The following is a 55,381-nucleotide window of genomic DNA, read 5'->3' on the forward strand; positions in this document are numbered from 1 at the left end:
CAGTCCAAGCCGCTGGCAGATGCCCTTCGGCGTCACTGGCGGCCGGGCATCCAATACGGAGCGGGGCAGCCAGGTCACGAGCCATGTCACGGACGTGCCGCAGAAAGCGGCGGCGGATGCCTCCACGGAGGGCCGCTGCCGCCAGATGGACATTGCCACGATCCAGCGTCCGTGGCCTTCGCTGGACCGCGACCACATCTGCCAATCGCTTTCCGGACAGGACCGGAGGCCAGCGACGGCAGGCAGCCGCCGCCCTGCGCGCCGATGCCGAAACCCCGCCTTCCGCCCGCAGCGGCAGCCCGCCCACCGGCGCACGGAGCAGAACATCGTCCCATCCGGGACCGTCACGGCAATGGCGCCAGCCGTGACCGGCCCGATGCCCGGGAGCGCAGCCAGGCCGCTGCTCGCGTCCTCGCTCCGGTACACGGCAATGATCCCGGGGGCCGGCACTCCGGTTCCGGCTTCGGGCCGCAAGGCGACGGGGAATGCCACCAAGCGCAGGGCTCGAAGCTTCCCGCACCTCCTCAACGGTGTCGCGACGGGCGGCAATCTCGGGGTCGGCAAGATGGCCCGGCGGGCCGAGGGTCCGCATCCTCCGCCTGCCGCCTTGCGGTTTCCGGGCCTTCGGCAGCATCGGCACCGCCTGCTGACCGACCGGCTTCAAGGCAACGGAACGTATCCGCGGCCAGGCCGTCCCGCCCCGTCCGTCGATCCCCCGGATCGCGGCGCCAGCGGCGCCTGGCCCTCGCAGATCGCTCCGGCGTCCGCCGCTTGCGGCCTGCAGGGTTCGTCATCCGCCGGGTCTCGTGCCCGGGCGGCAGGCACAGGCCCGATGATGAACGGCTGCGCAAGCTTCGGCGCCGGCCAGGAGGGGCGCGCGTTTCCCGGAGAGCCCTGGTCTCTCCTGGTCGGCACCGTGGGACCGACCCGCCATCCGCATCCACGCCGCAAAGCAGGAGGAAGGTCCCGGCCTCCGTCCAGGTAGCGGCTGCACCATGACCTGACGGTCCGAGGCTCCGGACGGCCGCCTCCGCCGCCTCCATGCGCCGCGGCCCCCACTTCGCCGAATGCGCGATTCCCGCCATCCCCCGGCGCACTTAGACTGACGATGCGTCCGCAAGATTGCGTCGACCCAGTGACATCCTGTTCATGCTGCACGGGAGAAGGTCGCGATGAGCATGACGATGGCCGACAGCGTCCAGCGCTGGACGGCGAAGCGGAGTTGAAGGGGACCGTTGCGCCAGTGGCGCCGCGAAAGCCCCGGAAACGGCATTCGTGATCGATATCATCCAGCGCAGGACGACCTTGGCCGAGGCGAGCCGGTCATTCGACCTGTCCCCTTCCGGGATCGAGGGCCGGGTCGAGGATGGCAAGCGGGGCATCGAGACCTCGCTGCACGCGGACCCGCTCGGCAACGGCGAGCAATACGCGAAGCTGCCCGAGGATTTGCAGGAAGCCTAGCCGGGTGCTGAAAAAGGCTGCTCGGCCGCGGGGGATGCTGGAAAACCGGGAAGATGGCCCCGAACACGGCCAGACCTGCCGGATTCGAGGAAAAATCCAGGTCAAATCCGGAACGAAATCCTCCGGGATGACGCCCGGGACCCCTTTTGCATCCCCCTGCCGGGGCCAGGCATGCTGGAGATGCGCCCGGAAAAAGCTGCAAGCCCTCATGGAGCGGGAGATCCGGACGCTCCGTGAGGGCCTGTTGTCTGACGGGATCACGGTGCCGCTGGCCAGACGCCCTGCCCGGTTCGGCATGCCGTTGCGGACGGTCTGCCGCGAGCCGGTCAAACCCGCGCCGAAGGTCGATCCCCGCGTCGCCGAACCGATCAGGAAGATGATCGAGGAGGAGCCGTCCTTCGGCTATCGGACCGTGGCCTGGCTCCTGGGCTTCAACAGCGAGGCCTCGAACGCCATTGGTCCGGGTGAGGGTGCCGAACGACGGTGCAGAGGGTTCGGCATCTCCCGGACCGTCGCCCATCGGGCTCGAACCGATGGCGCCACGATGGGCAGCCGTTCGATGCCTCGCTCCAGATCAAGGGCTGGCAGGTTCGCAAGCGCGCCATGGGCATGCGGCCCCACATCCAGGCTGTTCCGTCTGCCGCAGCTGCGCCGAACGAGAGATGGTCGACCGATCTCGCCCGCATCTGGACCGGCAAGGACGGCTGGGCTTCACTGGCCCTGGTGATCGACTGCCACACCCGCGAGCTGTTGGGCTGCCATCTGTCGAAATGGGGCAAGGCCGCGACGGCCAGCGCCGCCCTCGAGCATGCGCTGATCGCGAGGTCCGGCACCCTGGGCCGGGTCGAGGAGGAGTTCCTGCCGAGGTCGGACAATGGCATTCGCCATTGGGCTCGAACCAGTGGCGCCGCCATGGCTCCGTCTTCACCAGCCGGACATGCACGGCCCCGGATCGCAGCCATGGGCGGAAGCAGGCGCTTATCTCGCCGCACGGCCCGCAGCAGAACGGAATGGTCACGCGCGTCATCAGGATCTTGAAGGAGCGATGCATTCACCGCCAGCGCCTTGACTGGATCCGGCACGCGACCCGCGCCATTGGGAACGGGCTGTTCGGCCGCTGTCTCGAACCGATGGCCGTCGCGGCAACGCTCTGCAACAACTGCCGTCCTCGCCGAGCGCTTGCCATGCGCACGCCCGCACAGGCATTCGGATCAGCGGTGACGTCTTGAGCGGGTCCCGCCGGGGCGATGCAAGGCCGCCCCTGGGCTCTACCATTGAACCCCAGAATGTGTCTCGTCGCCGAGGCTGGCTGCCGCCTCGGACCGGCTGTTCCTGTCCTCCGCCGCGCTGAAGAACGGACCGCCCGGTGATGCAGGATGTCCAACGGCACATTCCGGCCGACCCGGAGCATGCTCTTCCCGGCGCGCTGGCGAAGGCGGATGGCAAGGCGCGCCGCTCGTGCGCCGCTCCGCGCGACGCGGCAATGCCCGGGCGGCGGAGCCGTCCAGGAAAAGCCGCGAAATGCCGCCCTACATGAAGCGGCGGGCGAAGGAGGCGCTGAAGCCGCCCAGCTCGTCGACGAACTGCCAGAGACGCATGCATTCGGTCTCGATCTCGTCGAGCCCGCGCGACAGCTCCGCAGGGCGCAGGCGGTCACGGTCGCGCAGCGTCGCTATCCGCGAATACATCCGCCGCAGCACCGGCTTGACCGAGGCCGCCGCGTTCTGCGCCACCTGGTCGACGACCTGCTGCGCCGCCTCGCGCAGGAGCGCCTCTCCGAGGCGCGCGCCCGCCACCGCGACCGGCTCCAGCGCGCCGCGGATCGCCTCGTGAAGGCGCGCCGAGGTCAGACCGTCCTTGCCGAGGACGTCGCTGCAGCCCGCGCGCATCGCCTCCACCGCCCCGGAGACGGCCAGGTCGCGCGACAGCATGATCGCCGGAATGCCGCCATTGAGCTCCGATCCGCGCAGGAGCGGCAGGGCGCCGATCCCGTCCTGGCCGCCCAGGTCGCGGTCGATCAGCGCCAGGTCGAACCGCCCGGTGGCCAGCGCCATGCGGAACTCCTCCAGCGTGGCGGCACTGGTCACCTCCGGCTCCGTCCCGCTGCCGCCAAGGAGCCGCCCGAGCCGCAGCCGGCCGAGCTGGTCCCCGGCCAGCAGCACGATGCGCAGCCGGCCCGCCGCCCGCGCCATGGTCACGGCATCCGCCGCATTCTGGTCTCTGCCTGCGGCCGCTGCCACGGAACGCAGTCCTGCATGGGTACCCATATCGCCTCTTCACCTCCATCCGCGGCCGCGGACCCGCCGGATCCGGCCGCGCCCCCTTTTGGCGCAGTCCGGATTAACCATAAGTGAAGATGCCCCGGGCAGCGCGGAAATCCGCCGGCCGCCTAGCCCGGTGCCGCGGACTTGCGCAGGAAGGCCTCGACCAGCGGCGGCAGCGGATCGCGGTCGGGGGCGACGACGCCGACCTGGTGGCGCTGGACCGGGGCCTCCATCGGGACGATCCTGACCGGCTTGCCGCTGCCGACGAATTCCGCCAGCTGGCGCGGCAGGATGGTCGAGAGCCCGCGCCCGACCACCTGCGCCATCAGCACGACGGTCGAATTCGACTCGATCACCCCCACGGCCCGCGCCCCGGCCGCGGCGAAGTTGCGGTTGATGATGTGCCGGTTCTGCATGTTGGGGGTCAGCAGGCAGAGCGGCGCCGAGGCGGCCTCCTCCCAGCCGATGCGCGCGCGCCCGGCCAGCGGCGCGTCCCCGGGGCAGACGAAGCAGTAGTCCTCCTCGTAGAGCGCCACGCTGCGGCGGCCCTGCATCGGCCCGTCGAGATAGGTGACGCCGACATCGGTCTCCAGGTTGTCGAGCATCTCGAGAATGTCCTCGGAGCTCTGCGAGAGCACGGTGAAGGTCACCTCGGGATGGGCGATGCCGAAGCGCGCGGCCAGATCCGCCGCCGCCGGCAGTGCGGTCGGGATGGCGGCGATGCGCAATTCGCCCGAGAGCCCCTGGCGCATCACCTTCATCTCGTCCCGCAGCGCGCGGGCGTCGCCGACCATGCGCCGCGCCCAGACCAGGACCCGCTCGCCCTCGGGGGTCAGCCCGTGATAGCGCGCGCCGCGCTTGACCAGCTGCACGCCGAGCTGGCTCTCGAGCTGCTTGATCCCGGCCGAGAGGCTGGGCTGCGTCACGCCGAGCCGCTCGGCGGCATGGCCGAAATGGCGTTCGCGCACCAGCGCGAGGAACATCTCCAGCTTGTCGATCACGCCCGGTCCCTCGCACCCGGATTGTTGGGCAGCAGCTCCAGCCGCGGCAGCAGCGTCTCGCGATGGGTCAGCATCCAGTCGCGGACCTTGACGGCGGTGCGGCTGGGGATCTGGTCCTGGCGCTCCACCAGGTACCATTGCCGCTTCAGCGGCAGGCCGGGGCAGCGCAGCGCCACCAGACGGCCGCTGCGCAGCTCCTCGAAGACCGTGTGTCCCGAGAGCATGGCGATGCCCAGCCCCGAGATCACCGCCTGCTTGATCGTCTCGTTGGAATTCATCTGCAGCATCTCCATCTCGCGGCCCTCGCAGATCTCGTCGAGATAGCGCGTGGCGAGGATCCGCGTCCCCGAGCCAGGTTCGCGCAGGATGAAGGTCTGGTCCAGCAGCTCTGCCGGGCGGATGCGGGTGGCCCGCGCCAGCGGGTGCTCGGGCGCGGCGACGATCAGGTGCGGATGCTCGCCGATCGGCTCGGCCGTGACCGGGGGCATGCGCGGCGGGCGGCCCATGATGGTCAGATCGAAGCGCCGTTCGGCCAGCGCCTCCAGCGTCTCGGCGCGGTTGCCGACCTCCAGCCGCACGCGGACATCGGGCAGGTCGCGCTTCAGCCGGGCGACGATCGAGGGGCCGAAATACTTCGCCGTGGAGACCACGCCGAGCACGACCGACCCCGCGAGCCCGGCGGCGAGTGCATCTATGTGATGTATTGACCGCTCCAGCGCCGAGCGGCCCTCGCGATAGGCGGCCAGCAGCGACTCGCCCTCGGCGGTCAGCTCGAACCCCTCGCCGCGGGCCCGGTCGACGAGCGTGCAGCCCATCAGATCCTCCAGCTGCTTCAACTGGTTATGCACCGCAGGCGGGGTCAGGTTCAGCACCTCTGCCGCCCGGTTGATCGCCCCCTCGCGGGCCACGGCCTCCAGCGCGCGAAGCTGCTTGAGCGTGAGCTGGTCCACCCGTCGCATCAGATTTTCTGACTCCTCCATCAGAATGATTAAATTTCATTAGGCCGGCAAATCGCGAATATCAACCTCGACACGCAAGTTGAGGAAGGGAGGCCTTGACGATGCAGACCATTCTGGAAGCCGCGCCGGGCCTGGTCCCGGACAGGCTCCGCCCGCTGATGGAGGCGCTGTCGCGCACCGCAGCCGGGCTGGCGCAGACAATCGCCGCGGGACCGCTGGGCGGCGCGCTCGGCACCGAGCTCGGCGAGAATGCCGATGGCGACCGGCAGAAGGCGCTCGACGTGATGGCCGACGAGGCCTTCCTGGCCGCGGTCCGGGGCACCGGCATCCGCCACTATGCCTCCGAGGAGCGCGACGAGGTGCTGACCGTCGATGCCGACGGCCCGCTCGCCCTGGCGATCGATCCGCTCGACGGCTCGTCCAATATCGACGTCAACGCCTCGATCGGCACGATCTTCGCGGTCAGCCCGGCGGCGATGGCGCCCGGCGCCAGCGTGCTGCGCGACGGGCATGCGCTGATCGCGGCCGGGTACTTCATCTACGGCCCCTCGACCCAGCTCGTCGCCACGTTCGGCGAGGGCGTGCTGCGCTTCGTCCTCGACCCCGCCTCGGGGCGGTTCCGCGCCGCCGGACGGCTGGAGATCCCCGCAGAGACCCGCGAATTCGCGATCAACGCCTCGAATTACCGCCACTGGAGCCGCCCGGTGCGCAGCTTCGTCGATGACTGCCTCTCCGGGCAGGAGGGGCCCTGCGGGCGCAACTGGAACATGCGCTGGATCGCCTCGCTGGTGGCCGAGACCCACCGGATCCTGACCCGCGGCGGCATCTTCCTCTATCCCGGCGACGGGCGGAAGGGCTACGAGCAGGGCCGCCTGCGGATGGCCTATGAATGCCAGCCCATCGCCCTGCTGATCGAGCAGGCCGGCGGCCGCGCCACCAACGGCACCGAGCGGATGCTCGACCAGGTGCCCCTGAGCCTGCATGCCCGCGCGCCCTTCGTCTTCGGCTCTGCCCGGGCGGTGGAGCGGCTCGCCGTCTATCACGACCTGCCGGAGGAGGAGGTCTCCGCCCTCTTCGGCACGCGCGGCCTGTTCCGCGCCTGACCTGAAAGAACCGAAATGTCCAAGAAGCACCCGATCATCTCGGTGACCGGCTCCTCCGGGGCTGGCACCACGACGGTGAAAAGCACCTTCGACCAGATCTTCCGCCGCGAGGGGATCAGGGCCGTCTCCATCGAGGGCGACGCCTTCCACCGGCTGAACCGCAACGACATGAAGGCCGAGCTCGCCGCGCGGCTGGAGGCAGGCGACCAGACCTTCAGCCATTTCTCCTACGAGGCCAACGAGCTGGCCGCGCTGGAAGAGACCTTCCGCAGCTATGGCGAGACCGGCACGGGCCGCACCCGCCACTATGTCCATGACGACAAGGAGGCGGAGCGCTTCGGCGTCGAGCCGGGCAATTTCACCGACTGGAAGAACCTGGAGGACGGCTCGGACCTCCTGTTCTACGAGGGGCTGCACGGCGCGGTCCACAATGACGAGGTGAACCTCTCGGCGCTGGCGGATCTGAAGATCGGCGTCGTGCCGGTGATGAACCTCGAATGGATCCAGAAGATCCACCGCGACCGCGCCAGCCGGGGCTACACCACCGAGGCCGTCACCGACGTGATCCTGCGCCGCATGCATGCCTACGTGCACTGCATCTGCCCGCAATTCACGGAAACGGATGTCAATTTCCAGCGCGTGCCGGTGGTCGACACCTCGAACCCGTTCATCGCCCGCTGGATCCCCACCGCCGACGAGAGCCTTCTGGTGATCCGCTTCAAGAACCCCCGCGGCATCGATTTCCCCTACCTGACCTCGATGATCCACAACAGCTGGATGACCCGCGCCAATTCCATCGTGATCCCCGGCGGCAAGATGGACCTGGCGATGCAGCTGATCTTCACCCCGATGATCGAGCGGCTCGTCCGCGAGAGCAAGCGCGCCTGAGGAGGAGCGGACATGAACGAACAGACCAGGATCACCGTCTCCGAGACCGCCATGGCGAACGCGATCCGCGTGCTGGCGATGGAGGCCGTCGAGGCCGCGAATTCCGGCCATCCCGGCGCGCCGATGGGGCTTGCCGACGTGGCGACGGTGCTTTTCAACCGCTTCGTCTCGATCGACCCGGCCGATGACAAATGGCCCGACCGCGACCGGTTCGTGATGTCGGCGGGGCACGGCTCCATGCTGGTCTACGCGGTCAACCACCTGCTCGGCTATGACGACATGGGGGCCGACCAGCTGCGGAATTTCCGCCAGCTGGGCAGTCGCACCGCGGGCCATCCGGAGTACGGCCATGCCAAGGGGATCGAGACCACCACCGGGCCGCTCGGCCAGGGGATCTCCACCGCGGTCGGCATGGCGCTGGCCGAGCGGATGCAGAATGCCCGCTTCGGCGACGATCTGGTCGACCACTGGACCTACGTCCTGGCGGGCGACGGCTGCCTGATGGAGGGGATCAGCCACGAGGCGATCGACATGGCGGGGCATCTGCGCCTCGGCCGCCTGGTCGTCTTCTGGGACGATAACGGCATCACCATCGACGGCAGCACGGATATCTCCACCTCGACCGACCAGCGCGCCCGCTTCGCCGCCGCGCAATGGCATGTCCAGTCGGTCGACGGCCATGACATGGAGGCCATCGCCGCGGCCATCGAGGCGGCGCGGGACGACCCCCGCCCCTCGCTAATCGCCTGCAGGACGGTGATCGGCAAGGGCGCGCCCAGCAAGGCCGGCAGCCACAAGGTCCATGGCGCGCCGCTGGGCGCCGAAGAGATCGCGGCCGCCCGCGCGGCGATGGGCTGGACCGCCCCGCCCTTCGAGGTGCCCGCCGAGATCCGCCGCGGCTGGGGACGGATCGCCGAGCGCGGCAGCACCCTGCGCGCCGCCTGGGCGGCACGGCTGAAGGCCAGCCCGAAGGCCGGGGCCTTCGCCGCCGCGCTGGCAGAACCGGATGCGCAGGCGCTCGACGCCGCGATCACCGCCTACAAGGCGCGGCTCTCGAAGGACGCGCCCAAGGTGGCCACCCGCAAAGCCAGCGAGATGGCGCTGGAGGTGGTCAACGGCACGCTGCCGAACAGCATCGGCGGCTCGGCAGACCTGACGGGGTCGAACAACACGAAGACCTCGGCCATGCGGCCCGTGACCCGCGACGACTATGCCGGCGACTACCTGCATTACGGCATCCGCGAGCATGCCATGGCGGCGGCGATGAACGGCATCGCGCTGCATGGCGGGTTCTTCGCCTATGGCGGCACCTTTCTGGCCTTCGCCGACTACTGCCGCCCGGCGATCCGGCTGTCGGCGCTGATGGGCCTGCCGGTCGCCTATGTGATGACCCATGACAGCATCGGGCTGGGCGAGGACGGTCCCACCCACCAGCCGGTGGAGACGATCGCCAGCCTGCGGGCGATGCCCAACCTGACCGTGATCCGCCCCTGCGATGCGGTGGAGACGGCGGAGGCGTGGCAGATCGCAACGGTGTCCGCTGCCACGCCGACGCTTCTCTGCCTGTCGCGCCAGGGCCTGCCGGTGCTGCGCACCCGCCATATCGACGCCAACATGGTGGCGAAGGGCGCCTATCTGCTGCGCGAGCCGGTGAAGCGGGACGTGACGCTGATCGCCACCGGCTCCGAGGTGGAGCTGGCGATGACGGCCGCCGAGGCGCTGGCGCTGGACGGCGTGCAGGCGGCGGTGGTCTCGGCGCCCTCCTTCGAGCTATTCGCCGCCCAGCCGGAGGCCTATCGCAGCCAGGTGCTGGGCGCGGTGCCGCGCGTCGGCTGCGAGGCGGCGATCCGCCAGGGCTGGGATCTGATGCTGCGCCCGCAGGACGGCTTCGTCGGCATGACCGGCTTCGGCGCCTCGGCCCCGGCGGAAGAGCTCTACCGCCATTTCGGCATCACGGCGGAGGCGATCGCCGATGCCGCACGCGCAAGACTGTGAGGGGGAGACCATGACCACCAAGGTTGCCATCAACGGCTTCGGCCGCATCGGGCGCAACGTGCTGCGCGCCATCGCGGAAAGCGCCCGCAACGACATCGAGGTCGTGGCGATCAACGATCTCGGCCCGGTCGAGACCAATGCGCATCTGCTGCAATTCGACAGCATCCACGGCCGCTTCCCCCGCGAGGTGAGCGTGAAGGGCAATGCGATCGATATCGGCCACGGGCCGATCGAGGTCACCGCCGAGCGCGACCCCGCCCGGCTGCCCTGGAAAGGCGTCGACGTGGCGCTGGAATGCACCGGCATCTTCACCGACCGCGACAAGGCCGCGCTGCATCTGGAGAACGGGTCCAAGCGCGTCCTCGTCTCGGCCCCGGCCAATGGCGCGGACAGGACCATCGTCTTCGGCGTCAATCACGAGACGCTGACCTCGGGCGATCTCGTGGTCTCGAACGCCTCCTGCACGACGAACTGCCTCTCGCCGGTGGCGCGGGTGCTCCATGCCGCGGTGGGGATCCGGCGCGGCTTCATGACGACGATCCACAGCTATACCGGCGACCAGCCGACGCTCGACACGATGCACAAGGATCTGTACCGCGCCCGCGCCGCGGCGATGTCGATGATCCCGACCTCGACCGGGGCGGCGCGGGCGGTGGGTCTGGTGCTGCCCGAGCTGGCGGGCAAGCTCGACGGCGTGGCGATCCGGGTGCCGACCCCCAATGTCTCGGTCGTGGATCTGGTCTTCGAAGCGGTCAGGGACACCTGTGTCGACGAGATCAACGAGGCCATCCGTGCCGCGTCCACCGGACCGCTCCAGGGCATCCTGGGCTTCACGGAGACGGCCAATGTCTCAATGGATTTCAACCATGACAGCCGCTCCTCGGTCTTCCACATGGACCAGACCAAGGTGATGGACGGCAACATGGTGCGGATCCTCGCCTGGTACGACAACGAATGGGGCTTCTCGAACCGCATGGCCGATACCGCCGTCGCGATGGGGAGGCTGATCTGATGGCCGTGCCTTCGATCCTCGACGCCGATGTCCGCGGGCGCCGCGTGCTGGTGCGGGCCGACCTGAACGTGCCCGTCGAGGACGGCCGCATCACCGACGCGACCCGGATCGAGCGCTTTGCCGCGGGCATGCGCACGCTTCTGGCCCGCGGGGCGCGGCTGGTGATCCTGACCCATTTCGGCCGCCCCGATCCGGGGGAGCGCAATCCGGAATTCTCCGTCGACAAGCTGCGCCCCGCCCTGTCGAAGGCGCTGGGGGTGGCGGTGAAATTCTCCGATGTCTGCGCCGACGAGAGCGCGGTGATCCTCAGCCGCGGCCTGAAGGACGGCGAGGCGCTCCTGTGCGAGAACCTGCGCTACAATGCCGGAGAGACCCCGGACGACCCCGCTTTCGCCGCGGCGCTGGCGCGGCTGGGGGACATCTACGTGAATGACGCGTTCTCCTGCGCCCACCGGGCGCATGCGTCGACGCATGCATTGGCGGGCCTCCTCCCCGCCTTTGCCGGGCCGCTCCTGATCGAGGAACTCGATGCGCTCTCGGCCTCCCTGGAGGCGCCGGAGCGGCCCGCCTGTGCCATTGTCGGAGGCTCCAAGGTCTCCACCAAGATCGCCGTGCTGAAGAACCTGGTGGCGCGGCTCGACCATGTGATCATCGGCGGGGGGATGGCGAATACCTTCCTCTTCGCCGGAGGCGCGCCGATGGGCCGCTCGCTGCACGAGCCGGGCGAGGTGGAGACGGTGCGCGAGATCGAGGCGCTGGCCCGGGGCCATGGCTGCCGGATCCACCTGCCGGTGGACGTGGTGGTGGCGCGCGAGTTCCGCGCCTTCGCCCCGGCCGACACGGTGGCCGCCGATGCCTGCCCCGGGGACGCGATGATCCTCGATGCCGGGCCCTGCTCCGTCGCCGCCTTCGCCCGCGTGCTGGAGGGCTGCCGCACCATCCTGTGGAACGGCCCGCTCGGCGCCTTCGAGATGGCGCCCTTCGACCTCGCGACCACGCGTCTCGCCCAGCGCGCGGCGGAGCTGACCCGGGACAGCCGGGCGGTGACCGTGGCGGGCGGCGGCGACACCGTCGCGGCGCTGAACGCGGCCAGGGCCGCGGGCGCATTCACCTATGTCTCCACCGCCGGAGGCGCCTTCCTGGAATGGCTGGAAGGCAAGGACCTGCCCGGGATCGCGGCGCTGAAGACCGCCGACCGGGCCGCTTAAGGGAGGAACCCATGGCACTGACAACGCTGAGGCAATTGCTGGATCACGCCGCCGAGCACGGCTATGGCGTCCCGGCCTTCAACATCAACAACATGGAACAGGGGCTCGCCATCATGGCCGCGGCCGCCGCCTGCGAGGCGCCGGTGATCCTGCAGGCCAGCCGCGGCGCGCGCAGCTATGCCGGCGACGTGATGCTGCGCCACATGGTGACGGCGCTGGCGGAGATGAACCCCGACATCCCCGTGGTGCTGCACCAGGATCACGGCAACAACGACGCGACCTGCCTTTCGGCGATCCGCCACGGCTTCACCTCGGTGATGATGGACGGCTCGCTGGAGGAGGACATGAAGACGCCCGCGAGCTACGCCTACAATGTCGAGATCACCCGGCGCGTGACCGTCGCGGCCCATGCGGTCGGGGCGAGCGTCGAGGGCGAGCTGGGCGTGCTGGGCTCGCTCGAGACCGGCGAGGCGGGCGAGGAGGACGGTTCGGGCGCGGTCGGCAAGCTGAGCCATGACCAGCTGCTGACCGATCCCGGCCAGGCGGTCGAGTTCGTGATGGCCACCCGCTGCGACGCGCTGGCGATCGCCTGCGGCACCAGCCACGGCGCCTACAAGTTCACCCGCAAGCCCGATGGCGAGATCCTCGCCATGTCCACCATCGCCGCGATCCACGAGAAGCTGCCCGACACGCATCTGGTGATGCATGGCTCCAGCTCGGTGCCGCAGGCGCTGCAGGACCTGATCAACGCCCATGGCGGGCAGATGCCGCAGACCTACGGCGTGCCGGTGGAGGAGATCGAGCGCGGCATCCGGATGGGCGTGCGCAAGGTGAATATCGACACCGACTGCCGGATGGCGATGACCGGGCAGTTCCGGAAAGTGGCCACGGAGAAGCCCGCCGAGTTCGACCCGCGCAAGTTCATGATCCCCGCGATGCAGGAGCTGGAAGCCCTCTGCCGCGACCGGTTCGAGCGCTTCGGCACCGCCGGGAACGCCAGGAAGATCAAGCCCGTCTCGATGGACGAGATGGCCAAGCGATACGCAAGCGGGGCGCTAGACCCCCGCATCACCGCCCAGAAAGCAGCCTGAATTCCAAGGGAGGAAACCCGCGATGAACGACATGACCCCCCAGACCGTGACCGACGCGAAGAAGCGCTATTCGGCCGGCGTCATGAAATACGCCCAGATGGGCTACTGGGAGCCGGACTACACGCCGAAGGAGACCGACGTGATCGCGCTCTTCCGGATCACGCCGCAGGACGGGGTGGACGAGGTCGAGGCGGCGGCGGCCGTGGCGGGCGAGAGCTCCACCGCGACCTGGACCGTGGTCTGGACCGACCGGCTGACGAATTGCGACAAGTACCGCGCCAAGGCCTACCGCGTGGACCCCGTGCCGAATGCGCCGGGCGAGTTCTTCGCCTATATCGCCTATGACCTCGACCTGTTCGAGCCGGGCAGCATCGCCAACCTGACCGCCTCGATCATCGGCAATGTCTTCGGCTTCAAGCCCCTGAAGGCGCTCAGGCTCGAGGACATGCGCCTGCCGGTCGCCTATGTGAAGACCTTCCAGGGGCCTGCCACCGGCATCGTGGTGGAGCGCGAGAGGCTCAACTGCTACGGGCGGCCGCTCCTCGGCGCGACGGTGAAGCCGAAGCTGGGGCTTTCGGGGCGCAACTACGGCCGGGTGGTCTACGAGGCGCTGAAGGGCGGGCTCGACTTCACCAAGGATGACGAGAACATCAACTCGCAGCCCTTCATGCACTGGCGCGACCGCTTCCTCTACTGCATGGAGGCGGTGAACCGGGCCTCGGCCGCGACCGGCGAGGTCAAGGGCACCTACCTGAACGTCACCGCCGGCACGATGGAGGAGATGTACGCCCGCGCCGAATTCGCGAAATCCCTCGGCAGCGTCATCGTCATGATCGACCTGGTGATCGGCTATACCGCGATCCAGTCGATGGCGAAATGGGCGCGGGACAACGACATGATCCTGCACCTGCACCGCGCGGGGCATTCGACCTACACAAGGCAGAGGAGCCATGGCGTCAGCTTCCGCGTCATCGCCAAGTGGATGCGGCTGGCCGGGGTCGACCACCTGCATGCGGGCACGGTCGTCGGCAAGCTCGAGGGCGATCCGGCGACCACCAAGGGCTATTACGACATCTTCCGCGAGGAGCGGAACCCGATGGCGCTGGAGAACGGCGTGTTCTTCGACCAGGACTGGGCGAGCCTCAACAAGATGATGCCGGTCGCCTCGGGCGGCATCCATGCCGGCCAGATGCACCAGCTGCTGACCTATCTGGGCGAGGACGTGGTGCTGCAGTTCGGCGGCGGCACGATCGGCCATCCGCATGGCATCGCGGCGGGCGCGACGGCGAACCGGGTGGCGCTCGAGGCGATGGTCTATGCCAGGAATGCCGGGCGCGACATCTGGAACGAGGGCGAGGACATCCTGCGCGACGCGGCGAAGACCTGCACGCCCCTGAAGCAGGCACTCGACACCTGGAAGGACGTGACCTTCGACTACGCCTCCACCGACGCGCCGGATTTCGCGCCGACCCCCGAGGTCTCGGCCTGATCCCGGCCTGCGGGGGGAGAGAGGGCTCTCTCCCCCCGCTCCCCCCTCACTCGCGCCAGCGACACGACCACAGGAGAATTCCCATGCGCCTCACCCAGGGCACGTTCAGCTTCCTGCCGGATTTCACCGACGAGGATATCCGCCTCCAGGCCCAGTACGCGATCGACCAGGGCTGGGCGGTCTCGGTCGAATGGACCGACGATCCGCATCCCCGCAACACATACTGGGAGATGTGGGGCCACCCGATGTTCGACAATCCCGATGCCGCCGCGGTGGTCTTCGAGGTCAATGAATGCCGCAAGGAGCACGGATCGAAATACATCCGCGTCATCGCCTTCGACGCCTCTCCCGGCTGGGAGTCGATCCGCATGTCCTTCATCGTCAACCGCCCCGCCGAAGAGCCCGGATTCCGCCTGGTCCGCCAGGAGGGCGAGGGCCGCGCGGTGCGCTACACGATCCAGTCCTACGCGGCCGACCGGCCCGAAGGCGCGCGCTACGCCTGACCAGCGAGCGCCGGGGCGGGCCCCGTGCCCGCGGCGGCGGCCGATCCTCCAATCCCAGCGGGCCGCCGCCGGTCCGGTTTCCCTCCATGCTCCCGGGAACCGGCCCCCCGTCCCCCGGACCGCAGCCTTCCCAGGCTGCGGTCCCCATCCCCCCAGACCCTCCGACCCTGCGAGGCAGACCCGATGACCGAGACCGCAGACGACACCGCCCCCCGCCCCGAGACCGTCGACCTGGCCCGCGCCTTCGAGGAGAGCGGCACCCGCGAGGTGCTGCGCGAGCTCGACGAGGAGATGATCGGCCTGGCGCCGGTGAAATCGCGCATCCGCGAGACCGCGGCGCTCCTCCTCGTGGACCAGGCGCGCCGCCGGATGGGGCTCGCCACCGAGACGCCGACGCTGCACATGTCCTTCACCGGCAATCCCGGCACCGGCAAGACCACGGTCGCGCTGAAGATGGCGAGCCTGCTGCATCGCCTCGGCTATGTCCGCAAGGGCCATCTGGTCACCGTCACCCGCGACGACCTGGTCGGCCAGTATATCGGCCATACCGCGCCGAAGACCAAGGAAGTGCTGAAGAAGGCGATGGGCGGGGTGCTTTTCATCGACGAGGCCTACTACCTCTACCGTCCCGAGAACGAGCGCGACTACGGCCAGGAGGCGATCGAGATCCTGCTGCAGGTGATGGAGAACAACCGCGACGACCTCGTCGTGATCCTCGCGGGCTATGCCGACCGGATGGACCGGTTCTTCGAGAGCAATCCCGGCTTCCGCTCGCGCATCGCGCATCACATCGAATTCCCGGACTACACTGATGCCGAGCTTCTGCAGATCTCGGAGATCATGCTCTCCGAGCAGAATTACGATTTCGCCCCGGAGGCGCGGGCCGCGATGGCCGACTATATCGCGCTGCGCCGACAGCAGCCGCATTTCGCCAATGCCCGCTCGATCCGCAACGCGCTCGACCGCGCGCGGCTGCGCCAGGCCAACCGGCTCTTCGCAGAGGCCAAGGGGCCGCTCGGCGCAAGGGAACTGAGCACCATCACCGAAACCGACCTGCGCGCCAGCCGGGTGTTCCGCGGCGGGCTCGGCACCGACCGGGCGCGCATGGCCCAGGCGGCGGAATGAGGAGACAGCCATGACGATCAAGATCGCGCCTTCGATCCTTTCGGCGGATTTCGCCAATTTCGGCGCCGAGATCCGCGCCATCGAGGCGCAGGGCGCCGACTGGGTCCATGTCGACGTGATGGACGGGCATTTCGTGCCGAACCTGACCTTCGGCCCGCCCGCGGTGAAGGCCTTCCGCCCGCATGTGACCACGGTGATGGATGTCCATCTGATGATCGCCCCGGTCGACCCCTATATCGGCGCCTATGCCGAGGCGGGCGCGGACATCCTGACCGCGCATCTGGAGGCCGGTCCGCATATCCACCGCACGCTGCAGGCGATCCGCGGCGCGGGGATGAAGGCGGGGCTGGCGCTCAATCCCGGCACGCCCGCAGAGGCGGCCGAGCATCTGCTCGATCTCTGCGACCTCGTCTGCGTGATGACGGTCAATCCGGGCTTCGGCGGGCAGAGCTTCCTCGACATGACGGCCAAGGTGCGCCGCCTGCGCCAGATGATCGGCGACCGCCCGGTCCATATCGAGATCGACGGCGGGGTCGATCCCGGCACCGCGCCGCGGCTGGCGGCGGCCGGGGCGGATGTGCTGGTCGCGGGCTCGGCGGTGTTCCGCGGCGGCTCGGTCGACAGCCCGGAGGTCTATGGCCGCAACATCGCCGCCATCCGCGCCGCGGCCTCCTCCGCCCGGGCGGCGGCCTGAGCCATGGCGGTCGAGACCCCCGTCTGCGACTTCGGCTGGCGCCCGCCGCCCTTCGCCCTGCCCGCAACCGACGGCCGCCGCTACCGGCTGGGCGATATCGCGGGCGAGCGGGGCACGCTGGTGATGTTCATCTGCAACCACTGCCCCTATGTGCTCGCGGTGCTCGACCGCATCCTGCGCGATGCCCGCGACCTGGAGCGGCTCGGCATCGGCGTGGCGGCGATCTGCGCGAACGATGCCGCCAGCCATCCCGCCGACAGCTTTCCCGAGATGGCGAAGCTGGCGGCGCGGCGCGGCTTCCCCTTCCCCTATCTGCACGATGCCGCGCAGAGCGTCGCGCGCGGCTGGGGCGCGGCCTGCACGCCGGATTTCTTCGGCTTCGATGCCGGGCTGGGGCTGCAGTACCGTGGACGGCTCGACGCCTCGCGCAAGGAGGCCGCGCCCGAGGGCACGCGCCGCGATCTCTACGAGGCAATGGCGCGCATCGCGGAAACCGGCCGCGGCCCGGCGGAGCAGATCCCCTCGATGGGCTGCTCGATCAAATGGAGGGAACCGGCATGACGCCCATTGTCTTCGATCTCGACGGCACGCTGATCGACAGCGCGCCCGACATCCATGCCGCCGCCGCGAAGATGCAGGCGGAGGCCGGTCTGGCGCCGCTCGGCCTGGCGCGGATCCGCAGCTTCATCGGCAATGGCGTGCCGGTGCTGGTGGAGCGGATCATGGCCGCTCAGGACCTGCCCTCCGATCCGGAACTGCACGATGCGCTGACCGCGCGGTTCCTGGCGCATTACGACGCCGCCCCGGCCGCGCTGACCCGGCCCTATCCGCATGTGCCCGCGATGCTGGCCGAGCTGGCCGCGGCGGGCCATCCGCTGGGGCTGTGCACCAACAAGCCGGTCGGCCCCTCCCGCGCCATCCTCGCCGCGCTGGGGCTGGGGGAGGTCTTTGCCGCGGTGACCGGCGGCGACAGCCTGCCGCTGCGCAAGCCCGACCCGATGCCGCTCTGCGCCACGTTCGCCGCGCTCGGGGGCAAGGGGATCTATGTCGGCGACAGCGAGGTCGATGCCGCCACCGCCGGGGCCGCGCAGGTGCCGTTCCTGCTCTTCACCGAGGGCTACCGCAAGACGCCGGTGGACGAGCTGCGCCACGACGCGGCCTTCGCCGATTTCTCCGCCCTGCCCGGCCTCGTCCGCGCGCTCCGGAAAGCGGCCTGATGCTGCGCGCGCTGATCTTCGACGTCGACGGCACGCTGGCCGAGACCGAGGAGGCGCATCGCCGCGCCTTCAACGAGACTTTCGCCGCCGAGGGCATTCCCTGGCACTGGAGCCGCGCCGACTATGCCCGGCTGCTGAAGGTAACCGGCGGCAAGGAGCGGATGCGCGCCCATCGCGACGCCCTGGGCGCGGGGCCCCCGGATGGCGCGATCGCCCGGCTGCATGCGCTGAAGACCGCCCGCTACGGCGCGCTCCTGGCGGCGGGCGGGATCGCGCTGCGCCCGGGCGTGGCCGAGATCCTGGCGCTCGCCCCCGCGGCCGGGCTGCGCCTGGCGATCGCCACCACGACCAGCCGACCGAATGTCGACGCGCTGGTCTTCGCCTGCCTCGGCCGCGCGGCGGAGGAGGTCTTCGAGGTGATCGCCGCCGGCGACGAGGTGCCCGGCAAGAAGCCCGCCCCGGATGTCTATCTCGCGGCGCTGGCGCGGCTCGGCCTGCCCGCGCAGGCGGCGCTGGCTTTCGAGGACAGCCGCAACGGGCTTCTTTCGGCGCGGGCGGCGGGGCTCGAGGTGGTGGTGACGCCCTCGGCCTATACCGCGGAAGAGGATTTCACCGGCGCCGCCGCCATCCTGCCCGATCTGCGCCACTGGCGCCTCCCCGCGCCGCTCGGCGGCTGAGCCATCACGCGGCGGCCGGAGGCGATGGGCCTTTCTTCGCGGGGAAGATGGCTGGCACCGCCAGGCACGATCTGGACATCTCCGCGAGGGTTCGCCGCCCGCCGCCGCTGGGCCGGGATGGCGGCAGCCCGTCCGGACAGAAGCCAGATAGGCCGCGCAGGCACCACGTTCCGGCGCCTCCGGCCGGAGCTGCCCATCCCGAGTTGCCGGTGCTGCATCGCCTGACAGCCCCTGCGCTCCGGTTCGGGAGGCAGACAGGCAGGCCGCGCCCCCGCTCTCCCGAGCCGAACCGCAGTCTGTGGCCGCCGCAGAGGAAGGTGCCCGGCCGGTCCCGGGAGCGCCCGAAGAGGGTCCGCGTGGCCCGTGCCGCCTGACGGGCCGCGTTCGGCCTCCGCGGCAGGGACGGCAAGCGGCCGCCATCCGGCAGGTCCCAGCTCTGGAAACGGACGGTCATGGGGCGCCAAGGCGTCCATCGGCAGCCACCAGGGCCCTGCCAGCTCGCAGCCAGGCTCGGGATCCCTATGCGGAGCGGGCGGCCCCTTGTCCGATGATCGTGGAAATGCCGACCCGGCGCCAATCGCCGATACCTGCGGGATGTCCTTCGGGCAGTCCAACTTCCGGGACTTCACCGCGCCCCCTCGGCACAGAGGCTATCCGTCAATGCCGGTGAACGCATGACCCTGCCCTGCCTGCCTCGGGCAATGCCCCGCACGCCCCCGGATGAACGCAGACCGACCAGCTTGCCGCCGCGGTCTGGACCCAGGGCCCTGCACATCCGCAGGCGAACGCCTGCCGCATCGCCGCTTGTCCATTGCCAGTTTGGCAGCACGCCGCCCGGACCTCCCGGAGCCTGCCCTCGACGGCCGCTCAGCCTGCCTCGGCGGGGATCAAGCGGATGCTGCCATCCTTCACGGCGACCCAGTAGCAGGCCGCGGCATCGCCGGCGAGATTGCCGTCGAGGCTCTGGCAGTATCGGCCGTCGGCGGTATAGGCCCAGACGCCGCGGAAGGGCTGGCCGCCATAGAGGCCCGAGACGGTGCCGTCCGGCTCCACCTCGGCGCGGTAGCCCTCCCCGGCCAGTTCCGAGCCGATCACCGCCTCCTGGAAATGGCGCAGGTCGCGCACCAGCACGTAGCCCGCGCTGTCGAGACCGGCCATGGTCATCGGATCCGGGCCGGGCAGCCTGGCCGAGCAGGCGCCGAGACAGAGGCAGAGGAGGATGAGTTCTAGGCGGGACATGGCTTGGAGCTAACGGTCACAGGGTTACTTCCGGGTTAACATGGGACTTTGACGCGGCGGATGCGAGAAGGTAACGCGAAGCCAGACCGGAGGTACCATGACTTACGAATACCACGTCATCCCCGCGCCCGAGCGGGGCCAGAAGGCCAAGGGCGCCAAGACGCCGGATGCGCGCTATGCGGCGGCGCTGGCAGAGGTGCTGAATGCCGAAGCCGCGGCGGGCTGGGAGTTCCAGCGCGCCGAGGTGCTGCCCTGCCAGGAAAAGCAGGGACTGACCGGCAGCAAGACCGTCTATGTCAACGTGCTGGTCTTCCGCCGCCCCGCCGCGGCTGCGGCAGCCGGGACGGCAGCGGCCCCGGTCGCGGCGATGCCCGACGCCGGCTGAGCGCGGCAGGACCCGCGGGCGGCTCAGCTGCGGATCTCTAGCGCGAGCGCGTGAATCGCGCCCATGATCTCCGGGCCGAGCGCCTTGTGGATGGCCCGCTCGCGCCCGACGCGCGTCATCTCGCCGAAGGCCGGGGCGGCGATCGAGACGCGGAAATGGCTCTCGCCCGAGCCGTCATGCCCGGCATGGCCCGCATGCAGGTGGCTCTCGTCGATGACCGACAGGGCGACCGGCGCGAATGCCGTGTCGAGCCGCTGGCGAATCTGGTCTGCAATACCCATTTTTTGCTCCCGCCCCTCTTCCTCTCGGCGAATTAAACGCTAAACTTCCCGCCTGTTTCGAATTGCTACCGTGCTGTGGTCCTAAAGAAAAGGTGACTCTGATGGCCAAGGAAGATCCCTTCGGGTTCGACATGTCCGTGTCTTCCGCCAAGAAGAAGCGCGGCCGCGGCCGCCGCGGCATGTCCGGCGCCTTCGACACCTCGCAGCGCGTCTGCGAACATCCCGGCTGCCAGGAGGCCGGAAAGTACCGCGCGCCGAAGAGTCCCGACCAGCTCGACGACTATTACTGGTTCTGCAAGGACCATGTGCGCGAGTACAATCTGAAGTGGAATTTCTTCAACGGCACGACCGAAGAGGAAATGAACGAGCAGATCGACAAGGACAAGGTCTGGGGCCGCGAGACCAAGCCATTCCGCAAGTCGGTGGAAGAGCGCGCCTGGGCACGGCTCGGGATCGACGACGCCCATCAGGTGCTGGGCGAGAACGCGACGCGCAACCCCGGCAAGGGCGATCCCTCCTCGGGCACCCGCCGCCTGCCGCCGACCGAGCGCCGCGCGCTGGAGATCCTCGAGGCCAAGGACACCTGGACCAAGGTGGAGATCCGCAAGCAGTACAAGTCGCTGATCAAGGTCCTGCACCCGGACATGAACGGCGGCGACCGCTCCGACGAGGAGCGCCTGCAGGAAGTCGTCTGGGCCTGGGACCAGATCAAGGAAAGCCGCAGCTTCCGCTGAGCCCGTCCCCGGTAGCATCGGGCAGGGCCGCATCCCGGCGGGGATGCGGCCTTTCGCTTGTCCGGGCCGCTACTGCATGCCCTTGGACATGAAATCCTCGACGATGTTCGACATGTCGAAGGACGCGCCGCCCTGCACCGGGGGATATTCGGCCAGCGTCTTCAGGTGTTCCTGCATCAGCACGTTCATCGGCTGCATCAGCCAGGACACCTTCTGCATCAGGTGGCCATAGGCATCCGTGCTGTCATAGCTCTCGAACGGGTCCATGCGGATGTTGAACACCATCGGCGCCGTCCGGCCCTCGATCGTGTCGTAGTAATCCTCCTTGGTGGCGAAGTGGAGCTTCCACGGCCCCATCCGCACCGCCATCAGCCGGCTCTCGTAATAGTAGAACATGCTGTTGCGCGACGAGTGGTCGGCTTCGCCGGTCCAGTAGGCGAGGTTGTCGACCCCGTCGATATACTGGCTCTTCTCCTCCATCACCTCGGCATTCACGTCCTCGATGCCGGCCGCCGCGGCGAGCGTCGTGAACATGTCCTGATGCTGCTGGATGCCGTTGAGGATCGTGCCCTCCGGGATATGGCCCGGCCAGCGCACCATCGAAGGCACGCGCACGCCGCCCTCGTAGGTGGTCATCTTCTCGCCGCGGAAGGGCGAGGTCCCGCCATGCGGCCAGGAATTGTGCTCCGGTCCGTTATCGGTGGAGTACCAGACGATGGTGTTGTCGCTGAGCCCCTGCTCATCCAGCCAGTCAAGGACATAGCCGATGTCGTGGTCATGCTGCAGCATGCCCGAACCGTAGAGATCGGCCTCCGACGTGTACATCTCGGCGGCATAGCGCCAGTCCTCGTCGAGCCGTGTATAGAGATGCATCCGCGAGGTGTTCAGCCAGACGAAGAACGGTTCGCCCGCCTCCTTGGCCGCGGCCATGAAGTCGATCGCCAGGGGAATCATCTCGGCATAGTCGAAATTCTTCATCCGCTCCTGGGTCAGCGGGCCGGTATCCTCGATGGTCTGCTTGCCGACCTTGCCGAAGCGCGGCATCTCGGTCGGGTCGTCCTCTTCGGTGGCGAAGGTGTGCAGAACGCCGCGGGTGCCGAACTGCTCTTCGTATTCCTCGAGTGAGCCCGAGAATTCCTTGCCGAAATTCTGGTAGTCGCGCTGCTCGGCCTCTTCCTGGGTGTTGAGATGGTAGAGATTGCCGAAGAACTCGTCGAAGCCGTGGACGGTCGGCAGGTGCTCGTTGCGGTCGCCGAGATGGTTCTTGCCGAACTGGCCGGTGCGGTAGCCGACCTGCTTCAGCTCTTCGGCGAGCGACGGCGAGGCCGCCTGCAATCCGAGCGCCGACCCCGGCTGGCCCACCGTCGTCATGCCCGAGCGGATCGGGTACTGGCCAGTCAGGAAGGCCGCGCGGCCCGCGGTGCAGGAGGGCTGCGCGTAATGGTCGGTGAAGCGGACGCCCTCGGCCGCGATGCGGTCGATATTGGGCGTGGTGTAGCCCATCGTGCCCAGGCCGTAGGCCGAGACGTTCTGCCAGCCGATGTCGTCGCCCCAGATGACCAGGATATTCGGCCGGTCCTGCGCCTGCGCCGCGCCCGCCGCCAGAAGGCAGCCCGCGGCAAGGACCCGGTAAAATGATTTCATGTCATGCCCCTTTCCCCGGAAAACCCGGATGGGGACAGACTAGCCGGATTCGGCCGGTATCAAATAAATTAAATCAGATACAACCTTCCGGTGCCCGCCGGGCAGGCCCTTTCGGGACCGCCCGGGCAGGATCGGAAAGCGGGGATCAGGCCGTGGCCAGCATGCCCTTCTCGCGGCCCAGTTCGCGCATGCGCTTCTGCAGCTTCTCGAAGGCGCGGACCTCGATCTGGCGGATGCGCTCGCGGCTGACGTTGTAGCGCGTGGAGAGATCCTCCAGCGTCATCGGGCTCTCCTGCAGGCGGCGCTCGGCGAGGATGTCCTTCTCGCGCTCGTTGAGCACGCTCATCGCCTCGGCCATGAGCTCGCGGCGGGCGGCCAGTTCGTCGGCCTCCTCGTAGCTCTGCGCCTGGTTGGCGTCCTCGTCCTCGAGCCAGTCCTGCCACTGCGTGGCGCTGTCATCCTCGGCCCCGACCGTCGCGTTCAGCGAGGCATCGCCCGAGCTGAGGCGGCGGTTCATCGAGATGACCTCGGCCTCGGAGACGTTCAGGTCCTGGGCGATCTTCTGCACGTGCTCGGGACGCAGATCGCCGTCCTCGAGCGCGCCGATCCGCGCCTTGGCCTTGCGCAGGTTGAAGAACAGCTTCTTCTGCGCCGAGGTGGTGCCGAGCTTCACGAGGCTCCAGGAGCGCAGGATGTACTCTTGAATCGAGGCCCGGATCCACCACATGGCGTATGTGGCCAGGCGGAAGCCCTTCTCGGGATCGAAGCGCTTCACCGCCTGCATGAGGCCGACATTGGCCTCCGAGATCACCTCGGCCTGCGGCAGTCCGTAGCCGCGGTAGCCCATGGCGATCTTGGCGGCGAGGCGCAGGTGCGAGGTGACCATCTTGTGGGCCGCCTCGGTGTCCTGGTCCTCGACCCAGCGCTTGGCCAGCATGTATTCCTCCTCCGGTTCCAGCATGGGGAACCGGCGGATTTCCTGCAGGTAGCGGTTGAGACCCTGTTCCGGGCTCGGGGCGGGAAGATTGCCGTAGTTGCTCATAGGGTGACCTCCGGGGCCAGATGTAACACGCTTTTACATAAGCTAGAACTGAACCGGTCAGTTTACAAGTCTGCGCGTCCAGCTTTTGGCTCGCACAAGTAGCGCACAGGCTGTGCAGTTTTGCGAGACTGTGTCAGTCCCCTCACCGGCATATGAGCATCTGTAACCCCTGCGGGGCGGCGGCTGTTCCCGCTATCCGGCCGCGGGCGCGCTGCGCAGCGCGTCCAGCAGCGCCTCCATGTCGGCAGGCAGCGGCGCGTCAAAGCTCATGTGCTCGCCGGTGGCGGGATGCTCGAACCCCAGCGTCGCGGCATGCAGCGCCTGGCGCGGAAAGCCCTCGGCGAAGGCGCGCGCCCCGGGCTCCATGGTCTTCGGCAGCTTGCGCCGCCCGCCATAGGTGTCGTCACCCAGGAGCGCATGGCCGGCATAGCTCATGTGGACGCGGATCTGGTGGGTCCGCCCGGTCTCCAGCCAGCAGGTCACCAGGGCGGCGGCGCCGAACGGCTCCTCGACCCGGGCGCGCGTCACGGCGCGGCGGCCATTCGCCCACATCACCGCCTGGCGCTGCCGGTCGGTGCGGTGGCGGCCCAGCTCGGTGGCGATGCGGATCACCCCGCCCGGCTCCATCGAGATGCCGCGCAGCCCGCGCAGGCGCGGATCGCCCGCATCCGGCACGCCATGGACCACCGCGCGGTATTCCCGCTCGACGCTATGGGCGGCGAACTGCTCGGCCAGACCGTGATGGGCGCGGTCGGATTTCGCCACGACGAGCAGGCCCGAGGTGTCCTTGTCGATGCGGTGGACGATGCCCGGGCGCAGCGCGCCGCCGATCCCCGACAGCGTGTCGGCGCAGTGATGCATCAGCGCGTTGACCAGCGTGCCCGAGGGCGTGCCCGGCGCGGGATGGACGACCATCCCGACCGGCTTGTTGACGACGATCAGCTCGGCGTCCTCGTAGACGATCTCCAGCGGGATCGCCTCGGGGCGCGCATCGATTTCCTCCGCCGGGCCGATGGCGATCTCGATCACGTCGCCCTCGGCCACCTTGGCCTTGGGATCGGACAGGACCGCGCCGCCGCGGCGGACTGCGCCCTCGGCGATGAGCTTGGCGAGCCGCGAGCGGCTGAGATTCTCCCCGGCTGGCACATCGCGCGCCAGCGCCTTATCAAGGCGCGCGGGCGGATCGGCCTGGATCGCAATCTCGAGGAGACGGGACGTGGACGACATGGAGAAGACTCCGGAAGACTTTCAGGAACCGCCCTCGCTGAGATTCCTCAGGCGGCTGGTGACGGTGCTGACAGCGGTGATGATTCTGGGCCTTCTAACGATCACCGGGCTGCTTGTCATGCGGGTCCTGAACGACCGGCCGCGGATCGCGCTGCCCGCCGAGCTGGCCCTGCCCGAGGGCGCGGTGCCCGTCGCCGTCACGGCCGGGCCCGGCTGGTACGCCGTCGTCACCGGCGACAGCCGCATCCTGGTCTTCGGCGAGGACGGCGCGCTCAGCGAGGAGATCCCGGTCGAGCTGCCCTGATCCCCAAGGCGGGCGGGCGTCCCGGGTCCCGCGCAGCTCAGCCCGCCATCGCGGCCAGGCCCGGACGGAAGAGCGCCGCGGGCGCATGCGCCAGCCCCAGCGCGGTCGTGCCGGGGGTCTCTGCCAGGTAGCGGCGCACCAGTGCCGCCCCCAGCGCATAGCCCGCCCATTGCGGCAGGCTGCCCATGCCGAAGAACCAGCCGGGATGGGAATAGCCCGCCTCCCCGAAACTTGCCTCGGCCCGCGCGGCCAGCGCCGCCTGGGACGCCTCGTCGAGCGCGGTTTCCCAGGGCTCGGGCGGCGTGTCTGCCCGCTCGTGGACGAAGACCTGCGCCAGCCCTTCGGAGACCAGCGCCTCGCCCAGCGTCCGGCCATAGCCCGGCCCCTCCCAGCGCAGCGCGTGGTGGTATTCGTGCAGCATGGTGCGGAGGCTCTGGCCGCGGTAGCGCGCGGCATCCGTCGCCGGGTCGCGGAACTGCGCCATATCGGCCATCAGGTCGATCCGCCCGCGCGACAGCGCCGCGCCGGAGACGGCAAGCGGCTGCGGCGCCGGAAAGGCGGAAACCTGCACGACGATGTCGACCGCCAGATCGGGCACGCCATCCGCCAGAAGATCGCTTGCCGCAGCAATGCCCTCGCGGAGCGGCGCCTCGGCCGGGTCGAGCTGTCCGCGGGCATTGATATAGTGAATATGCCAGTCCATGCCCGAGGGGCTAGGCGCAGATAACGGGGAATACTAGGGGATTTTCTTTCCGGAACGGCGGGCCGGCGGTCGTGCCGCAGCCTGCCGTTCCGGGAAAAATGGTACCGCCTCCCTGGCTTGAACAGGGGACCTCTGGATCCACAATCCAGCGCTCTAACCAACTGAGCTAAGGCGGCCCGGAGCCTCCCTCTACATAGCGCTGCCGGGGATTGCAAGCGGGTTCGGGAAAGATTTTTCGGCCAGGGCGCCAGATGGTCAGTCGAGCGGCAGGCTCCAGGTCTGCTCGGTCAGCGGACGGCCCCAGGCATGCGAGCGGGCGCTGTCGACAAGGGTGAAACCGGTGCGGCCGTAGAGACGGCAGGCGGCCTCCTGCTCGGCATGGGTGGAGAGGATCACCTGGACGAATCCCTGGGCGCGGGCATGGTCGATCAGCGCGCGCAGGAGCATCCGGCCGACGCCATGGCCGCGGGCCCCGGGATGGACGTAGAAGAAGCGCGCCCAGGCCTCGTCGCCCTCGCCGGCGCAGAGAATCGACCCCATCGGCGCCCCGCCCTTCGCGGCGATCCAGATCCGGTCGCGGCCGGGATCGCGCTGGCCGAGGAAATTCACCAGCGCCTCGGCGACCGAGCGCTCGTAATCGGGGTCGAATCCCTCTTCGCCGACATAGTGGCGCCCGTGCTCGGCAATGATCCATCCCAGATCCCCCGGAGCGGGGTCGCGCAGCGTCCAGGTGTCGTCCATGGTCTCCTCCGCTTGCCAGCCTGCGCGGCTTTGGCTAGGCGCATCAAGTGAAAGGAGTCTCATCATGGGGATCAACGACGAAAGCGACACCTCCGCGGATCTGCAGATCGGCCCGACCTCGCTGGGGATGGTGCGGATCTTCGTGGCCGCGGGCGGCAGCGAGATCGCGATGGATTTCGAGCCCGAGGAGGCCGAGGAGATCGCAGAGGAAATCCTGGCCGCAGTGGAACGGGCCCGGCTGGTCAAGAGCTGAGACCGGGCGGCGCCGGGTCGGGCCCGGCGCGGGACAGGGCGCGGGACTGGGCCCGCGACTCAGCCCGGCAGCCCGCCCGACGCGCCGGGATCGCGCAGTCCCTGCAGCCGCTGGGCGGCCTGGCGGGCGAAGCTGCGGATGAGCCGGGTGCGGCGCGCCGGGGCGAGTTTCGATTCGGGGCCGGTCCGCAGGATCTCGGCATCCCAGGCATCCGCGAGGATCAGCCCGGTCCCGGGCGGCAGCAGCTCCTGCGGGAAGGCCGCATCCACCGCCCAGAAGAAGCGGTCGCACCAGTCCAGATAGCCCTGCCATTTGCGGTCCGCGGCGAAATCCGCCCGGCCGGACTTGCATTCGACCACCCAGATCTCGCCCTTCGGCCCCAGCGCGATGACATCGACCCTGAGCCCGCGATCGGGCACGAATTCCTCGAGCGTGGCGAAATCGAGCCCGCGCAGATGGCGGCAGGTGCCGCGCGCCAGGCGCTGGCCCGGGGTGAGCGCCGCCGGATCGGCCGGAAGCTGCGGATCGGGATAGGTCAGGGACATGGAAGAATTATGAACAATTGCGGAACATCCAGCAAGCCCGGCCGACGGGATCCGCAAGGATTTCGCCGCTTTCCCCTTGCGCCGCAGACCGCCCGGCCCTAGGTACTGCGCTGGCGGATCTGCCCGACTCGTGTCTGTGGCAAAATTCCGGTGGCCTTAAGCAACTCCGAGGGAGCTGGCTCTGGCCGGGCCCTGGTCCGGTTATCTGGCGCCCACCTGTATATACAGGTCCTCGGGAATGCATGCCTCCACGGTTGCGCGCGGTCCCCGCCGCCTTCGGGCCTTCTGGCCCCCGCCCGGGTGGCGGGAGAAATCTTTCCGTAGAACTCGACCTATCTGCCGCGGCGCTCTGGCCGCGGGATCAGCCGCGGCGGGGCGACTCGCTGCGCACCGGCACCGGCACCCGCACCGGCTCGGCGAGCATGACCGGGATCATCCGGCGGCGGCCGCGGCCGCTGTCATCGTCGCGCCCGGAGGGCAGTGCCAGGGCGAACTGCACGCCGGCGAAGACGATGCCGTTGAACACCCAGAGCATCAGAACGGCGATCCAGCCTGCGCTGTCGCTGGTCACCAGATGCCAGAGATTGGCCACGTTGAGGGCGAGAAGCCCGGTCACGAACACGGCGGACAGGCAGAAGCCGATGATGACCTGGCGGATATAGACGCGGACGAGATGCGGCATGTGGGTTCCTCTTCGGTTGATATTCAAGATAGGTCAAATGTCCTTCCGGGAAAAGGGCAGAGCCCGGAATCCCGGGTTGCGCGCGGTGCATTGCCGGGCGGAGCCCATGGCTTGGGCAACGCGGCCATTGCGTCGCAGCCCGGAATGGGCGACGAATTAGCCATACTTCGAAAGTCATTGCGAGGAGGTTTCCGGTGAAGGGTGCCATTGCCGCAATCCTGGTGCTGGCCGCTGCCACGGCCGCGCCTGCGCAAACCGTGCCGCCGCTGGCGGCGGCCGCCCTGGCGGCGCCGGATCTGGCCGCCCTGCCGCGGCCGGCGCTGCGTCCCGGGGCCGGACCGCCGCCCGTGCCGCCAGCGCGTCCGCTTCCGCCGGAGCCTCCCGGAGCGGTCCTGCCAGAACCCCTGATGCCCGCGTTGCCGCCATTGCCGCTCCGCCCCGAGGCGCGCCCCGGCTCGGAGCCGCCGCGGGCGCCCCTGGCCAGCGACCGCCCCGTGCCGCGGCCGGGCCGGGCCTATGCCTCGGACGGGCAGCGGCTGTCGGAGCCCCACCCCGATTGCGACGGCCAGGGGCTGATCTGCATCCGCCTGGCCCGGCGGGTCGAGGATACCTGCAGCGCGATCGAGACCCTGGCCAAGGCGCATGACCTGCCGCCGGGCTTCTTCGCACGGCTGATCTGGCGCGAGAGCCTGTTCGACCCCTATGCGATCAGCCCGGCTGGCGCGCTTGGCATCGCCCAGTTCATGCCCGGCACCGCGCGGCTGCGCGGGCTCGCCGATCCGTTCAACCCGGCCGCGGCGCTGGCCGCCTCGGCGGCCTATCTGGCGGATCTGCGCGACGCCTACGGCAATCTCGGCCTGGCGGCGGCGGCCTATAACGGCGGCGAGGAGCGGGTGGCGCGATTCATGGCCGGCTCGGGCGGGCTGCCCGGCGAGACCCGCGCCTATGTCGCCGGGATCACCGGGCACAGCGCGATGGCCTGGCGCGATGCGCCGCCGGACGCGGTCGATCTGGCGCTGGCCGATGGCAGGCCCTTCTCGGAGAGCTGCATCGAGCTGGCCTCGACCCGGAAATTCCCGCAATTCCGCACCGATCCGCCGCTGGCGCCCTGGGCGGTGATCGTCGCCGCCCATACCAGCCGCAGCGTCGCCGCCGCGCGCTACCGCACCGCCGCGCGGATGAACCCGGTGCTGCAGCGCCATGATCCGGTGATCGCGCGGGTGAAGCTCGCCTCGATGCGCGGCGCCCAGTACACCGCCCAGCTCGGCGCGGGCTCGCGCGGCGAGGCGGTGCAGCTGTGCAACCAGATCCGGCAATACGGCTCGGTCTGCACGGTGCTGCGGAACTGACCGCTCAGCCCTGGGCGCGCAGCGGCACCGCCGCCACGGGCGCCAGCCCCGGCGCCATGCTCTCGGCCGGGCTGAACCGGCCGAATTCCACCAGAGTCGCGCGCTGCGGCAGCGAGCGCAGGCTGGCATGGACCTGCCCGCCATCCGGCGCATCGAGCACGAAGCAGAAGCCGCAGCGCTGGCCCTCGGCCAGGACGAAGCTGCGCACCTCCTCGAGCAGCGGGTCGTGCTGCTCCGGCAGGCCCCAGTGGCGGAAGGCGTCGCCTAGGGTGATGCGCGACAGCGCGATCTCCGGCGCGATCCCCCAGAGCTCGCCATAGGCGGAATTCGACAGCACCAGCACGCCGTCGGGATCGAAGACCGCGACCGCCTGCTCGAAGGCGTTGAGCACCGACAGGCCCAGGTCGATCTCGGAGCGGAAGCGCCGCTTCAGCGAGACCTCGGACGAGATGTCCTCGAACAGGAAGGCCACGGCGCCGTCGGGATGGGGCTGGCCGGTGACGCGGTAGGTCTGGCCGGTGGGCAGCGTCCAGGTCTCCTTGTAGCGGCCATCCTCCGCCGCCGCCTCCAGCCGGGCGATCCGCAGCCGCCAGCTCTTGTAGTCGCGCGGCTCGGGGATGCGCTGGTTCTCGCGCAGCGCGTCGAGGAAGGCATGCAGCGTCGGGCGCTGGCTCAGCATCTCGGCGCCGAGCGCGGTCAGGTCGATCAGCGCCGGGTTGAACAGCACCAGCCGCCGCTTGGCGTCGAAGATCGCCAGGCCGATCGGCAGCTGCGCGAAGGTCTTGCCGAGCGTGCCGATGAAATCCCGCAGCGAGGCCTCCGCCTGGACCAGTTCGTCGATCGGCAGCGCGAAGCACAGCTTGGCCGCGTCGCCCGGACGGCTGTGCAGCTGGTACCAGTGCGGCCGGTCGCGGTCGCGCCCCTTGCGCGAGATGCGCCGCGGCGGCGCGGCCTCCTCCCAGGTCTCGAAGCCGAGGCCGGGAAAGAGCTGCCTTGGCGGCCAGGAGGCCAGCGCGGCATCGCCGAATTCCAGCTGGGTCTCGGACAGGTAGGCGCGGTTGGCCCAGACGACGGTGCCGTCGGGCTGCTGCCGCCAGGTCGGGACCGGGCTGTCCTCGGCCACCGTGCGCAACAGGTCGAGCTCCAGCTCCAGCGCCTGCAGCGCCTGGCGCTCGCAGCCTGCCGCGGCCGCGCCGCCCCCTGCCTCGTCCAGCGCGATGCGCAGCACGCCGCCATGGCGCTCCGCCAGCAGCGTCAGCGCGGCCGGGCCGCTGGCGGTCTCGGCCAGCTCCAGCCCGTCGCCGTCGCGCAGGTCGGAAAGCCGCTGCTCGAGCTGGGCGAAACGGAAGGCGAAGGTGGCGAGGAAGCGGCTCCAGTCATCGGCGCCGGGCGGCCCGGCCGAGAGCAGGCCGAGCGCCCGCGCCGTCGCATCCACCATGGTGCGGTCGCGGAAGAGGTAGACCAGCGCCTCGCCGCCCGCGGCCGGGCCGGGCCCCGCGGGGGCCGGGCGGGCCGCCAGGCGCAGGCAGGCCAGCCCCGCCAGGGCCGACCCGAGGCCCGCCGCCACAATTGCAAGGCCAGTCACGACCAGTTCCATGAATCCTCTTCCGGCTCAAATCCACCCTGTAAGCGGTGACGCCGAATGATTAACAGACCATTAAGGCGGCCGGGAAGCGCGCGCGGCCAAGCTGGCATCCCGGCGCGGAATCAGGCCCGGATCCAGGCCGCGATCTAGGCGCGGATCAGCTCGTTCTCGCCGAGCGCGCCGCGCTCGCCGCGGGTCAGCCGGTCCATCGGCCAGGTCACTTCGATGATTGCGCCGCTGCGCTGCCCCTGCCCCGGCTTCACCCCGGCATGGAGGTCGCGGCCATTGGAGAACCGCACCGTGCCGCCGGAACGTTCCAGCAGGGTCTTGGCGATGAAGAGCCCCAGCCCCATGCCCTCGTATTCGGGGCGCTGCGCCTTCTCCTCGGCGGATTTGCGGCGGCGCAGGAAGGGATCGCCGAGCCGTCCGATCACCTGCGGCTGGAAGCCCGCGCCGTCATCGGCGATGCGGATGATGATCGAATCCTCGGTCCATTGCGCATCGACCCAGATATGGCCCTCGGCGAAATCCACCGCATTCTGGGCGAGGTTGCGCAGCCCGTGGATAATCTCGGGCTTGCGGTAGATCACCGGCTGCTCGCTGTCGCCGCCCGAGGCGGGAGCGACGTGGAAATGCACCTGCTTGCCGCGCGCCATGTGCGGCTCGGCCGACTCGCGGATCACCGTGTCGAGCGGCGCGGTCTGCAGGTGCTTGTCGTCCTTGCCCGCGCGGCCCATCGAGCGGAGGATGTCGCGGCAGCGGTCGGCCTGGTCGCGGATCAGCTCGGCATCGCTCTTCAGGTCGGGATCATCGAGCTCTCCGACCAGCTCGGAGCTGACCAGCTTGATCGTCGCCAGCGGCGTGCCCAACTCGTGCGCGGCCGCGGCGACGACGCCGCCCAGATCGGTCAGCTTCTGCTCGCGCACCAGCGCCATCTGCGTCGCCAGCAGCGCCTCGGACATCGAATGGATCTCCAGGCTGATGCGGCGCGCATAGGCGGCCAGGAAGACCAGGCCGATATTCAGCGCCAGCCAGAACCCCAGGATGAAATCCGCCGGCATGTCGACCAGCCGCCCGGTCACGGTGCGCAGCGGCAGGTGGAAGACCGCCACCAGCGTCAGCAGCGAGCAGGCCACCGCGCCCAGCAGGATGGTCGAGCGCAGCGTCAGCGCCGAGGCCGAGATCGTCACCGGGACGAGGATCAGCAGCGCGAAGGGGTTGTGCAGGCCGCCGGTCAGGTAGAGCAGGAAGGAGAGCTGCGAGATGTCGAAGAGCAGCATGGTGACCACTTCGCTCTCGCTGAGGCGCTTGTTCTCGGGGAAGACCAGGATCGCCAGCAGGTTGGCGATGATCGCGGCGCCGACGGCGAGATAGCAGAGCCCGAGCTCCAGCTCGACATGGAAGTAGCGGTCGACGATGGTGATGGCGGCGAGCTGGCCCACGACGGTGATCCAGCGCAGGACGACGAGGGTCCTCAGACGGATCCAGTGGATGCGGGCCGCAGGGTTGAACGGATCGAGCGCGGGATCTTGCATGTCTACGGTCGCCCTGGCCAGTTCCCTCTTGGTCGCAATTGCGTCTCTCTATATGGGATGCAGGCGGAGTGCAAAGGAGTTATGCCATGTCCCCCCGTCTTGCCGCCCTCCTGGCCGGGACCGCGATCGTCGCCGCGATCGGCGCGACGGCGGGCTATGTCCTGCTCTCCGGCGGGCCGGACGACCGTTTCGCCCAGTGCCGCGAGACCCAGGTCGCGGGCGGCATGGGCTCGGTCGGCGGCGCCTTCACGCTGGTCGACGCGCAGGGCCGGACGGTCACCGACAAGGAGGTGCTCGACAAGCCCTCGCTGGTCTATTTCGGCTACACCTTCTGCCCCGATGTCTGCCCGCTCGACAACCAGCGCAATGCCGAGGCCGCCTATATCCTGGAGGAGGAGCTGGGGCTCGAGGTGACGCCGGTCTTCATCTCGGTCGATCCGGCGCGCGACACGCCCGAGGTAGTCGGCGAATTCGCGGCGAATTTCCACGAGCGGATGATCGGCCTGACCGGCAGCCCCGAGCAGGTCAAGGCGGCGAGCCGGGCCTACAAGACCTATTACCGCCTGCACGAGGATGCCGGCGACAATCCCTACTATCTGGTCGACCACTCGACCTTCACCTATCTCGTCCTGCCCGGCTACGGCGTGGTGGAGTTCTTCCGCCATCCCGATTTCGCCGCCGGCACTTCGCTTGCCGAAGATGTTGCAGAGCGGACCGCTTGCTTCATCGACAGGATGTGACGCAAATTGACGTCCGCGAACGGGTGTCCTAGACCTGAAAAAACTTAAAATACGGAGAATGTCATGGCCGAAGCAGAGATGCAGGATATCGGGGAGGATAAAAGCCTGCTCCTGGTGGACGATGACGAGCCGTTCCTGAAACGCCTGTCACGGGCGATGGAAAAGCGCGGCTTCGAACCCGAATGCGCGGGATCGGTGGCAGCGGGCAAGGCCATCGCCACGGCGCGTCCCCCGGCCTTCGCCGTGGTCGACCTGCGGCTGGAAGACGGCAACGGGCTCGATGTCGTCGAGGTCCTGCGCGAAAAGCGCCCGGATTGCCGTGTTGTCGTGCTGACGGGCTACGGCGCCATCGCCACCGCGGTCGCCGCGGTGAAGATCGGCGCGACCGACTACCTGTCGAAGCCCGCCGATGCCAATGACATCACCTCGGCGCTCCTGGCCGCGCAGGACGAGCTGCCGCCGCCGCCGGAGAACCCGATGTCCGCCGACCGCGTCCGCTGGGAGCATATCCAGCGCGTCTACGAGCTCTGCGACCGCAACGTCTCGGAAACGGCACGGCGGCTGAACATGCACCGCCGCACGCTGCAGCGCATCCTGGCGAAGCGCAGCCCGCGCTGAATCCCAGGGCAAACGCATAGAAAAAAGGCAGACACCGCGCGGTGCCTGCCTTTTTTTTCGGGCCGCGGGAGGCCCCGGCTGCCTGCGGCGCCGGGGCGGGACAGGGCCTCAGGTCTTCGAGCCGGCCATGCCGCCCGAGATCTCCTCGGTGCTCTCCTCGCTCAGCGGGACCGGCAGGACCAGGTTCAGCACCACCGCCAGGCCCGCGGCCGGCAGCAGCCCCGAGGTCAGCAGGATCCGCGCGGTATCCGGCAGGTGCTGCAGCGCCGAGGGCTCGAGCTGCAGGCCGAGCCCCAGCGACAGCGAGATCGCGAAGATCACCATCGAGCGCTTGTCCCAGTTCACCACCGAGAGCATCGAGATGCCCGAGGCCACGACCATGCCGAACATCACGATCACGCCGCCGCCCAGCACCTCGATCGGGATGGTGCGGATCAGCCCGCCGACCTTCGGCACCAGGCCGCAGATGATCAGGAAGATCGCGCCGATGGTGACGATGTGGCGGCTCATCACCCCGGTCATCGCGATCAGGCCGACATTCTGCGAGAAGGAGGTGTTCGGGAAGGAGCCGAAAGCGGCGGCCAGCGCCGTCCCCGCCCCGTCGGCGAAGGTCGCGCCGGTGATTTCCTCTTCGGTCGCCTCGCGGTCGGCGCCGCCCTTGGTGATGCCCGAGACATCGCCCACGGTCTCGATCGCCGAGACCACGGCCATCAGGCAGAAGCCGATGATCGCGGCAATGGAGACCTCGAAGCCGTAGCGGAACGGATCGGGCAGCGAGAAGGCGGCGGCATTGCTCCAGCTGCCGGCGATCGAGGAGACCGGCAGCGTGCCGATCAGGATGGTGTAGACATAGCCCACCGCCAGGCCGATCAGCACCGCCGAGATCGACAGGATGCCCTTGGTGAAGAACTTCACGCCGAGCGTCACCAGGATGACGATCACCGCCGCCGACCAGTGCGCGAGGCTGCCGTATTCCTCGGTGCCCTTCAGCGGCACGCCGCCCGCGGCGTACTGGATGCCGACCTGCACCAGCGCCAGGCCGATCATCAGCACGACGAGCCCGGTCACCAGCGGCGGCAGCGCGAAGCGGATCCTGCCGATGAAGAAGCCCAGGCAGAAATGGAAGAGGCCGCCGATGAAGGCGCCGGTGAAGAGCGCGGCGAGCCCGTCGACCCCCTTGCCCGCCACCAGCGGGATCATGATCGGCAGGAAGGCGAAGGAGGTGCCCTGCACGATCGGCAGCTTGGCGCCGACCGGGCCGATCGAGACGGTCTGGATCAGCGTCGCCACGCCCGCGAAGAGCATCGCCATCTGGATCAGGTAGAGCAGTTCCGGGAAGTCCGGCGAGCCGGAGCCGAAGCCGAAGCCCGCGGCCCCCGCGACGATGATCGCCGGGGTCACATTTGAGACGAACATCGACAGAACATGCTGGATCCCCAAAGGGATCGCCTTGGCAATCGGCGGCATGTAATTCGGGTCGCGCAATTGCGCCTCGGTGCCTATGGATTCATCACTCATGTCAATGTCCCTCTTTCGCCAGGGTGCTGCGATGCACCCTCTTGCTTGCGCCCATTCCGTCGGGAACTGTAGACGGGCGGCCAGATGCTGCGGCGCCCGCGACAAGCGGAAGCGAAAGAAGTGACCGGCATCGCCCATTAATTGGGCGAATATGCCGAAAAACGGGGCAAGAATGAACGGATACCTCACGACGCATGTTCTCGACACCGCCCGCGGCTGTCCCGCGGCGGGGCTGAAGATCGTGCTCTACCGGATGGAACCGGCCGGACGCGAGCTGCTCGCGGCCGTGCATACCAACGAGGACGGCCGCACCGACACGCCGATCCTTCCCAAGCAGAATTTCTCCATCGGCGAATACGAGCTGGAATTCATGGCAGGCGACTACCTGCGCGCCAGCGGGCAGGCGACGGAGAGCCCGCTGTTCCTCGACGTGGTGCCGATCCGCTTCGGCATCGCCGACGCGACGGCGCATTACCATGTGCCGCTCCTGCTTTCGCCCTACGGCTATTCCACCTATCGCGGCAGCTAGTTTTTCCAGAGGTAACGATCATGAAGGCAATCATTGTCGGCGCGGGCATCGGCGGGCTGAGCGCGGGGCTCGCGCTCCGGCGCATCGGCTGGGACGTCACCATCTACGAGCGCGTCACCGAGGTGCGGCCGGTCGGCGCGGCCATCTCGGTCTGGTCGAACGGGGTCAAGTGCCTGAACTACCTGGGCCTGCGCGACGAGGTCGCCGCCATGGGCGGGCGGATGGACCACATGGCCTATATCGACGGGCTGACCGACGAGACCATGACCCAGTTCAGCTTCGCGCCGCTGGTCGAGGAAGTGGGCCAGCGCCCCTACCCGGTCTCGCGCGCCGAGCTGCAGATGATGCTGATGCGGGTCTTCGGCTCCGAGAGCCTGCATCTGGGCCGCAAGGTGACCGGCGTGGCGCAGGACGGCGACACCGTCACCGCCACCTTCGAGGACGGCTCCACAGACACGGCCGACATGCTGATCGGCGCGGATGGCGCGCATTCGGTGGTACGCACCCATGTGCTGGGCCAGAAGGCCGAGCGGCGCTATGCGGGCTACGTGAACTGGAACGGGCTGGTGCCCATCTCCGCCGACCTGGCGCCCGACGACCAGTGGACGGTGTTCCTCGGCGAGGGCAAGCGGGTCTCGCTGATGCCGATCTCCGACGGCCGGTTCTACTTCTTCTTCGACACGCCCGAGGCCGCCGGGCTGAGCGTCGACCGCGGCGAGTTCAAGGCGACCCTGCGGAGCCATTTCGCGGGCTGGGCGGAGCCGGTGCAGACGCTGATCGAGCGGCTCGACCCGGCCACGACCAACCGCGTCGAGATCCACGACATCGACCCGTTCCACACCTGGGTGAAGGGGCGGATCGCGCTTCTGGGCGATTCCGCGCACAACACCACGCCGGATATCGGCCAGGGCGGCTGCATGGCGCTGGAGGATGCCGTGGTGCTGGCGATCCAGCTGCAGACCAACACGCTGGGCGTCGAGGACGCGCTGAAGCGCTACCAGAACCGCCGCTCGGAACGCGCCGCGGATCTGGTGCTGCGCGCGCGCAAGCGCTGCGACGTGACCCATGCCAAGGACGAGGCCAGGACCCGCGCCTGGTATGACGAGCTGCGCAAGGAGGACGGCACCAACATCATCCGCGGCATCGTCGCCAATATCGCGGGCAATCCGCTGGACTGACAGCACTCCCCCGCCGGGCCTCCGGGTCCGGCGGGGTCCGGACGGGCGCCACGCAAGGGAGGAGAGCGCGATGGACATGACCCTGATCGAGACCTGGGCGGAATTCGCCGTGCGATGGCTGCATGTCGTCACCGGCATCGCCTGGATCGGATCCTCCTTCTACTTCATCGCGCTCGATCTCGGGCTGCGGCCGCCGCTGGAGCCCAGGGAAGGCGTCAAGGGCGAGGAGTGGCAGGTCCATGGCGGCGGCTTCTACCATATCCAGAAATACCTGGTGGCGCCCGAGCGCATGCCCGAGGACCTGGTCTGGTTCAAATGGGAAAGCTATGCGACCTGGCTCTCGGGCTTCGCCCTGCTGGTGCTGGTCTACTACCTGGGCGCGGACATCTTCCTGATCGACCCGAACGTGCTCGACATCCCGGTCTGGGCGGGGGTGCTGATCTCGCTGGGCTCGCTGGCCTTCGGCTGGATCGCCTATGACCAGATCTGCAAGTCGAAATTCGGCGACGACCATGCCAAGCTGATGATCGGGCTCTACGCCATCCTGGTGGTGATCGCCTTCTTCTACACCCATGTCTTCTCGGGCCGCGCGGCGATGCTGCACCTTGGCGCCTTCACCGCGACGATCATGTCGGCCAACGTGTTCTTCATCATCATGCCGAACCAGCGGATCACCGTCGCCGACCTGAAGGCCGGCCGCACGCCCGATCCGAAATACGGCATCATCGCCAAGCAGCGCTCGACCCATAACAACTACCTGACGCTGCCGGTCCTGTTCATGATGCTGTCGAACCACTACCCGCTGGCCTTCGCCAGCGAGTGGAACTGGCTGATCGCGGCGCTGGTCTTCCTGATGGGCGTGACCATCCGGCACTTCTTCAACACCATGCATGCCACCAAGAAGCTGCTGTGGTGGACCTGGGGGCTGACGCTGCTGCTGTTCCTCGCCGTGATGGGGCTGAGCCTCGCGCCGGTGCAGAACATGGACTGGGAAGAGGATGCCGCCCTCACGCCGCGGGCCGAGCGCTTCGCCGCCGCCGCGGGCTTCGAGGATGTCGCCGATCTGGTCATCAACAACTGCTCGATGTGCCACGCCCCCGAGCCGGGCGTGCCCGGGGCCGGGCCGGTGGCGCCGAAGGGCGTGCGGCTCGACACGCCGAACTGGGTGGCCGCCCATGCCCGCGACGTCTACCTGCAGGCGGGCGTCACCCACGCGATGCCGCCCGGCGCCTACAACTACATGACTGCCGAGGACCGGGCGATGATCGTCGCCTGGTACCGCGCCGCCGACTAGGGCCGGCGCCCCGTCCGGCCGCCCCTGCGCCCTGATCCCGCCGCCACCGCGCAGAGCGCCGCCTTTCCGTGCTTCCCTGCACAGTCGCCGGCGTCGCTCCGCTCTGGTCAATTGCGCCGCATTGCGCTAACCGGACGCTCCAATTGCAAGGCAACAGGAGTCGCGTGATGTCGGAATCGGGCGAATACAAGGACGCGATCTCTCCGATCGAGGAAATCATCGACGACGCCCGCAACGGGCGGATGTTCATCCTCGTCGACCACGAAGACCGCGAGAACGAGGGCGACCTCGTGATCCCGGCGCAGATGGCAACGCCCGAAGCGATCAACTTCATGGCCACCCATGGCCGCGGCCTGATCTGCCTGTCGCTGCCTGGCGACCGGATCGACGCGCTCGGCCTGCCGCTGATGGCCTCGCAGAACTCCTCGCGCCACGAAACCGCCTTCACCGTCTCGATCGAGGCGCGCGAGGGCGTGACCACCGGCATCTCCGCCTATGACCGCGCCCGCACCGTCGCGGTGGCGATCGACCCGTCGAAGACCGGCGCCGACATCGCCACCCCGGGCCATATCTTCCCGCTGCGCGCCCGCGACGGCGGCGTGCTGGTGCGCGCCGGCCATACCGAGGCCGCGGTCGACGTCTCGCGCCTTGCCGGGCTGAACCCGACCGGCGTGATCTGCGAGATCATGAAGGAAGACGGCTCGATGGCGCGGCTGCCCGACCTGGTGGCCTTCGCCCAGCTGCACAACCTCAAGATCGGCACGATCTCCGACCTGATCGCCTATCGCCGCCGCCACGACAACCTGGTGAAATGCACCGAGGAACGCACCATCACCTCGGAATTCGGCGGCGAGTGGTCGCTGCGCATCTATACCGACCTGTCCCATGGCGACGAGCATATCGCGATGGTCAAAGGCGATGTCGATGACGGCGCCCCGGTGCTGACGCGGATGCACACGCTCGACCCGATGCTCGACATCGTCGGCATCGGCGAGGCAGGCCGCTCGGCCGAGTTCCAGCGCGCCATGGCGCAGATCGCCAAGGAGGGCCGCGGCGTCGTCGTGCTGATCCGCGACACCACGCTGAAGCTCGCCACCGAGGATGCCGCAAGCCCCGCCACGCTGCGCCGCTACGGGCTCGGGGCGCAGATCCTCAGCTCGCTCGGCCTGCACGAGCTGGTGCTGCTGACCAATTCGCCGAAGCCCAAGATCGTCGGCCTCGATGCCTACGGGCTTTCCATCGTCGACACCCGCCGGATCGAGGACTGACCCATGGCGTCGATTTCGCACTACACCCTGCCCCGCCCGGTCTTCACCGAGCCCGCGAAACTGCTGATCGTCGTGTCTCCCTACTACAAGGAGATCTCCGAGGCGCAGCTCGCGGGCGCCCGCGCCGAGATCGAGGCGGCCGGCTGCACCCACGAGACCGTCGAGGTCCCCGGCGCGCTGGAGATCCCGACCGCGATCCGCATCGCCTACCGCCAGGCCGACTATGACGGCTTCGTCGCGCTCGGCTGCGTGATCCGCGGCGAGACCACCCATTACGACACGGTCTGCAACGACAGCTCGCGGGCGATCCAGCTGCTCGGGCTCGAGGGCGCCTGCATCGGCAACGGCATCCTGACGGTGGAGAACACCGAGCAGGCCGTCGTGCGCGCCGACGCGCAGGGCCAGAACAAGGGCGGCGGCGCCGCAGCGGCCGCGCTGCACCTGATCGCGCTGACCCGCCAGTTCAAGCCCGCCCCCAAGGGCATCGGCTTCAAGGCCGGCGGGAACGCGTCATGAGCGGGCTTTCGGGCAACCAGCGCCGCGCGCTGCGCTCCGCCGCGCGCTTCTTCGCCGTGCAGGCGCTGTTCCAGATGGAGCAGTCCGACGCGCCGATCGGCCAGATCATCAAGGAATTCGCGGATCACCGCTTCGGCGAGGAATTCGAGGATTACAGCATGCAGGAGGCCGACGTGAAGGTCTTCCGCACGCTGGTCAATGCCGCCGTCGACAACCAGGGCGCGATCGACCAGATGACCGACCGCGCGCTGGTGGCGAAATGGCCGATCGACCGGATCGACCCGACGCTGCGGGCGCTGTTCCGCGTCGCGGGCGCCGAGCTGACCGTCGCCGACACGCCGCCGCGGGTGGTGATCGTCGAATACGTGCAGATCGCCCAGGCCTTCTTCCCGGATGGCAAGGAATCCCGCTTCGTCAATGCCGTGCTCGACCACATGGCGCGCGAAGCCAAGCCCGAGGCGTTCTGAGCCCCGGGCCATCTGCCCCTTGAGCCCGGCCCCGCCGCCGCCCATAGTCGCGCCATGCCGAGCCTGACCCTCCGCCTCCCCGCTCCGGACGATACCGAAGCCCTTGCCCGCCGCCTGGCCCCGCGCCTGGGCGCCGGCGACGTGCTGGCGCTGTCCGGGCCGATCGGCGCGGGCAAGAGCACCTTCGCCCGCGCGCTGATCAAGCACCTGCTGGCGGCCGAGGGGCTGGACGAGGACGTGCCCTCGCCGACCTTCACGCTGGTGCAGAGCTACCAGGCCGGGGCGCTGGAGATCTGGCATTGCGACCTCTACCGGCTGACCCATGCCGACGAGGTGCTGGAGCTGGGGCTGGAGGCCGCCTTCGACGACGCGCTCTGCCTGGTCGAATGGCCCGACCGGCTGGGCGAGGACCTGCCCGCCGCGGCGCTGGCCCTCGATTTCGCGCCCGAGGCCGCGGGCGAGGCCCGCGCGCTGACCCTGACCTGGAGCGATGCGGGCTGGGGCCCGCGGCTGAGCTTCCTATCCGAGACCACGCATGCTGACTGATCCCTTCCGCGATTTCCTCGAGGCCGCAGGCTGGGGCGATGCCGCCTGCCGCCCGCTGGCCGGCGACGCCTCGAACCGGCGCTATTCGCGCGTCACCGCGCCCGGCGGCGGCTCGGCCGTGCTGATGGACGCCCCGCCCGAGCGCGGCGAGAATGTCCGTCCCTTCCTGGCGATCGCCCGCCATCTGGCGGGGCTCGGCCTCTCGGCGCCGGCGATCCTGCATGCCGACGAGGCGCGCGGGCTGCTGCTGATCGAGGATCTGGGCGACGATCTCTTCGCCCGGCTGGCAAAGGCAGATCCCGCCTGCGAGGAGCCGCTCTATCTCGCTGCGATCGAAGTGCTGGCGGTGCTGGCCCGCCACGAGGCGCCCGCCGGGCTGATGCCCTATGACAGCACGACCATGCCGGAGCTGGGGGCGCTGGCGCTCGACTGGTACGCCCATGGCGGCGACAAGGCGGCGGATCCGCAGGCGCGGGCGGCGCTCTGCGCGGCGCTGCGCGCCGTGCTCGCCCCGCATGACGGGCCGCGGGTGCTGGTCCAGCGCGACTACCATGCCGAGAACCTGCTCTGGCTGCCGGAGCGCTCCGGCGCGGCGCGGGTCGGGCTTCTCGATTTCCAGGACGCGGCGGCCGGGCATCCGGCCTATGACCTGGTCTCGCTGCTGGAAGACGCCCGCCGCGATGTCGCCCCGGCCACGGCGGCGGCGGCGCGGGCGCATTACCTGGGCCTCACCGGGGCGGAGCCCGGCGCGTTCGATCTGGCCTATGCGGCGATGGGGGCGCAGCGCAACCTGCGCATCCTCGGCGTCTTCGCCCGGCTGTCGCTGCATTTCGGCAAGCCCGGCTATGTCGACCTGATCCCCCGGGTCTGGGGCCATCTGCAGACCGACCTGGCCCATCCCTCGCTGGCCGCGCTGAAGGACATTGCGCTGGCCGCCCTGCCCGAACCGACCCCGGAACACCTGCAAAGCCTGAAGGACCGATGCGGAACAGTCCCGACGCTCTGATGCTCTTCGCCGCCGGCTTCGGCACGCGGATGCGGCCGCTGACCGACACGCGGCCGAAACCCCTGATCGAGGTGGCGGGCAAGCCGCTCCTCGACCATGCGCTGGCGCAATGCGCGATCCCGCAGATCGCCCGGCGCGCGGTGAATGCGCATTACCTGGCCGGCCAGATCGAGGCGGCGGCGGCAGCCAGGAGGCTCCTGCTTTCGCAGGAGCGGGACAGGATCCTCGATACCGGCGGCGGGCTGAAGGCGGCGCTGCCGCTGCTGGGGGACCCGGAGGCGGTCTTCACCATGAACACCGACGCGGTCTGGACCGGGCCGCTGGCGATGGCGACGCTGGCCGCGGCCTGGGACCCGGCGCGGATGGATGCGCTGCTGCTGCTCTGCCCGCCGGAGCGGGCGGTCGGCCATGCGCTGAAATCGGGCTTTGCCATGGATGCCGAGGGCCGCCTGAGCTGGGCGCCCGAACTGGCCTATACCGGCGCGCAGATCCTCGCCACGGCGCCGGTCGCCGCCTGCCCCGACGCGGTCTTCTCGGTCAAGGTCGCCTGGGACGCGGCGCTGGCCGCAGGACGGCTCTTCGGCGTGCTCCATCCCGGCATGTGGTGCGATGTCGGCCATCCCGGCGGGATCGCCGAGGCCGAGGCGATGCTCTCCCATGCTTGAGCCCACGGACCGCCCCCGCGTCTTCTCGCTGGCCCCGGGCCAGGATTTCCCGGCGGCGCTGGCCGCGGGGCTGCGCCAGCGGCTGGAGGGCCAGCCGCCCGAGGCCATCGCCCGCGTCACCGTCTACGTCAACACCCAGCGGATGAAGCGGCGGATCGAGGAGCTGTTCCACGCGACCGGCCCCGGCTTCCTGCCGCGCCTGAAGCTCGTCACCGAGGCGGGCGCGGGGCTGATGACCCATGGCGCGCCGCCGCAGTCGCAGCTGGCGCGGCAGCTGCAGCTGACCCGGCTGACCGCGGCGCTGATCGCCGCCCAGCCGGATCTGGCGCCGCCCTCGGCCGCCTTCGACCTGGCGGGCGGGCTGGCGAACCTGATGGACGAGGCGCAGGTCGAGGGGGTGCCGATCGAGGACATCCTCAATCTCGACATCGCCGATGCCTCGGGCCACTGGCAGCGGGCGATGGCCTTCCTGAGGATCGTGCTGGAGCTGGGCCTGTCGGACCCGCTGGCCGATCCGGCGGCGCGCGCCCGCGCCGAGGTGGAGGCGCTGATCCGGCTGTGGCAGGCGGCGCCGCCCGCCGATCCGGTCTTTGTCGCGGGCTCGACCGGCTCGCGCGGGACGACGCATCTGCTGATGCAGGCGGTGGCGCGGCTGCCGCAGGGCGGGCTGATCCTGCCCGGCTTCGACCATGACATGCCGCATGGCATCTGGACGACGCTGACCGCGCCCGAGCGGCAGGAGGACCATCCGCAGTACCGCTTCGCCCTGCTGCTGCGCGATCTCGGCCTGGCGCCGGAGGACGTCACCCCCTGGCTCGCGGGCCAGGACGCGCCCGATCCGGCACGCAACCGGCTGATCTCGATGGCGCTGCGGCCTGCGCCAGTGACCGATGGCTGGATGCGCGACGGGCCCTCGCTGGGCGATCTGGGCGCGGCGACGCGGAATCTGACGCTTCTGGAGGCGGCCGATCCGCGCGCCGAAGCCGAAGCGATCGCCGTGGTCCTGCGCAAGGCGGCCGAGGACGGGGTGCAGGCGGCGCTGATCTCGCCCGACCGGGTGCTGACCCGCCGGGTCGCCGCGGCGCTCGACCGCTGGGCGATCGAGCCCGATGACAGCGCGGGCGAGCCCCTGGGCCAGACCGCGACGGGGCGGCTGATCCGCACGGTGGCCGGGCTGATGGGGCAGCGGCTGACCGCCGAGGATCTGGTTGTGATCCTGAAGAACCCGCATGTCGGCATCGGCTCGCGCCGCGGCCCGCATCTGCGGCTGACCCGCGAGCTGGAGCTGCGGCTGCGCCGCAAGGGCCCGGCCTTCCCCGACCGCGGCTCGCTGACGGAATGGGCGGCGTCCCGCGACGACCCGGAGGCGACCGCCTGGGCGGCCTGGGTGGCGGACTGCCTTGACGGGCTGGAACCGGTCGGCACCCGGACGCTGGAGGCGCATCTGGCCGATCTGCGCGCCCGGGTGGAGCTGCTGGCGCGCGGCGCCTTCGCCGATAGCGGCGTGCCGCTCTGGGACGGGCGCGACGGCGAGGCGGCCGAGAAGGCGATGAACGCGCTGGCGCAGGATGCCGGGCATGGCGGCGAGCTCGACGTCGTCACCTTCAATTCGGTGCTGCGCGGCTCGATGTCCGAGGAGGTGCGCGACCCGGCCCTGCCGCATCCCGGGGTGATGATCTGGGGCACGCTCGAGGCCCGGGTCCAGGGCGCGGAGCTGGTGATCCTGGCCGGGCTGAATGACGGCGTCTGGCCCGAGCAGCCCGAGCCCGATCCCTGGCTGAACCGGCAGATGCGCAAGGCGGCGGGGCTGCTCCTGCCCGAGCGGCGGATCGGCCTGGCGGCGCATGACTTCCAGCAGGCGGCGGGCGCGCCGCAGGTGGTGCTGGCCCGCGCGGTGCGCTCGGCCGAGGCCGATGCCGTGCCCTCGCGCTGGCTGAACCGGCTGACGAACCTGCTCGACGGGCTGCCGGAGCAGGGCGGGCCCGAAGCGCTGGCCGATATGCGCCGCCGCGGGCGGCACTGGTGCGATCTGGCCGCCGCGCTCGACGTGCCGGCGGTGTCCGAGCCGCCCGCGCCGCGTCCCTCGCCTGCCCCGCCGCGGGCGGCGCGGCCGCGCAAGCTGTCGGTCACCGAGGTCGAGACGCTGCTGCGCGATCCCTACCAGATCTATGCCCGCCACGTGCTGCGGCTGCGCGCGCTCGACCCGCTGCGCCACCGCCCCGAGGCGTCCTTGCGCGGCACCGTGCTGCACCAGGTGCTGGAAGAGGTCGTGCCGCATTTCCCCGGGCTCGACCGCGCCCGGCAGAAGGCGCTGCTGCTCGGCACTGGCGCCGAGGTGCTGGAGCGGATCGTGCCCTGGCCCACCGCGCGGCGGTTCTGGCTGGCGCGGCTGATGCGCATCGCCGACCATTTCATCGCCGAGGAGGAGATCCGGCGCGGCCGCGGCACGCTGATGGCGACCGAGCAGGGCGGCGGCCATGTGCTGCCGACGACGGGCGTCGAGCTGGTGGTCAAGACCGACCGGATCGACCAGGCGCCGGGCGGCGCGGTCTGGCTCTACGACTACAAGACCGGCAAGCCGCCGACCGAGAAGCAGCAGGCGCGCTACAACAAGCAGCTGCACATCACCGCCTACCTGGCCGAGGCCGGGGCCTTCGGCGCGCTCGGCCCGCTGCATGTGGTCGGCGCCGAGTATATCGGCCTGGCCGCCCGCCCCGAGACCGTGCCCGCCGACCTGGAGAAGATCCCGGTGGAGCTGGTGCCGGAAAGCCTGCACCGGCTCTTCACCCGCTTCCTCGACCCCGCCACGGGCTTCACCGCGCAGGTCGCGCGCGAGAGCCAGGGCGAATGGTCGGATTACGACCATCTCAGCCGCGGCGGCGAGTGGGACCTGACCCAGCATGCCGAAACCCTGAAAGTGGGGGATCACGAATGACCGCGGTGAACGAGGCGACGCGCCGCCAGATCGAGGCCGCGCGGCCGGGCGAATCGACCTGGCTTGCCGCCAATGCGGGCTCGGGCAAGACGCGCGTGCTGACCAACCGCGTGGCGCGGCTGCTGCTCTCGGGGGTGGCGCCGCAGAACGTGCTGTGCCTGACCTACACCAAGGCGGCGGCCAGCGAGATGCAGAACCGGCTGTTCCAGACGCTCGGCGAATGGGCGATGCGTCCCGACGCGGCGCTGCGCGCCGATCTGGAGAAGCTGGGCGAGACCGGGCTCGACGAGGAGCGGCTCCTGCGCGCGCGGCGGCTGTTTGCCCGCGCGATCGAGACGCCGGGCGGGCTGAAGATCCAGACGATCCACAGCTTCTGCGCCGCGCTCTTGCGCCGCTTCCCGCTAGAGGCCGGGGTCAGCCCGCAATTCACCGAGATCGACGAGCGCACCCAGGCGGCGATGATCGAGCGGGTGGTCGAGGAGATGGCCGACGGGCCCGAGGCGGGGCTGATCGACGCGATGGCGCTGCAGATGGGCGGCGAGGACATTGCCGGGCTCTCCGCGCAGATCCTGCATGCCCGCGCCGATTTCGCCCGGCTGCCGGACGAAGAGGCGCTGTGGGAGACGATGGGGCTGCTGCCCGGGCAGAGCGAGGCCGACCTGGTCGACTGCGCCTTCGCCCCGGGCGACCGCAAGCTTCTGGAAACGCTGGTGCCGGTGCTGCAGTCGAAGGGCGGCAATGACGGCAAGGCCGGGGCCGCGCTGGCGCGGCTGGCGCCCTTCGTGCCCTCGATGGGGCTGCTGAAGGCGCTGGAGGGGCCGTTCCTCTTCGGCGCCACGGCCAAGACGCCCTTCGGGCCGAAGACCGGCAGCTTTCCGACCAAGCCCACCCGCGCCGCGCTCGGCCCCGAGTTGATGGAGGCGCTCGACGGGCTGATGTCCCGCGTCGCCGATGCCCGCACCGTGCGGCTGGCGCTGACCGCGGCGAAGCGCACCGCCGTGCTCCACCGCTATGCCGCCGCGCTGCTGCCGCGGGTCGAAGCGGCGAAGCTCGCCCGCGGCTGGCTCGATTTCGACGACCTGATCCTCAGGACCCGGGCGCTGCTGACCGATCCGGCGGTGGCGCAATGGGTGCTCTACAAGCTCGATGGCGGGATCGACCACATCCTGGTCGACGAGGCGCAGGACACCAGCCCCGAGCAATGGGATGTGATCCGCCTTCTGGCGCAGGAATTCACCGCCGGCGAGGGCACGCGCGGCGAGGTGCCCCGCACGATCTTCGTGGTCGGCGACAAGAAGCAGTCGATCTATTCCTTCCAGGGCGCCGATCCGCGCGAATTCGACCGCATGCGCGGCCATTTCGGCACCGGCCTCGCGGCGATCGGCGCGACGCTGCATTCGCGCGGGCTGGCGCATTCCTTCCGCTCGGCGGAGGCCGTGCTTTCCGCCGTCGACCGCACCTTTCCCGGGGTCTCGGGTCTCGGCGATCCGCCCGAGCATGTCGCCTTCCGCTCCGAGTTGCCCGGCCGGGTCGATCTCTGGCCCGCGATCCTGCCCGAGAAGGAGAGCGGCGAGGAGGAGAATGCCGATGGCTGGGATCCGGTCGACCGGCTCGATCCCGAAAGCCCGACCGCGCAGCTGGCCCAGGCGGTCGCCAAGGAGGTGCGCGAGCTGGTCGACAGCGCGCATCTGCCCGCGGGCAGCGGCAAGGGCCGGCGCATCCACGAGGGCGACATCCTGGTCCTCTTCCGCCGCCGCGGCGACCTGTTCTTCGAGACCATGCGCGCGCTGAAAGCCGAGGGGCTCGAAGTCGCGGGGGCCGACCGGATCAAGCTGGGCGAAGAGCTCGCCGTGCGCGACCTGCTGGCGCTGCTGGCCTTCCTGGCGCTGCCCGAGGACGACCTGTCGCTGGCCGCCGCGCTGCGCTCGCCGATCTTCGGCTGGACCGAGGACGACCTCTTCCGGCTGGCGCATCCGCGCCCGGCGGGCAGCTACCTGTGGACCGCGCTGCGCCAGGCGGAGATGCATCCCGACACGTTCGCGATCCTCGACGACCTGCGCAACCTGGCCGATCTGCGCCGCCCCTACGACCTTCTGGACCGGATCCTGACCCGCCATCGCGGCCGCGCGCGGCTGATTGCGCGGCTGGGGCCGGAATGCGAGGAGGCGATCGACGGGCTGCTGCAGCAGGCGCTCGACTACGAGCAGGCCGAGATCCCCTCGCTGACCGGCTTCCTCGAATGGATGGCCGCCGAGGATGTCGAGATCAAGCGCCAGGCCGAGGCGGCGGGCCGCGCGATCCGGCTGATGACGGTGCATGGCTCGAAAGGGCTCGAGGCGCCGGTGGTGATCCTGCCCGACTGCGCCGCCTTCCGCAATTCCGGCCAGGACATCCTGCTGCCGCGGGAGGGCTCCTGGCCCGCCTGGCGGCTGCCCAGGGACGAGCTGCCGCCGGCGCTGATGCAGGCCGCCGAGCGCGTCGCCCAGGCCGAGGCGGAGGAGCGCGACCGCCTGCTCTATGTCGCCATGACCCGGGCCGAGCAGTGGCTGATCGTCGCCGCGGCGGGCAAGCTGGGCCAGCAGACCACCTGGTACGGCCAGGTGCAGGAGGGGCTGGTGCTGGCCGGGGCGCGCGCCCTCTCCGCGCCGACCGGACAGGGGCTGCGGCTGGAGACCGGCGACTGGGCGGTGGCCGAACCGCGCGAGGCGGAAGCGGAGGAAGAGGCGGCGCGCCCCGCCCTGCCCGCCTGGCTGCGCCAGACCGCCAAGGCGCCGGAGCATGCGCTGCCGACGCTGGCGCCCTCGGGGCTCGGCGGTGCCAAGGCGCTGCCCGGCGAGGGGGGCGACGAGGAGACCGCGCTGCGCACGGGGCGGCAGATCCACCTGCTGCTGGAGCATCTGGCGGGCCATCCGGCGGCGGCGCGCGGCGAACGGGCGGCGGAGATCCTGGCGGAGGGGCCGGATGCGGCCGGGGGCGCCGCGCTCGAGGCGGTGCTCGCGGAGGCCGCGGCGGTGCTCGACCACCCGGCGCTCCTGCCCTTCTTCGCCCCCGAGACCCTGGCGGAGGTGCCGCTCTCGGCGCATGTCCCGGCGCTCGGCCGCGTGCTCTACGGCACGATCGACCGGCTGCAGGTGACCGGGACCGAGGTGCTGGCGGTCGATTTCAAGACCAACCGCACAGTGCCGGAGCGCCCGGAGGAGGTGCCCGAGGGGCTCCTGCGCCAGATGGGCGCCTATGCCGCAATGCTGGGGGCGGTCTACCCGGGAAAGCGGATTTCCACAGCGCTGCTCTGGACCCGGACGGCGACGCTCATGCCCTTGCCCCACGATCTCGTGATGGCGGCGCTGCTGCGCTCGACCCCAACATCTTGATTGATGCCCCGGCCTCCCCTAGGTAGGGGGCCAGCCTGAAGTTCACGCCAAGGAGGCACCCATGGCAACCGTCCCCGTGACCGACAACACTTTCGAAACCGAAGTCGTCAAGTCCGACGTTCCCGTCGTCGTCGACTTCTGGGCGGAATGGTGCGGTCCCTGCCGCCAGATCGGCCCGGCTCTGGAAGAGCTGGCCAAGGAATATGGCGACAAGGTCAAGATCGTGAAAGTCAATGTCGACGAGAACCCGGTCTCTCCGGCGCGTCTCGGCGTCCGCGGCATCCCGGCGCTGTTCCTGTTCAAGGACGGCCAGGTCGTGTCGAACAAGACCGGCGCGGCGCCCAAGGCCACGCTGCAGAGCTGGATCGACAGCGCGCTCTGATCCGATGAGCGACGAGTTCCCCGGCTGGCACGGCACGACGATCATCGGCGTGCGCAGGGGGGGCCAGGTTGTCGTCGCAGGCGACGGCCAGGTCTCGCTTGGCAATACGGTGATCAAGGGCACGGCCCGCAAGGTCCGGCGTCTCTCGCCCGGCGGCCATGACGTGGTTGCCGGCTTCGCGGGGTCCACGGCGGATGCCTTCACGCTCCTGGAGCGGCTGGAGGCGAAGCTGGAGGCCACGCCCGGCCAGCTTGCCCGCGCGGCGGTCGAGCTGGCGAAGGACTGGCGCACGGACAAGTACCTGCAGAAGCTCGAGGCGATGCTGATCGTCACCGACGGCAGGGATCTGTACGTGATCACGGGCGCCGGCGACGTGCTGGAGCCCGAGAATGACATCGCGGCGATCGGTTCGGGCGGCATGTACGCCCTTGCCGCCGCGCGCGGGCTGATGGAGACGGATCACGATGCCGAGACCGTGGCGCGCAAGGCCATGGCGATCGCGTCGGATATCTGCGTCTTCACCAATGGCAATCTGACGGTCGAGGCGATCTCCGCCTGACCGCAGGGAGGGGGCTCCCCCCCTCCCCGCACCCCTCCCCCCGCTCCGGGGCAGGCCGCCCGGGAGGTGCCCCGCACCTCGGGCGAGGGCCTTGCAGAGGAAGAGCCGTGTGGCTCCCGCCGGATAGTCCCGAAGCTCCCCGAAGGCCCGATTGCCGAGCCTCAGGCAGGAACCGGGAACCTGGACGCTGAGGCTTTCCAGCCGGATGCCGCGGCAGCCCCTTGATCCGGCCAGATTTTCCGCCGCTCAGGCGAGCCAGCGCCCGGGATCCGCGCCGCGGGCACGAAGAGGAGCTCCACCACCGCCCGGTCATGGACCGTCCGCCCCCGGAGACTGCCGCAGGTTGACCTCGCTGCATCCCTCGCCAGGGAGGCGATGAGCGCCGGATTGGCGGCGGGCCGCGTGGCCTGCAGATGCGCCTGCAGCGGGCGGAGGGTCTGCGGCGAGGTCGAACACGTCCATGGCGGCTCGTCCTGTCCTGCGGCGCCGTGGGCTGGCAGCGGCAGGTCCGCCATGGCAAGAGGGATCGCCAGGGCGGACCGGGCCGGGCGGCCGGGCGCCGCCGATGGCGCCCCCGGCGCGCGGGAAGCCGGTTTCAACCCCTTCAAATCCGCGCCGCGGCTGCGTATGTGACCAGCCGAACCGAAAAGGACTGACGGATGACCACGCTCACGCCCCGCGAAATCGTTTCCGAGCTCGACCGCTTCATCATCGGCCAGAAGGAGGCCAAGCGATCTGTCGCCGTGGCGCTGCGCAACCGCTGGCGCCGCAAGCAGCTCGACCCGGCGATGCACGAAGAGGTCTATCCGAAGAACATCCTGATGATCGGCCCGACCGGCGTCGGCAAGACCGAGATCAGCCGCCGCCTGGCGAAGCTGGCCAAGGCGCCCTTCCTGAAGGTCGAGGCGACGAAATTCACCGAGGTCGGCTATGTCGGCCGCGATGTCGAGCAGATCATCCGCGACCTCGTCGACAGCGCCATCGCCATGATCCGCGAGCAGATGCGCGAGGACGTGAAGGCGCGCGCCCAGCAGGCCGCCGAGGACCGGGTGATCGAGGCGATCGCCGGCAAGGACGCCCGCGAGGGCACGCGCGAGCGGTTCCGCGAGAAGCTGCGCACGGGCGAGCTCGACGGCCACGAGATCGAGCTGGAAGTCTCCGACACCTCCTCGCCCTTCCCGATGATGGACATCCCCGGCCAGCCCGGCGGCGGCATGGGGGGAATGGGCGGCATGAATCTGGGCGACATCTTCGGCAAGGCCTTCGGCGGCCGCAAGGTGACGCGCAAGATGACCGTGGCAGACAGCCACGAGGTCCTGCTGCGCGAGGAGGCGGACAAGCTCTTGGACGACGAAACCGTGAACCGCGCCGCCGTCCATGCTGTTGAACAGAACGGCATCGTCTTTCTCGACGAGATCGACAAGGTCTGCGCCCGGCAGGAGGCGCGCGGCGCCGATGTCAGCCGCGAGGGCGTGCAGCGCGACCTGCTGCCGCTGATCGAGGGCACGACCGTCAACACCAAGTACGGCGCGGTCAAGACCGACCACATCCTCTTCATCGCCTCGGGCGCCTTCCATATCGCCAAGCCCTCGGATCTGCTGCCCGAGCTGCAGGGCCGGCTGCCGATCCGGGTGGAGCTGCGCGCGCTGACCGAGGAGGATTTCATCCGCATCCTGACCGAGACCGACAATGCGCTGACCCGGCAGTATGCCGCACTGATGGCGACCGAGGAGGTCAGCGTCGCCTTCACCGAGGACGGCATTGCCGCGCTGGCGCGGATCGCGGCCGAGGTGAACCGCTCGGTCGAGAATATCGGCGCGCGGCGGCTGCATACCGTGCTGGAGCGGGTCTTCGAGGAGCTGAGCTTCACCGCCCCCGACCAGCCGGGCAGCAGCGTCACCGTCGACGGCGCCTTCGTCGAGGAGCGGCTGGGCGAGCTGGCAGGCTCGGCCGATCTGAGCCGCTACGTGCTCTGATCCGGCGGGCGCTTCCGCGGAGCTCCGCGGCGGCGCCCTCCCCGGGCCCGGGTGCCGGAAATGACCTCACGGCGGCGTGATACCGCCCGCATCCGGGGGTGTGAAGCCGCCGCAGGGCACGCTATAGAAGACGCAGCACGACCCCCAAAGGGAGTTCCCATGATCCGTCTGCTGCTCAGCCTCGCCTGCCTTTTCTCCGCTTTCGCGCTGCCGGCGCGGGCGGAATTCGAGACACAGGCGAGTTCAGCCTATGTCGTCGACCTGACCACCGGAACGGTGCTTCTCGACAAGAATGCCGATGTGCCGCTGCCGCCGGCTTCGATGTCGAAGCTGATGACGGTCTACATGCTGTTCGAGGCGCTGCGCGACAATCCCAATGTCACGCTCGACACCCGCTTCGGCGTTTCCACCCGGGCGCGCGAGATGGGCGGCTCGACCATGTTCCTCAACGAGCGCGACCGCCCCACCGTGGACGAACTGCTGCACGGGATCATCGTGCAGTCGGGCAATGACGCGACCGTCGTCGTGGCCGAGGGGCTGGCCGGGACCGAGGACGCCTTCGCGCGGCTGATGAACCAGCGGGCCAAGGATCTGGGCATGACCCAGTCGACCTTCGCCAATGCCAGCGGCTGGCCGAACCCGATCCACCGGATGAGCACGCATGACCTGGCGATCCTCGCCAGCCACATCATCCAGGATTTCCCCGAATACTACGGCTACTTCTCCATCCCGGAATGGGACTATGACGGCCGCGCGCCGCAGAACCGGTTCAACCGCAACCCGCTGCTCGGCCTCGGCATCGGCGCGGACGGGCTGAAGACCGGGCACACGACCGAAGCGGGCTACGGGCTCGTCGGCTCGGCGATGCAGGGCCAGCGCCGCATCGTCTTCGTCCTCTCCGGCCTTCCCACGGCGGATTCGCGTGCAGAGGAGGGGGAGCGGATCGTCAACTGGGCCTTTCGCCAGTTTCTGAAGACCGATCTGCTGACCGAAGGCCAGAAAGTGGCCACCGCCCCGGTCTGGATGGGCGACGCGACCGAGATCGGCCTGGTCGCCGCTGCCGATTCCTCGGTGCTGGTCCCGGCGATCAATCTCGGCGAGATGACTGCGACGGTGGAATTCACCGGCCCGATCGAGGCGCCGGTCTCGGCCGGGCAGCAGGTGGCGGATCTGGTGGTGCGCCGCGAGGGGCTGCCCGACGCGCATATCCCGCTGGTCTCGGACCGCGACGTGATCCGCGGCGGCTTCGTGCCGCGCGTGCGCACCGCGACGACGGTGCTGGCGCAGAAGCTCGTCGGCCAGGTGAAGGGCCTGTTTTGAACCGCGGCCGCTTCATCAGCTTCGAGGGCATCGACGGCTCGGGCAAGTCGACCCAGGCGCGGCGCCTGGCCGAGAGCCTGCGCGCGCGCGGCCTGCCCGTCGTGCTGACCCGCGAGCCCGGCGGCTCGCCCGGCGCCGAGGAGATCCGCCAGCTGGTGCTGACCGGCGATCCCGGGCGCTGGTCGGCGGAGACCGAGCTGCTGCTTTTCACCGCCGCGCGGCGCGACCATCTGGAACGGCTGATCGAGCCGGCGCTGGCGCGCGGCGAGACCGTCATCACCGACCGCTTCGCCGATTCCACCCGCGTCTACCAGGGCGCGGCCCGCGGCGATCTCCGGGCGCTGGTCGACCGGCTGCACGAGATGATGATCAGCCGCGAGCCCGACGTCACGCTGATCTTCGACATGGACCCCGCCACCGCGCTGGCGCGCACCAGAAGCCCCGACCGCGCGGGCTCCGAGGACCGGTTCGAGGGGTTCGGCCTGGCCTTCCAGGAGCGGCTGCGCGCGGGCTTCCTGGAGATCGCCGCCGCCCAGCCCGGGCGCTGCCGGGTGATCGACGCGGCAGGCACCGCCGACGAGGTGGCGGCACGGGTGCGCGACGCGCTGGGATGGACCCCGGCATGAGCGACCGCCCCGAGCCGGACCGGCTCCCCGACACGCCGCATCCGCGCGAGACGCCGCGGCTCTTCGGCCATGACGCCCTGCTGGCGGAGATCGCGCAGGCGATCGGCGGCGAGCGGCTGCATCACGGCTGGCTGGTCACCGGCCCCAAGGGCAGCGGCAAGGCGACGCTGGCCTGGGCGATGGCCCGCGCGATCCTGTGCCGCGAGCCCGGCGGCGGCATGTTCGGCCCCGAGCCGGTGCCCGCCGACCTGCATGTCGACCCGCAGCACCCCGTTGCCCGCCGCGTCGCCGCGCTGTCCGAGCCGCGGCTGAGCCTGCTGCGCCGGCCCTATGACGAGAAGACCGGGCGGCTGAAGGCCGAGATCCCGGTCGATGCGGTGCGCGCGCTAAAGCGGTTCTTCTCGATGTCCGCAACCGATGGCGGCGCCCGCGTGGTGATCGTCGACAGCGCCGACGACCTGAACGTGGCGGCGGCGAACGCGCTCTTGAAGCTGCTCGAGGAGCCGCCGAAGAACACCGTGCTGATCCTGGTCAGCCACCAGCCCGGCCGCCTGCTGCCGACGATCCGCTCGCGCTGCCGCCTGCTGCGGCTGGCGCCTCTGGGCCCAGAGCCGCTGGCGGCCGCGCTGGAGCAGACCGGCGCCGAGATCCCTGCCGATCCGGCGGAGATGGCGCGGCTGGCGCGGCTGGCGGGCGGGTCGGTCGGCACGGCGGTCGGGCTCTGCCAGCTCGACGGGCTCGGGCTCTACGGCACGCTGCTGCGGCTGGTGGCCGGGATGCCCGACCATGACCGCGCCCTGGCGCTGGGTCTGGCAGAGGCGCTCTCCCCGCGCGAGGCGGAGCCGCAGCGGCTGCTGATGCAGGAGCTCCTGGGCACGATCCTGGCCGATCTGGCCCGCGCCGGGGTGACCGGCCGCGCGCCCGGCGACCT

The 55,381-nt window shown here is 69.8% G+C and carries 54 protein-coding genes and 1 tRNA gene (1 of these 55 only partly in view); 39 read left to right on the forward strand and 16 right to left on the reverse strand.

From position 1 onward, the window contains the following. Positions 1–1,275: 1,275 nt before the first annotated feature. Positions 1,276–1,461, forward strand: a complete 186-nt coding sequence (locus FGX59_RS12280) for a hypothetical protein (protein ID WP_206078346.1) — start codon at positions 1,276–1,278, stop codon at positions 1,459–1,461. Between the two features lie 609 nt (positions 1,462–2,070). After that, positions 2,071–2,499 carry a DDE-type integrase/transposase/recombinase gene (locus FGX59_RS12290; RefSeq protein ID WP_240722423.1) on the forward strand — a complete coding sequence of 143 codons (429 nt, stop codon included), beginning with the start codon at positions 2,071–2,073 and terminating at the stop codon, positions 2,497–2,499. A 491-nt stretch (positions 2,500–2,990) separates the two neighbouring features. On the opposite strand, the gene FGX59_RS12295 is transcribed toward FGX59_RS12290, so the two are convergent. The 3 genes from FGX59_RS12295 to FGX59_RS12305 all read right to left on the reverse strand — a co-directional run bounded on the left by FGX59_RS12295 (position 2,991) and on the right by FGX59_RS12305 (position 5,685). Continuing rightward, entirely contained in the window at positions 2,991–3,701 is a 711-nt protein-coding gene (locus FGX59_RS12295) for a response regulator (protein ID WP_171060624.1), read from the reverse strand. 149 nt (positions 3,702–3,850) lie between these two features. Then, positions 3,851–4,726: a LysR family transcriptional regulator gene (locus tag FGX59_RS12300; RefSeq protein WP_138466825.1), complete on the reverse strand. Its 876-nt coding sequence runs from the start codon at positions 4,724–4,726 to the stop codon at positions 3,851–3,853. Next, positions 4,723–5,685, reverse strand: a complete 963-nt coding sequence (locus FGX59_RS12305) for a LysR family transcriptional regulator (RefSeq protein ID WP_138466826.1) — start codon at positions 5,683–5,685, stop codon at positions 4,723–4,725. The genes FGX59_RS12300 and FGX59_RS12305 overlap by 4 nt, the downstream gene beginning before the upstream one ends. Positions 5,686–5,786: 101 nt before the next feature. Here FGX59_RS12305 and FGX59_RS12310 point away from each other — a divergent pair, with 101 nt between their 5' ends. The 13 genes from FGX59_RS12310 (at position 5,787) to FGX59_RS12370 (ending at position 18,687) form a co-directional block, all read left to right on the forward strand. Then, positions 5,787–6,788, forward strand: coding sequence for a class 1 fructose-bisphosphatase (locus FGX59_RS12310; protein WP_138466827.1), 1,002 nt, complete (start codon positions 5,787–5,789; stop codon positions 6,786–6,788). A 15-nt stretch (positions 6,789–6,803) separates the two neighbouring features. Continuing rightward, entirely contained in the window at positions 6,804–7,676 is an 873-nt protein-coding gene (locus tag FGX59_RS12315; RefSeq protein ID WP_138466828.1) for a phosphoribulokinase, read from the forward strand. Positions 7,677–7,688: 12 nt separating this feature from the next. Further along, the gene (gene tkt / locus FGX59_RS12320) at positions 7,689–9,671 is read left to right on the forward strand and encodes a transketolase (protein ID WP_138466829.1); all 1,983 of its coding nucleotides are present in this window, start codon (positions 7,689–7,691) and stop codon (positions 9,669–9,671) included. A 10-nt stretch (positions 9,672–9,681) separates the two neighbouring features. Continuing rightward, positions 9,682–10,683: a type I glyceraldehyde-3-phosphate dehydrogenase gene (gene gap, locus FGX59_RS12325; protein WP_138466830.1), complete on the forward strand. Its 1,002-nt coding sequence runs from the start codon at positions 9,682–9,684 to the stop codon at positions 10,681–10,683. Continuing rightward, positions 10,683–11,891 (forward strand): phosphoglycerate kinase, encoded by a 1,209-nt coding sequence (gene pgk / locus FGX59_RS12330; RefSeq protein ID WP_138466831.1) that lies wholly within the window; start codon positions 10,683–10,685, stop codon positions 11,889–11,891. The genes gap and pgk overlap by 1 nt, the downstream gene beginning before the upstream one ends. A gap of 11 nt (positions 11,892–11,902) precedes the next feature. Then, entirely contained in the window at positions 11,903–12,982 is a 1,080-nt protein-coding gene (fba, locus tag FGX59_RS12335; RefSeq protein ID WP_138466832.1) for a class II fructose-bisphosphate aldolase, read from the forward strand. 31 nt (positions 12,983–13,013) lie between these two features. Continuing rightward, positions 13,014–14,471, forward strand: a complete 1,458-nt coding sequence (locus FGX59_RS12340) for a form I ribulose bisphosphate carboxylase large subunit (RefSeq protein ID WP_138466913.1) — start codon at positions 13,014–13,016, stop codon at positions 14,469–14,471. Between the two features lie 83 nt (positions 14,472–14,554). Next, on the forward strand, positions 14,555–14,974 hold the full coding sequence (locus FGX59_RS12345; protein ID WP_138466833.1) for a ribulose bisphosphate carboxylase small subunit: 420 nt from the start codon (positions 14,555–14,557) through the stop codon (positions 14,972–14,974). A gap of 183 nt (positions 14,975–15,157) precedes the next feature. Further along, complete coding sequence (gene cbbX, locus FGX59_RS12350) at positions 15,158–16,099, forward strand: CbbX protein (protein ID WP_138466834.1); 942 nt, start codon at positions 15,158–15,160, stop codon at positions 16,097–16,099. Between the two features lie 10 nt (positions 16,100–16,109). Then, positions 16,110–16,793, forward strand: a complete 684-nt coding sequence (gene rpe, locus FGX59_RS12355; protein WP_138466835.1) for a ribulose-phosphate 3-epimerase — start codon at positions 16,110–16,112, stop codon at positions 16,791–16,793. A gap of 3 nt (positions 16,794–16,796) precedes the next feature. After that, positions 16,797–17,354 carry a thioredoxin family protein gene (locus FGX59_RS12360; protein WP_138466836.1) on the forward strand — a complete coding sequence of 186 codons (558 nt, stop codon included), beginning with the start codon at positions 16,797–16,799 and terminating at the stop codon, positions 17,352–17,354. Next, the gene (gph, locus tag FGX59_RS12365) at positions 17,351–18,010 is read left to right on the forward strand and encodes a phosphoglycolate phosphatase (protein WP_138466837.1); all 660 of its coding nucleotides are present in this window, start codon (positions 17,351–17,353) and stop codon (positions 18,008–18,010) included. Before FGX59_RS12360 ends, gph begins: the two co-directional genes overlap by 4 nt. Continuing rightward, complete coding sequence (locus FGX59_RS12370; RefSeq protein ID WP_206078348.1) at positions 18,010–18,687, forward strand: HAD-IA family hydrolase; 678 nt, start codon at positions 18,010–18,012, stop codon at positions 18,685–18,687. The genes gph and FGX59_RS12370 overlap by 1 nt, the downstream gene beginning before the upstream one ends. Before the next feature lie 867 nt (positions 18,688–19,554). On the opposite strand, the gene FGX59_RS12375 is transcribed toward FGX59_RS12370, so the two are convergent. Next, positions 19,555–19,926, reverse strand: a complete 372-nt coding sequence (locus tag FGX59_RS12375; RefSeq protein ID WP_138466838.1) for a hypothetical protein — start codon at positions 19,924–19,926, stop codon at positions 19,555–19,557. 97 nt (positions 19,927–20,023) lie between these two features. Here FGX59_RS12375 and FGX59_RS12380 point away from each other — a divergent pair, with 97 nt between their 5' ends. Next, positions 20,024–20,311 carry a DUF4177 domain-containing protein gene (locus FGX59_RS12380; protein ID WP_138466839.1) on the forward strand — a complete coding sequence of 96 codons (288 nt, stop codon included), beginning with the start codon at positions 20,024–20,026 and terminating at the stop codon, positions 20,309–20,311. 23 nt (positions 20,312–20,334) lie between these two features. On the opposite strand, the gene FGX59_RS12385 is transcribed toward FGX59_RS12380, so the two are convergent. Continuing rightward, a complete protein-coding gene (locus tag FGX59_RS12385) occupies positions 20,335–20,592 on the reverse strand; it encodes a BolA family transcriptional regulator (protein WP_138466840.1) in 258 nt (85 codons plus the stop codon). A 101-nt stretch (positions 20,593–20,693) separates the two neighbouring features. Between FGX59_RS12385 and FGX59_RS12390 the strand changes: the two genes are divergently transcribed. After that, positions 20,694–21,326: a DnaJ domain-containing protein gene (locus tag FGX59_RS12390; protein ID WP_138466841.1), complete on the forward strand. Its 633-nt coding sequence runs from the start codon at positions 20,694–20,696 to the stop codon at positions 21,324–21,326. Between the two features lie 69 nt (positions 21,327–21,395). Here the strand turns inward: FGX59_RS12390 and FGX59_RS12395 are convergent, their stop codons facing one another. The 3 genes from FGX59_RS12395 to FGX59_RS12405 form a co-directional block, all read right to left on the reverse strand. Next, complete coding sequence (locus tag FGX59_RS12395; RefSeq protein ID WP_138466842.1) at positions 21,396–22,970, reverse strand: arylsulfatase; 1,575 nt, start codon at positions 22,968–22,970, stop codon at positions 21,396–21,398. 145 nt (positions 22,971–23,115) lie between these two features. Next, positions 23,116–24,012, reverse strand: coding sequence for an RNA polymerase sigma factor RpoH (rpoH, locus tag FGX59_RS12400; protein ID WP_138466843.1), 897 nt, complete (start codon positions 24,010–24,012; stop codon positions 23,116–23,118). A gap of 192 nt (positions 24,013–24,204) precedes the next feature. Next, positions 24,205–25,239 (reverse strand): RluA family pseudouridine synthase, encoded by a 1,035-nt coding sequence (locus tag FGX59_RS12405; RefSeq protein ID WP_138466844.1) that lies wholly within the window; start codon positions 25,237–25,239, stop codon positions 24,205–24,207. Here FGX59_RS12405 and FGX59_RS12410 point away from each other — a divergent pair. Next, complete coding sequence (locus FGX59_RS12410) at positions 25,238–25,543, forward strand: DUF6476 family protein (RefSeq protein ID WP_138466915.1); 306 nt, start codon at positions 25,238–25,240, stop codon at positions 25,541–25,543. The two genes, FGX59_RS12405 and FGX59_RS12410, sit on opposite strands and share 2 nt — an antisense overlap. Positions 25,544–25,580: 37 nt before the next feature. Here the strand turns inward: FGX59_RS12410 and FGX59_RS12415 are convergent, their stop codons facing one another. The 3 genes from FGX59_RS12415 to FGX59_RS12425 all read right to left on the reverse strand — a co-directional run bounded on the left by FGX59_RS12415 (position 25,581) and on the right by FGX59_RS12425 (position 26,987). Further along, complete coding sequence (locus FGX59_RS12415; RefSeq protein WP_138466845.1) at positions 25,581–26,246, reverse strand: DUF2268 domain-containing putative Zn-dependent protease; 666 nt, start codon at positions 26,244–26,246, stop codon at positions 25,581–25,583. Between the two features lie 99 nt (positions 26,247–26,345). Further along, positions 26,346–26,422 (reverse strand) — tRNA-His (locus tag FGX59_RS12420). Positions 26,423–26,501: 79 nt separating this feature from the next. After that, the gene (locus tag FGX59_RS12425; RefSeq protein ID WP_171060626.1) at positions 26,502–26,987 is read right to left on the reverse strand and encodes a GNAT family N-acetyltransferase; all 486 of its coding nucleotides are present in this window, start codon (positions 26,985–26,987) and stop codon (positions 26,502–26,504) included. Positions 26,988–27,051: 64 nt separating this feature from the next. On the opposite strand from FGX59_RS12425, the gene FGX59_RS12430 reads away from it, so the two are divergent. Next, a complete protein-coding gene (locus tag FGX59_RS12430) occupies positions 27,052–27,240 on the forward strand; it encodes a DUF6324 family protein (protein ID WP_138466847.1) in 189 nt (62 codons plus the stop codon). A 59-nt stretch (positions 27,241–27,299) separates the two neighbouring features. On the opposite strand, the gene FGX59_RS12435 is transcribed toward FGX59_RS12430, so the two are convergent. Both FGX59_RS12435 and FGX59_RS12440 read right to left on the reverse strand, forming a co-directional pair. Then, positions 27,300–27,785 (reverse strand): MmcB family DNA repair protein, encoded by a 486-nt coding sequence (locus FGX59_RS12435; protein WP_138466848.1) that lies wholly within the window; start codon positions 27,783–27,785, stop codon positions 27,300–27,302. Between the two features lie 361 nt (positions 27,786–28,146). Next, complete coding sequence (locus FGX59_RS12440; RefSeq protein ID WP_138466849.1) at positions 28,147–28,467, reverse strand: hypothetical protein; 321 nt, start codon at positions 28,465–28,467, stop codon at positions 28,147–28,149. Positions 28,468–28,874: 407 nt separating this feature from the next. Between FGX59_RS12440 and FGX59_RS12445 the strand changes: the two genes are divergently transcribed. After that, positions 28,875–29,816 carry a lytic transglycosylase domain-containing protein gene (locus FGX59_RS12445; RefSeq protein ID WP_206078349.1) on the forward strand — a complete coding sequence of 314 codons (942 nt, stop codon included), beginning with the start codon at positions 28,875–28,877 and terminating at the stop codon, positions 29,814–29,816. A gap of 4 nt (positions 29,817–29,820) precedes the next feature. On the opposite strand, the gene FGX59_RS12450 is transcribed toward FGX59_RS12445, so the two are convergent. Together FGX59_RS12450 and regB are read right to left on the reverse strand one after the other, a co-directional pair. Next, entirely contained in the window at positions 29,821–31,413 is a 1,593-nt protein-coding gene (locus FGX59_RS12450) for a PAS-domain containing protein (protein WP_171060627.1), read from the reverse strand. Between the two features lie 134 nt (positions 31,414–31,547). Further along, complete coding sequence (gene regB, locus FGX59_RS12460) at positions 31,548–32,936, reverse strand: sensor histidine kinase RegB (protein ID WP_138466853.1); 1,389 nt, start codon at positions 32,934–32,936, stop codon at positions 31,548–31,550. Between the two features lie 86 nt (positions 32,937–33,022). On the opposite strand from regB, the gene FGX59_RS12465 reads away from it, so the two are divergent. Together FGX59_RS12465 and FGX59_RS12470 are read left to right on the forward strand one after the other, a co-directional pair. Continuing rightward, entirely contained in the window at positions 33,023–33,676 is a 654-nt protein-coding gene (locus FGX59_RS12465; RefSeq protein WP_138466854.1) for an SCO family protein, read from the forward strand. A 63-nt stretch (positions 33,677–33,739) separates the two neighbouring features. Beyond that, positions 33,740–34,294: an ActR/PrrA/RegA family redox response regulator transcription factor gene (locus FGX59_RS12470; RefSeq protein WP_138466855.1), complete on the forward strand. Its 555-nt coding sequence runs from the start codon at positions 33,740–33,742 to the stop codon at positions 34,292–34,294. A 108-nt stretch (positions 34,295–34,402) separates the two neighbouring features. Here FGX59_RS12470 and FGX59_RS12475 read toward each other — a convergent pair whose 3' ends face one another. Continuing rightward, positions 34,403–35,812, reverse strand: coding sequence for a uracil-xanthine permease family protein (locus tag FGX59_RS12475; RefSeq protein ID WP_138466856.1), 1,410 nt, complete (start codon positions 35,810–35,812; stop codon positions 34,403–34,405). Between the two features lie 172 nt (positions 35,813–35,984). Between FGX59_RS12475 and uraH the strand changes: the two genes are divergently transcribed. The 17 genes from uraH to FGX59_RS12560 all read left to right on the forward strand — a co-directional run. Beyond that, positions 35,985–36,341: a hydroxyisourate hydrolase gene (gene uraH, locus FGX59_RS12480; RefSeq protein WP_138466857.1), complete on the forward strand. Its 357-nt coding sequence runs from the start codon at positions 35,985–35,987 to the stop codon at positions 36,339–36,341. Positions 36,342–36,361: 20 nt separating this feature from the next. Next, a complete protein-coding gene (gene hpxO / locus FGX59_RS12485; RefSeq protein WP_138466858.1) occupies positions 36,362–37,519 on the forward strand; it encodes an FAD-dependent urate hydroxylase HpxO in 1,158 nt (385 codons plus the stop codon). Positions 37,520–37,589: 70 nt separating this feature from the next. Further along, a complete protein-coding gene (locus FGX59_RS12490; RefSeq protein WP_138466859.1) occupies positions 37,590–38,813 on the forward strand; it encodes a urate hydroxylase PuuD in 1,224 nt (407 codons plus the stop codon). A gap of 167 nt (positions 38,814–38,980) precedes the next feature. After that, on the forward strand, positions 38,981–40,081 hold the full coding sequence (ribB, locus tag FGX59_RS12495) for a 3,4-dihydroxy-2-butanone-4-phosphate synthase (protein ID WP_138466860.1): 1,101 nt from the start codon (positions 38,981–38,983) through the stop codon (positions 40,079–40,081). Between the two features lie 3 nt (positions 40,082–40,084). Next, on the forward strand, positions 40,085–40,597 hold the full coding sequence (locus FGX59_RS12500; RefSeq protein ID WP_138466861.1) for a 6,7-dimethyl-8-ribityllumazine synthase: 513 nt from the start codon (positions 40,085–40,087) through the stop codon (positions 40,595–40,597). Continuing rightward, a complete protein-coding gene (nusB, locus tag FGX59_RS12505; RefSeq protein WP_138466862.1) occupies positions 40,594–41,064 on the forward strand; it encodes a transcription antitermination factor NusB in 471 nt (156 codons plus the stop codon). The genes FGX59_RS12500 and nusB overlap by 4 nt, the downstream gene beginning before the upstream one ends. Positions 41,065–41,118: 54 nt before the next feature. After that, positions 41,119–41,610 carry a tRNA (adenosine(37)-N6)-threonylcarbamoyltransferase complex ATPase subunit type 1 TsaE gene (gene tsaE, locus FGX59_RS12510; protein WP_138466863.1) on the forward strand — a complete coding sequence of 164 codons (492 nt, stop codon included), beginning with the start codon at positions 41,119–41,121 and terminating at the stop codon, positions 41,608–41,610. Next, positions 41,600–42,616 (forward strand): aminoglycoside phosphotransferase family protein, encoded by a 1,017-nt coding sequence (locus tag FGX59_RS12515; protein ID WP_138466864.1) that lies wholly within the window; start codon positions 41,600–41,602, stop codon positions 42,614–42,616. Before tsaE ends, FGX59_RS12515 begins: the two co-directional genes overlap by 11 nt. After that, positions 42,616–43,281, forward strand: coding sequence for a nucleotidyltransferase family protein (locus FGX59_RS12520; protein WP_240722421.1), 666 nt, complete (start codon positions 42,616–42,618; stop codon positions 43,279–43,281). The genes FGX59_RS12515 and FGX59_RS12520 overlap by 1 nt, the downstream gene beginning before the upstream one ends. Beyond that, positions 43,274–46,216, forward strand: coding sequence for a double-strand break repair protein AddB (gene addB / locus FGX59_RS12525; RefSeq protein WP_138466866.1), 2,943 nt, complete (start codon positions 43,274–43,276; stop codon positions 46,214–46,216). Before FGX59_RS12520 ends, addB begins: the two co-directional genes overlap by 8 nt. Continuing rightward, positions 46,213–49,587 carry a double-strand break repair helicase AddA gene (gene addA, locus FGX59_RS12530; protein WP_138466867.1) on the forward strand — a complete coding sequence of 1,125 codons (3,375 nt, stop codon included), beginning with the start codon at positions 46,213–46,215 and terminating at the stop codon, positions 49,585–49,587. The genes addB and addA overlap by 4 nt, the downstream gene beginning before the upstream one ends. Positions 49,588–49,648: 61 nt before the next feature. Further along, positions 49,649–49,969, forward strand: coding sequence for a thioredoxin (gene trxA / locus FGX59_RS12535; protein WP_138466868.1), 321 nt, complete (start codon positions 49,649–49,651; stop codon positions 49,967–49,969). 4 nt (positions 49,970–49,973) lie between these two features. Beyond that, on the forward strand, positions 49,974–50,528 hold the full coding sequence (gene hslV, locus FGX59_RS12540) for an ATP-dependent protease subunit HslV (protein WP_138466869.1): 555 nt from the start codon (positions 49,974–49,976) through the stop codon (positions 50,526–50,528). 659 nt (positions 50,529–51,187) lie between these two features. Beyond that, the gene (hslU, locus tag FGX59_RS12545; protein WP_138466870.1) at positions 51,188–52,504 is read left to right on the forward strand and encodes an ATP-dependent protease ATPase subunit HslU; all 1,317 of its coding nucleotides are present in this window, start codon (positions 51,188–51,190) and stop codon (positions 52,502–52,504) included. Positions 52,505–52,663: 159 nt separating this feature from the next. Then, positions 52,664–53,824, forward strand: a complete 1,161-nt coding sequence (locus FGX59_RS12550; protein ID WP_138466871.1) for a D-alanyl-D-alanine carboxypeptidase family protein — start codon at positions 52,664–52,666, stop codon at positions 53,822–53,824. Next, a complete protein-coding gene (gene tmk, locus FGX59_RS12555; protein ID WP_138466872.1) occupies positions 53,821–54,450 on the forward strand; it encodes a dTMP kinase in 630 nt (209 codons plus the stop codon). Before FGX59_RS12550 ends, tmk begins: the two co-directional genes overlap by 4 nt. Next, positions 54,447–55,381, forward strand: the 5' portion of a protein-coding gene (locus FGX59_RS12560; RefSeq protein ID WP_138466873.1) for a DNA polymerase III subunit delta'. The gene runs 205 nt beyond the window's last position; the window shows 935 of its 1,140 coding nt (coding positions 1–935); the start codon lies at positions 54,447–54,449; the stop codon falls past the right edge of the window. The genes tmk and FGX59_RS12560 overlap by 4 nt, the downstream gene beginning before the upstream one ends.

This window comes from Poseidonocella sp. HB161398 (genome assembly GCF_005870025.1).
Classification (GTDB): Bacteria; Pseudomonadota; Alphaproteobacteria; order Rhodobacterales; family Rhodobacteraceae; genus Mangrovicoccus.

Bases quoted from the DNA above. Each gene is read 5' to 3' on its own strand.
- FGX59_RS12410 (WP_138466915.1), top strand. From the start codon at position 25,238: ATGGAGAAGACTCCGGAAGACTTTCAGGAACCGCCCTCGCTGAGATTC.
- FGX59_RS12425 (WP_171060626.1), bottom strand. From the start codon at position 26,987: ATGGACGACACCTGGACGCTGCGCGACCCCGCTCCGGGGGATCTGGGA.
- FGX59_RS12435 (WP_138466848.1), bottom strand. From the start codon at position 27,785: ATGTCCCTGACCTATCCCGATCCGCAGCTTCCGGCCGATCCGGCGGCG.
- FGX59_RS12470 (WP_138466855.1), top strand. From the start codon at position 33,740: ATGGCCGAAGCAGAGATGCAGGATATCGGGGAGGATAAAAGCCTGCTC.
- addA (WP_138466867.1), top strand. From the start codon at position 46,213: ATGACCGCGGTGAACGAGGCGACGCGCCGCCAGATCGAGGCCGCGCGG.
- ribB (WP_138466860.1), top strand. From the start codon at position 38,981: ATGTCGGAATCGGGCGAATACAAGGACGCGATCTCTCCGATCGAGGAA.
- addB (WP_138466866.1), top strand. From the start codon at position 43,274: ATGCTTGAGCCCACGGACCGCCCCCGCGTCTTCTCGCTGGCCCCGGGC.
- FGX59_RS12430 (WP_138466847.1), top strand. From the start codon at position 27,052: ATGGGGATCAACGACGAAAGCGACACCTCCGCGGATCTGCAGATCGGC.
- trxA (WP_138466868.1), top strand. From the start codon at position 49,649: ATGGCAACCGTCCCCGTGACCGACAACACTTTCGAAACCGAAGTCGTC.
- FGX59_RS12370 (WP_206078348.1), top strand. From the start codon at position 18,010: ATGCTGCGCGCGCTGATCTTCGACGTCGACGGCACGCTGGCCGAGACC.
- FGX59_RS12445 (WP_206078349.1), top strand. From the start codon at position 28,875: ATGCCCGCGTTGCCGCCATTGCCGCTCCGCCCCGAGGCGCGCCCCGGC.
- FGX59_RS12380 (WP_138466839.1), top strand. From the start codon at position 20,024: ATGACTTACGAATACCACGTCATCCCCGCGCCCGAGCGGGGCCAGAAG.
- fba (WP_138466832.1), top strand. From the start codon at position 11,903: ATGGCACTGACAACGCTGAGGCAATTGCTGGATCACGCCGCCGAGCAC.
- FGX59_RS12390 (WP_138466841.1), top strand. From the start codon at position 20,694: ATGGCCAAGGAAGATCCCTTCGGGTTCGACATGTCCGTGTCTTCCGCC.
- FGX59_RS12305 (WP_138466826.1), bottom strand. From the start codon at position 5,685: ATGCGACGGGTGGACCAGCTCACGCTCAAGCAGCTTCGCGCGCTGGAG.
- rpoH (WP_138466843.1), bottom strand. From the start codon at position 24,012: ATGAGCAACTACGGCAATCTTCCCGCCCCGAGCCCGGAACAGGGTCTC.
- FGX59_RS12475 (WP_138466856.1), bottom strand. From the start codon at position 35,812: ATGAGTGATGAATCCATAGGCACCGAGGCGCAATTGCGCGACCCGAAT.
- FGX59_RS12515 (WP_138466864.1), top strand. From the start codon at position 41,600: ATGCTGACTGATCCCTTCCGCGATTTCCTCGAGGCCGCAGGCTGGGGC.
- FGX59_RS12385 (WP_138466840.1), bottom strand. From the start codon at position 20,592: ATGGGTATTGCAGACCAGATTCGCCAGCGGCTCGACACGGCATTCGCG.
- gph (WP_138466837.1), top strand. From the start codon at position 17,351: ATGACGCCCATTGTCTTCGATCTCGACGGCACGCTGATCGACAGCGCG.
- FGX59_RS12315 (WP_138466828.1), top strand. From the start codon at position 6,804: ATGTCCAAGAAGCACCCGATCATCTCGGTGACCGGCTCCTCCGGGGCT.
- rpe (WP_138466835.1), top strand. From the start codon at position 16,110: ATGACGATCAAGATCGCGCCTTCGATCCTTTCGGCGGATTTCGCCAAT.
- hpxO (WP_138466858.1), top strand. From the start codon at position 36,362: ATGAAGGCAATCATTGTCGGCGCGGGCATCGGCGGGCTGAGCGCGGGG.
- FGX59_RS12345 (WP_138466833.1), top strand. From the start codon at position 14,555: ATGCGCCTCACCCAGGGCACGTTCAGCTTCCTGCCGGATTTCACCGAC.
- FGX59_RS12465 (WP_138466854.1), top strand. From the start codon at position 33,023: ATGTCCCCCCGTCTTGCCGCCCTCCTGGCCGGGACCGCGATCGTCGCC.
- FGX59_RS12550 (WP_138466871.1), top strand. From the start codon at position 52,664: ATGATCCGTCTGCTGCTCAGCCTCGCCTGCCTTTTCTCCGCTTTCGCG.
- FGX59_RS12360 (WP_138466836.1), top strand. From the start codon at position 16,797: ATGGCGGTCGAGACCCCCGTCTGCGACTTCGGCTGGCGCCCGCCGCCC.
- tkt (WP_138466829.1), top strand. From the start codon at position 7,689: ATGAACGAACAGACCAGGATCACCGTCTCCGAGACCGCCATGGCGAAC.
- cbbX (WP_138466834.1), top strand. From the start codon at position 15,158: ATGACCGAGACCGCAGACGACACCGCCCCCCGCCCCGAGACCGTCGAC.
- FGX59_RS12340 (WP_138466913.1), top strand. From the start codon at position 13,014: ATGACCCCCCAGACCGTGACCGACGCGAAGAAGCGCTATTCGGCCGGC.
- FGX59_RS12490 (WP_138466859.1), top strand. From the start codon at position 37,590: ATGGACATGACCCTGATCGAGACCTGGGCGGAATTCGCCGTGCGATGG.
- nusB (WP_138466862.1), top strand. From the start codon at position 40,594: ATGAGCGGGCTTTCGGGCAACCAGCGCCGCGCGCTGCGCTCCGCCGCG.
- FGX59_RS12290 (WP_240722423.1), top strand. From the start codon at position 2,071: ATGCGGCCCCACATCCAGGCTGTTCCGTCTGCCGCAGCTGCGCCGAAC.
- FGX59_RS12450 (WP_171060627.1), bottom strand. From the start codon at position 31,413: ATGGAACTGGTCGTGACTGGCCTTGCAATTGTGGCGGCGGGCCTCGGG.
- FGX59_RS12520 (WP_240722421.1), top strand. From the start codon at position 42,616: ATGCTCTTCGCCGCCGGCTTCGGCACGCGGATGCGGCCGCTGACCGAC.
- gap (WP_138466830.1), top strand. From the start codon at position 9,682: ATGACCACCAAGGTTGCCATCAACGGCTTCGGCCGCATCGGGCGCAAC.
- FGX59_RS12500 (WP_138466861.1), top strand. From the start codon at position 40,085: ATGGCGTCGATTTCGCACTACACCCTGCCCCGCCCGGTCTTCACCGAG.
- tsaE (WP_138466863.1), top strand. From the start codon at position 41,119: ATGCCGAGCCTGACCCTCCGCCTCCCCGCTCCGGACGATACCGAAGCC.
- FGX59_RS12375 (WP_138466838.1), bottom strand. From the start codon at position 19,926: ATGTCCCGCCTAGAACTCATCCTCCTCTGCCTCTGTCTCGGCGCCTGC.
- FGX59_RS12310 (WP_138466827.1), top strand. From the start codon at position 5,787: ATGCAGACCATTCTGGAAGCCGCGCCGGGCCTGGTCCCGGACAGGCTC.
- hslV (WP_138466869.1), top strand. From the start codon at position 49,974: ATGAGCGACGAGTTCCCCGGCTGGCACGGCACGACGATCATCGGCGTG.
- regB (WP_138466853.1), bottom strand. From the start codon at position 32,936: ATGCAAGATCCCGCGCTCGATCCGTTCAACCCTGCGGCCCGCATCCAC.
- FGX59_RS12395 (WP_138466842.1), bottom strand. From the start codon at position 22,970: ATGAAATCATTTTACCGGGTCCTTGCCGCGGGCTGCCTTCTGGCGGCG.
- pgk (WP_138466831.1), top strand. From the start codon at position 10,683: ATGGCCGTGCCTTCGATCCTCGACGCCGATGTCCGCGGGCGCCGCGTG.
- FGX59_RS12405 (WP_138466844.1), bottom strand. From the start codon at position 25,239: ATGTCGTCCACGTCCCGTCTCCTCGAGATTGCGATCCAGGCCGATCCG.
- hslU (WP_138466870.1), top strand. From the start codon at position 51,188: ATGACCACGCTCACGCCCCGCGAAATCGTTTCCGAGCTCGACCGCTTC.
- FGX59_RS12440 (WP_138466849.1), bottom strand. From the start codon at position 28,467: ATGCCGCATCTCGTCCGCGTCTATATCCGCCAGGTCATCATCGGCTTC.
- uraH (WP_138466857.1), top strand. From the start codon at position 35,985: ATGAACGGATACCTCACGACGCATGTTCTCGACACCGCCCGCGGCTGT.
- FGX59_RS12415 (WP_138466845.1), bottom strand. From the start codon at position 26,246: ATGGACTGGCATATTCACTATATCAATGCCCGCGGACAGCTCGACCCG.